Below are 57671 nucleotides of genomic sequence, written 5' to 3'. Positions count from 1 at the left end.
CACCGCGCGCACCCGCCATGTCGGCTACGGAATCTGGCTCATCATCGCCGCGGTCCTCGGCTGGTGGGCGGCCTTCCAGCTGACGATCGAGAAGTTCTACGTGCTCGAGAATCCGGGCGAGACGACGAGCTGCTACGTGAGCGTCATGCTGCAGTGCGACAAGAACCTCGGATCCTGGCAGGGTGCCGTGTTCGGGTTCCCCAACCCCCTGATCGGCGTGACCGCGTGGATGGCCGTGCTCGTGATGGGCGTCGCCGTGCTCTCGGGCGTGCGCTTCCCGCGCTGGTTCTGGGGTCTGTTCGGTGTCGGCGTGCTCGGCGCATTCATCTTCGTGTGCTGGCTGATCGGCCAGAGCATCTACAGCCTGCACACCCTGTGCCCGTGGTGCATGGCCACGTGGGCGGTGACGATACCGACCTTCTTCGCGACGACACTGCACCTCGTGCGCAACGGCACGCTCGGCCGCTCCACGGCCGTTCGGGAGCGTGCCGGACGCCTCATGGTGTGGGTGCCGCTGGCGACGATCCTGGCCTACGCCACCGTGATCGCGATGGCGCAGCTGGCCGGCCTCGATCTGCTCGGCGAGGTCATCGGCATGATCTTCTGACCACCCCACGAGAAGAGGGACGCCTGATCGGGCGTCCCTCTTCTCGTCTTCGGTCCGTGTTCAGTCGAACCAGATGCCGAGCTCACGCGCGGCGGACTCGGGGCTGTCCGAGCCGTGCACGAGGTTCTGCTGCACCTTGAGGCCCCAGTCGCGGCCGAAGTCACCGCGGATGGTGCCGGGCGCCGCCGTCGTCGGATCGGTGGTTCCCGCGAGCGAGCGGAACCCCTCGATGACGCGGTTGCCGGCGAGCCGGATCGCGACCGACGGGCCCGACATCATGAACTCGAGCAGGGGCTCGTAGAACGGCTTGCCCTCGTGCTCGGCATAGTGCGCCGCGAGCCGGTCGCGGTCGGGCTCGACCAGGCGCAGGTCGACGAGCGCGTAGCCCTTCGCCTCGATGCGGGCGAGGATGCTGCCGGTCAGGCCGCGGGCGACGCCGTCGGGCTTGACGAGGACGAGGGTTTCTTCAGTGGCCATGTCATTCGCTCTCTGTGTGAGGTTCTGCCGGCGGGCCCGCCGGCCGCTGTCGGTCGATGCGGGCCCCACCGATCGTCGCATACGCCCACATGCCGCCGAAAATCAGCACGACGAACGCGATCGCGGGCACCAGCAGCGCGCCCAGGGCGATGACGACCTGCAGCGCCCATCCGGCGGGGACCGCCCACGGCTTCGCGATCGCGCCGGCGACAGCGACGAGCGCGATCGCGACCGCCGCGCCGGCGACGATCCCCCACCACGGCGGAATGCCCGCGGGCAGAGCCTTGAGCCCGAAGATCACGAGTCCGGCGAGCAGGGCGCCGATCGCCTCGAAGCCGAGCACGATCGACCCGAGCTTCTGCACCAGCGTGCGCGGAGCACGGGGATGCCTTGCCACACGGGCGCTCATGCGCGCCACCCCGACTTCCAGTCCTCCTCCTCCGAGAGCAGCAGGGCCTCGCCGGCCAGCACGATCGACCCGGCGATGACGACGGCGCGACGGTCGGCCGAGGCCGCCCACTCCCGGGCTGCGTCGACGGCGTCGGCGAGGGTGGGATGCACACTCGCGCGGCGGCCGCGCTCCTCCACGAGGTCGGCGATGGCATCCGCATCCGCAGCCCGATCCGAATCGGGGGCCGTCGCGAACACCTCGGCGACCTGCGGGAGCAGCTGATCGATGATGCCGGCCGCGTCCTTGTCGGCGAAGACGCCGAGCACGAGACCCCACTCGTCGAAGTCGAAGCTGTCGTCGAGTGAACGCGCGAGGGCCGCGGCGCCGTGCGGGTTGTGCGCAGCGTCCACGACCACGGTCGGTGCGATGCCCACCAGCTGCAGACGTCCCGGAGACGTCGCGTTCTGCAGTCCGTCGGCGAGGATGTCGCCGACGATCCGCTGCGACGCACCGCCGATCAGCGATTCGACCGCGGCGACGGCGAGAGCGGCGTTGTGACCCTGATGCGCGCCGTACAGGGGCAGGTACTCGTCGACGTACTCGCCGGCGAGCCCGCGGATGCCGATCAGCTGGCCGCCCACCGCGAGCTTCTGGTCGCTGAGCCCGAAGTCCTCGCCCTCGAACGCGATCGTCGCGTCCTTCTCGGAGGCCACGCGGCGCAGCACCGCGGCGACCTCGGGTCGCTGCTCTGCCGACACGACGGCGGCGCCGTCCTTGATGATGCCGGCCTTCACCTCGGCGATGGCCTCGATGGTGTCGCCGAGACGGTCGGCGTGATCCATGTCGATCGGCGCGAAGACCGCGACATCGCCGTCGGCGGTGTTGGTGGAGTCCCACGACCCGCCCATGCCCACTTCGAGCACGAGCACGTCGACGGGCGCGTCCGACGCGGCGACGAACGCGAGCACGGTCAGCAGCTCGAAGAACGTCAGCGGCGCATCGCCCGCTGTCTCGAGCTCTGCGTCGACGATGCCAACGAAGGGCTCGATCTCATCCCAGGCATCCGCGATCGCCCCGTCGGCGATCGGCTCGCCGTCGATGATGATCCGCTCGGTGAAGCGCTTCAGGTGCGGGCTGGTGAACAGGCCCGTGCGCAGTCCGTGCGAACGCAGCAGGCTCTCGATCATGCGTGCGGTCGATGTCTTGCCGTTCGTGCCGGTGATGTGCACGACGCGGTAGGTGCGCTGCGGGTCGTCGAGCAGGGTCAGGATGCGGGCGACCCGCTCCTTGCGCGGCTGCACCCACCGCTCCCCTGCTCGCTCGAGCAGCTTCTCGTAGACGATGTCGGCTCTCTGCACGTCGCTCACCGCGCTGCCTCCTGGGGGACGTTCGAATCGATCGTGACGATGATCGTCGCCTTCTGCGATCCCAGCGCCTTGGCGCTGGTGCGGAACACGCCGTCACCGGGACTGCCCAAGCTCTCGACCACCTGCTCGATCTCGTCTGTGGGCTGCACCGCGAATCCCACCGCGAGCGTCTCGCCCGCGATCAGGTCGGCGTGCCGGCGGAGAGCCTCCGCGTCCGCCGCGGAGACGTTCAGAGCCAGCACGATGCGATCGCTCACGTCGAGACCGGCGTTCTTGCGAGCCTCCTGCACGACGCGGATCGCATCCCGCGCCATCCCCTCGGCCTCGAGTTCCGGCGTGGTCACGGTGTCGAGCAGCATGAACCCGCCGCCGGGCACCAGGGCGAGGGCCTCGCCTTCCGGGCGCCCTGAAGTTTCGAGCACCAGGTCGTACTCGTGCGGCTCGAGGGCGATGCCGTCAGCGGTCACCACGCCGCCCTTCTCGCTCCAGAGGCCCTCCTTCGCGGCGCGGATGACCTTCTGCACCTCCTTGCCCAGGCGCGGTCCCGCGGCGCGGGCGTTGACGCTGAGACGGTGGCTGATGCCGTAGTCGGATGCCGTGTTCTGGGCCAGCTGCACGAGCTCGACCGTCTTGACGTTGAGCTCTTCGCGGAGGATGCCCTCGAACTGCGCGAGGTCGGCGGCCAGCGGTGACACGACGGTGAGGCGGGCGAGCGGCAGACGCACGCGCAGCTTCTCCTTCTTTCGCAGGGCGTTGCCGACGCTGGAGAGCTCGCGGACGGCATCCATCGCGTCGCGCACGTCGTCGGCTGCGGGGAACGCGTCGGCGTCGGGCCAGTCGGTCAGGTGCACGCTGCGCCCGCCGGTGAGTCCCTGCCAGACCCGCTCGCTGATCAGCGGCACGAGCGGTGCCGCGACACGGGACAGCGTCTCGAGCACCGTGTACAGCGTGTCGAAGGCCTCGCGGCTCTTCGGGTCGTCAGTGACGCCCTCCCAGAACCGGTCGCGCGAGCGACGGATGTACCAGTTGGTGAGCACCTCGGCGAAGTCGCGCAGCCGGGCGGATGCGGTGGTCGAGTCGAGCCCCTCGAGGTCGATGCGCACCTCGCGCACGAGGTCGCCCAGGCGCGCCAGGATGTAGCGGTCGAGCACGTCGGTGCTGTCGGTGCGCCAGGTGGCCTCGTAGCCGCCGCCGGCGGCCCCCGCTGAGCCTGTCGAAGCGGCCCCCGCTGAGCCTGTCGAAGCGTTCGCATAGGTCGCGAAGAAGTACCACGAGTTCCACAGCGGCAGCAGGAACTCGCGGACGCCCGAGCGGATGCCCTCCTCGGTGACGGCGAGGTTGCCGCCGCGCAGCACCGAGCTCGACATGAGGAACCAGCGCATGGCATCCGACCCGTCGCGGTCGAGCACCTCGCTGACATCGGGATAGTTGCGCAGCGACTTCGACATCTTGTAGCCGTCGCTGCCGAGGACGATGCCGTGGCAGCTGACGCCCGTGAACGCCGGCCGGTCGAACAGGGCGGTCGAGAGCACGTGCATCACGTAGAACCAGCCGCGGGTCTGTCCGATGTACTCCACGATGAAGTCCGCCGGCGCGTGCGAGTCGAACCACTCCTGGTTCTCGAACGGGTAGTGCACCTGCGCGTAGGGCATGGATCCGGAGTCGAACCACACGTCGAACACGTCCTCGATGCGACGCATCGTGCTCTTGCCGGTCGGGTCGTCCGGGTTCGGGCGCGTGAGGTCGTCGATGTACGGCCGGTGCAGGTCGACCTCCCCCTCGGGGTTGCGCGGCAGCGTGCCGAAGTCGCGCTCGAGCTCCTCGAGCGATCCGTACGCGTCGACCCGGGGGTACTCGGGGTCGTCGCTCTTCCAGATCGGGATCGGCGAGCCCCAGTAGCGGTTGCGGCTGATCGACCAGTCGCGCGCGCCCTCGAGCCACTTGCCGAACTGGCCGTGCTTGACGTTCTCGGGCACCCAGGTGATCTGCTCGTTGTTCGCGAGCAGGTCGTCCTTGATGTCGGTGACCCGGATGAACCAGCTCGAGACGGCCTTGTAGATGAGGGGGTTCCGGCAGCGCCAGCAGTGCGGGTAGGAGTGCACGTAGCTCTGCTCGCGCAGCATCCGCCCGCCGGCGCGCAGCAGACGGATCAGCGGCGTGTTGGCGTCCATCCACAGCTGACCGGCCACGTCGGTGACCGACGGGAGGAAGCGTCCGCCGTCGTCGAGCGAGATGATCGTCGGGATGCCCGCGGCGTTGGTCACGCGCTGGTCGTCCTCACCGTAGGCGGGTGCCTGATGCACGATGCCCGTGCCATCGGTGGTGGTGACGTAGTCGTCGACGAGGATGCGCCAGGCGTTCTCGGTGCCCCAGGTCTCGGCATCCGCGTAGTAGTCGAACAGCCGGTCGTACGCGACGTCCTCGAGCTCGGCGCCGAGCACGGTCTGCTGCACCGCGGCGAACGCGTCGTCGGCGGACTCGTAGCCGAGGTCCTTGGCGTAGCCGCCCAGCAGATCGCGGGCGAGCAGGTAGCGGTGCGCGTCGCTCTCGGCCGGGTCGTCCCCCGGCACGATGTCGGCGGCGCCGTTCGGCCCGCCTGGCAGCACCACGTACTCGATCTCGGGGCCGACGACGAGGGCGAGGTTGGTGGGCAGCGTCCACGGCGTGGTCGTCCAGGCCAGCGCGCGCACGGCGGTCAGGCCGAGCGTCTCGGCCTTGGCGCCGACCAGGGGGAAGGTCACGGTGACCGACGGGTCCTGACGGTCCTTGTACACGTCGTCGTCCATGCGCAGCTCGTGCGCCGACAGCGGAGTCTCATCGCGCCAGCAGTAGGGCAGCACCCGGTAGCCCTCATACGCGAGGCCCTTGTCGTACAGCGTCTTGAACGCCCAGAGCACGCTCTCCATGTAGCCGAGGTCGAGCGTCTTGTACCCGCGCTCGAAGTCGACCCAGCGGGCCTGGCGGGTCACGTAGTCCTGCCACTCGCGCGTGTAGGTGAGCACCGAGTCGCGCGCCTTCGCGTTGAAGACGTCGATGCCCATCTGCTCGATCTCGCTCTTCTCCGTGATGCCGAGCTGCTTCATCGCCTCGAGCTCGGCGGGCAGGCCGTGCGTGTCCCAGCCGAAGACGCGGTCGACCTTCTTGCCGAGCATCGTCTGGAAGCGCGGGAAGACGTCCTTCGCGTAGCCGGTGAGCAGGTGCCCGTAGTGCGGCAGGCCGTTCGCGAACGGGGGCCCGTCGTAGAAGACCCACTCGTCGGCACCCTCGCGCTGCGCGATCGATGCCCGGAAGGTGTCGTCCGACTTCCAGAAGTCGAGCACCTCGGTCTCGATCTCGGGGAACCGCGGGCTGGGGACGACGGAGTCGGCGGCGGGTCCGACCCTTCGACTGTCGGCTTCGCCGCTGCTCAGGAACCGGAATGGCTGAGGATAGGTCATGTGCGCTCGCAGTGGTCGTGGGCGGATGCTGCTGCAGGGACGACCCGTGCGTTCACGGACCGCGGTACCACCCTGCGTGCTTCTCGCGAAGCCGCTCTCACTGCGGCGATGACGGGCCTGCCCCGCTCGGGTCTAGTTCCTGCGCCGAGGCGAAGGGTTCTTCCGAGAGCTCCCCGGTGATGGCCGGATCATTGCTTGTGCGTCCATTCTACGCGTCTTCCCGGCGAGCGCAGCACGACTCACGGCCAGAGCATCGCGATCACGAAGGCCGCGTAGCTGCCGGCCGCCAGCACCGCGACCACGTCGCGGATGCGCTTCGGTGCGGCGACGGCGATGAGGACGCCGACGATCGCGAGCAGAGCCCAGCACACCGGGTGCCCCCACCGGATCACGACCTCCTGCACGCCCGTCACCGTGTCGACACGGTCCGGCACGACGACGACCCACAGGGCGCTCATCCCGGCGGCGATGACCGCTCCCACCGCGCCGAGCGGCTGACGGCGACGCCGCATCCACTCGACGAGCCCGGTCCTCGCGTCCTCACTCATCTCGCCCCCGTCCTCGACGTGGCCCCGCGGCGCCATGCGGGGAGGATATGTCCGACAGACGTCCGGCCACAAGGACTCCTGCGTCCGGCCTCGATCATCCGACGGCGGCGCACTCCAGCAGTCCGGCGAGCGTGGTCAGCGCCTCCGGTCCGGTCAGCTCCCCCGGCACGAGGGGGATCTCGAGCACCGGGGCATCCGGCACGGCGTCGCGCACGTGCTGCAGGTGTGCGTCCTCGACGGTGCGACGCGCGGCCAGCACCTCGCCGCCGTCGGCGGGCGAGCGCCGATTGGCCACCAGGCCGGCGACCGTGACGCCCATGCTCCGCAGGCTCTGCACGACTTCCAGGGTCTCCGCCACCGGCAGCGCCTCCGCCGTGAACACGACCACGAAGCCGGTGCGCGCGGGATCGGCGATGGCCTGCTGCATGCCGCTGAACCGGTCGCGGCGACGCTGCAGCGCGCGGCGGAGATCGGCCTGTGCCTCCGCCTGCGGGTCGGCGGTTCCGGCGAGCCCGCGCATCGCGGCCGAGAAGCGCTCCGAGCGGTCGCGGTTGCGCAGCAGGGTCTCGGTCCAGCCGGCGAGCTGACCCGGCAGCGCCAGCAGCCGCAGAGTGTGCCCGGAGGGCGCGGTGTCGAAGATGACGGCGTCGTAGTCGCGCTGCCCCGCTTCGGCGAGTTCGGCGATGCGCTCCAGCACCGCTGACTCATGGCTGCCGGGCGCGTGCCGCGCCCGCTCCAGATGCTCTCGGGCGGCGCGATGCTGCCGCTCAGGAAGCATGCGGGTCATGGTCTTCTCGACGGCGTCGAGGTGCCGGTCGATCGTCGCGTGCGGATCGACCTCGACGCCGTCCAGCGAGCCGCGGGCGAAGTCGGCCAGTCGCACCGGAGCGTCCCCCACCTCGCGCCGCCAGAGATGGCCGAGGTTGTGCGCGGGGTCGGTGGACACCACCAGCACGCGCTCGCCGTCGCGTGCGCGGGCGACGGCGAGAGCGGATGCCAGCGAGGTCTTTCCCACGCCGCCTTTGCCCCCGACGAAGAGCATCGGTCTGCGCAGTGCGTCTAGCAGCATGTCATGCTGTCCAGCGGCGAGCGCGGCATGCCCATCCGGCGGTGCCAGCGGTGGAAGTCGTCGGCCACGAGCGGCATGAGCTCGGCGCTGTAGTACGCCGCCGGGTCGGGCACGCCCAGCGCCTCGCCGAGCACGACCAGAGCGAACAGGTCGTCTTCATCGCGCTGCTCGCGAGCGAGCATCTGGCGGTACGGACCGGCGTAGTACTCCGCCATCCCGCGCCGCAAGGCGGCCCAGCGCCCGCGCAGGCGCCGGGCCGCCTCGGTGCGAACCATCGATCAGACCTCCTCGCGCACCGCTTCGAGCTGCGCATCCTCATCTTCGTGCTCGGGCTCGTCGCGTGCCGCGCGACGCATCGCGAGCACCGCTTCCACAGCGACCCAGACACTCGAGGCGATGATGATCACATCCAGCGCGAACAGCAGCCAATCGGCCTTCGCGGGGTCGGCGAACGAGGCGAGCTGCTCGAGCGCCGCCCAGAATGACAGCACGAAGACGATCACCAGCGGGATCACCGCCGGCAGCGGGTTGCGGCGCTTGCGGATGAGCATGACCGCGATGATCGACAGCGTCAGCGAGGCCATCAGCTGGTTGGTGGTGCCGAACAGCGGCCAGATGCGCAGCCCGCCGTCGCCGCCGAGCCCCTGCGAGAAGGTCAGACCGAGGCCGACCACGACCACCACGATCGTGGCGGGCACCTTGGTGACGCGCACCTTGACCGCATCGCCGATCTCCTGCACGACGAAGCGCAGCAGGCGCATGCCGGTGTCCATCGTCGTCGCCGCGAACAGCACCGCCATGGTGGCCAGCACCGTGGCGCTCAGCGACGCGGGCAGGCCGATGCCGGCCTGCATGAGCGCCCCGCCCCCGGTGACGAACGCTCCGACTCCACCCGCTCCGAACGCGCTGTAGACCTCGTTCCATTCGGCGACCGTGCGGAAGCCGGCGATCACGGCGAGGATCGTGCCCAGCGAGAGCAGACCCTCGCCGACGGCGCCGAAGTAGCCGACGAAGCGGGCATCCGTCTCCTTGTCGAGCTGCTTGGAGCTCGTGCCGGAGGACACCATGCCGTGGAAGCCGGAGATCGCCCCGCAGGCGATCGTGACGAACAGCAGGGGCACCATGCTGGGGGTGCCGTCCGGGACGGCGGTGTTGATCGCCGGGGCGACGATCTCGGGAGCGGTGCCCGAGAACAGCGTCGCGGTGAGCACCGACCCGAACAGCAGGATCAGTCCGACGAAGAGCTGCACGCCGTTGATGTAGTCACGCGGCTGCAGCAGCACCCAGACGGGCAGCAGCGAGGCGATCGCGCCGTAGACGAACAGCGCGAGGATCCAGAAGGTCGCGGGGCCCATCCCGAGGAAGTCGTCGGGCAGCACGACCGGAACCTGGTCGCCCAGCACGATCAGGGCGTACAGCGTGACGACGCCGACGACGGTCACCGGCAGCAGCGGCCAGCGCAGACGGTACACGGCCACACCGACGAGCAGCGCCACCAGGATCGCTCCCCAGGTGGGGATCACCGCGCTGGGCGTCGAGATCAGCAGGTTCTTGATCACGACGGCGAATGCGGCGATCACCATCAGCAGCAGCAGGAAGATGACGACGAGGAAGAGGCTCGCGCCGCGCTTGCCGATGTACCGCGCCGACAGGGCGCCGATCGATCGGCCCTTGTTGCGAGTCGAGGCCCACAGCGCGCCGAGGTCGTGCATGCCGGCGAAGAACACCGTGCCGATGGTGACCCACAGGAAGGCCGGAACCCAGCCCCAGATGACGGCGATCGCAGGACCGACGATGGGCGCGGCGCCCGCGACGGAGGTGAAGTGGTGGCCCCACAGGATGAACTTGTTCGTCGGCACGTAGTCGACGCCGTCGTTCAGCTCGTGCGCGGGGGTCTCGTACGACGCATCGAGTCGGTACACGCGCTGAGCGAGGTAGCGCGAATAGACGAGGTACCCGACGGCGAAGATCGCCAGTCCGAGGACCATGAGGAGAACGGGAGACATGGATGAGCTTCCTTTCGGCAGCGGCTTCGTCGTCGCTGTTGCGCCCCACCATAGCGAACCTGGTGTTTTGCTGTGAGAGGACGCGCCCCCGGGTCAGAGACCGGCCGCGATCAGCTCGCGCGTGAACGGATGCCGCGGTTCGGCGAACACCTCAGCAACCGCTCCCTGTTCGACGATGACCCCGTCGCGCATCACCAGCACGTCATCGCACACCGCCGCGACGACCGCGAGATCGTGTGAGACGAACACCATCGTGAGCAGGCGCTCGGTCTGCAGCCGGGCGAGAAGCTCGAGCATCCGGGCCCGCACGGTGGGATCGAGTGCCGACACGGGCTCGTCGAGCACGAGCACCTGCGGGTCGGCGGCGAGCGCGCGAGCGATCGCCGCGCGCTGACGCTGCCCACCCGACAGCTCCCGGGGACGACGCAGGCTCAGCCGCTCATCCAGGCCCGCCTCCGCGAGCAGGGACGCCATGGCGCGGGGGCGCTCGCCGCGCGGAACCCCCGCCGCCTGCAGCGCTTCGGTGATCGACCGTCCGATCGTCCACCGCGGGTCGAGAGCGCCGAGCGGATTCTGGTGCACGAGCTGGATCCGCTGCGGGCTCGTCCACTGCAACCGGCCCGCATCGGGTGCCTCGACGCCGATCAGCATGCGGGCCAGGGTCGTCTTTCCCGAACCGGACTCGCCGACGATCCCGAGGGTGCGCCCGCGCTGCAGGGTGAACGACGCCCCCACCACCGCCGGCCGCTCGAACCGCTTGGAGACGTCGCGCACCTGCAGCAGCACGTCGCTGGGCTCACGTGGCGCCCGGTGCGCGCGGGGGGCGCTCGCGTCGACGAGAGCCTGCGTGTACGCGTCGCGGGGCGAGGACATCACCTCCGCGACCGGTCCGCGTTCGACGATGCGCCCCTCGCGCATGACCAGCACCCGGTCGGCGACCCTCCGCACCGCCGCGAAGTCGTGGCTGATGAAGAGCACCGCGCGTCCCTCGTCGGCGATCGAGCGCAGCAGCGTGAGGATGCGCGCCTGCACGGTGGCATCCAGCGCTGTGGTCGCCTCGTCGGCGACCAGCACAGCCGGGTCCGCGGCGAGCGCGGACGCGATCAGGGCACGCTGGCGCATCCCGCCGGACAGCTCGTGCGGGCGGTCACGTGCCCGACGCTCCGGGTCGGTCAGGGCGACGGATGCCAGCAGCTGGACGACGTGCTCCTCCCGGCGTCCGCGGTGCAGGCCATGGATCTGCATCGGCTCGGCGACCTCGCGTCCGATCCGGCGCAGCGGGTCGAGCGCGGCCAGGGCGTCCTGCGAGATCAGCGCGATCCGCCGGCCGCGCACCGACCGCCAGCCGGACTCGCTCAGGCCTGCGGTGTCGGCGCCATCGATCCGCAGCTCGTCGGCAGTCATGCGAGCGCCGTCCGGCAGCATCCCCAGCAGCGCGCGGGCGGTGAGCGACTTGCCGGCGCCGGACTCGCCGACGATGGCCACGCACTCCCCGGCGGCCACATCGAGGTCGATCCCGTCGACGAGGGTACGTCCGTCGATCGCGATGCGCAGCCCTCGTACGTGCACCGCGCTCATGCGCGCCTCCCTTCGGCCCTGGCGCGGAGGGTGCGGCCGACCACGGTCGCGCTGATCACGGTGAGCGTGATGGCGAGGCCGGGGAACACCGAGATCCACCAGGCGCGTCCCAGCACGTTGCGCCCGCCCGAGAGCATGAGCCCCCACTCCGGATCCGGCTCCGCAGGCCCGAGTCCGAGGAAGCTGAGCCCGGCGGCGGCCAGAATGCTCGAGCCGATGCCGATGGTGGCGAGCACGCTCAGCGAACCGAGCACCGCGGGCGCGACGTGGCGGGTGAAGGTGCGCACCGGGCCGACCCCGAGGATGCGCGCCGCCTCGACGTGCTCGGCGATGCGCAGCGTGCGGGTCTGCGTTCGGGCTAGACGGATGTACACCGGCACGGCCGCGATCGTCACCGCGACGGCGACGTTCGTCGCGCCGGGTCCGAGCACCGCGACCACGATCAGCGCGACGAGGAACTCGGGGAAGGCGAGCAGGATGTCGGTGACGCGCATCGCCACGGCATCCACCACCCGCGGCGAGACACCCGAGAGCGATCCGAGCAGGAGCCCGGCGACCACGGCGAGCACGGTGGCCAGCAGTCCGATGCCGACCGAGCGACCTGCGCCGTGCACGACGCGGGAGAACACGTCGCGCCCCGACTGGTCGGTGCCGAACAGGTGCGCCGGTCCCGGCGCCTCGAGCGCCGAGCGCACGTCGGTGCGCAGCGGGTCGTGGGTCGCGAGCAGATCGGGGAAGACGGCGGCGAGCGCGACCACGGCGAGGAACGCCACGGCGCAGGTCAGTCCCACCCGTCGCGCGATCATCGGCGCTCCTCGATGGGCGGCGCCTCGAACACGGCCGGCCGCGCGCGCAGCCGCGGGTCGATGACCGGGTGCAGCAGCTCCACGATCACGTTGACGACGACGAACACCAGCGCGCTGAGCATGATCACCCCGGCCACGACCGGCAGGTCGCGGTCGACGATGGCGGTCAGCGTCACCCGGCCGAGCCCCGGCCGCGCGAAGACGGTCTCGACGAGCACCGCCCCGCCGAGCAGCGATCCGATCAGATATGCGGCGAGGGTGAGCGCGCCCGCGGCGCCGTGGCGCAGCGAGTGCCGCAGCACGAGGCGGGCCGGACCGGCGCCGCGGGAGCGGACGGTCTCGGCGAACGGCTGCCGCTCCGCCTCATCGATGCCGTCGCGCAGCACCTGACTGATCAGCGCCGACACCGGAAGGGCGAGGGTGAGGGCGGGCAGCACGACAGTGGCGGGGCTGCGGGTGCCCGCCACCGGGAACCAGCCCAGGCCGAAGGCGAACACGGCCAGCAGCAGGATCCCGATCCAGAACACCGGCGACGACAGCACGATCAGCTCCCCCGCGACCACCACCGCCCGCGCCGGTCCGCGACGTGCGAGCAGCGCCACGGCGAGCGCGACGACCACTGCGATCAGCAGCGCCACCGCGGTCAGCTGCAGGGTGGCGCCGAGCTGCCGCCCGATGACCTCGGTCACGGGCATCCGGAGCTGATACGACGTGCCCAGGTCTCCTCGCAGCAGTCCGCCGATGTACGAGAGGTACTGCTCGAGCGCGGGACGATCGAGGCCGAGCTCGGCTCGCACGGCTGCCTTCACCGCCTCGCTCACCTTCGCCTGCGGGCCGAGCATCACCGAGACCGCATCGCCGGGGATGACCCGGAACGCCAGGAACGCGAGCGTCGCCGCACCCCACAGGACGAGGACGGCGGACGCCGCGATCCCCGCGAGCCGGATGAGGACGCGCCGCACGTCAGCGGCTGACGCTCGCGTCGTAGAACAGCGGGCGTCCGTACAGGTCGTACTCCAGCCCCTGCACGGTCGATGCGGACCCGGTGATCAGAGACGAGACGTACAGCGGCACGATCGCGACGTGCTCGGCGTTCCACTGCTGCAGTTCGGTGTAGATCTCGGCGCGCTCGCCGGTGTCGGAGGTGGACAGGCCCCGCTCCAGCAGGTCGTCGACGGCGGGGTCGCTCACCTGCGATGCGTTCTGGAAGCCGTCGGTGCCGAGGTGGCTGCGCAGCAGGTCGGCATCGACACCCGAGAAGTCCCAGTCGGTGATGTCGTAGGTCTTCGGGCCGTACTGCTCGTTGTAGGCGGCCGGCTCCAGCTTCTCCCGCACGATCTCGAAGCCGACATCCTTCAGGTCGGACTGGATGGCGTTGGCGAGCGCGGTGCGGTCGTCGGAGATCGGCGTCCAGGCGATCCAGCGGGCCGAGAGGCGCTCGCCGTCCTTCATCCGGATGCCGTCGGCGCCGCGCTCGGTCCAGCCGGCCTCATCGAGCAGGGCGTTCGCCCTGTCGGCGTCGAAGGCCCAGGTGCCTTCGAGCGACGCGTCGTAGCCGGGGGTGGTCGGACCGAGGATGCTCCAGGCGCGGGGGAACTCGCCGAAGAAGATCTCCTCGACGGCCGCGTCGATGTCGATCGCCAGCGAGAACGCCTGGCGCACCTTCTGGTCGGCGAAGACGCCGTGCTTCTCGTTGAGGAACAGCGAGTACGGCAGACCCGGGTACTCCTTCGCGGTGACGGCGATGTCGTCGCCGAGGTCGGCGACGACATTCGGCGGCAGCTGGGTCGCGACGTCCGCCTCGCCGGAGGAGAGCACGCCGGCGCGGACGGATGCCTCGGGCAGCAGCTCCACGCGCAGGGTCTGGATCTTCGGCGCCTGGGCGCCGTCGGGCCCCCAGGCGTAGTCGTCGTTGCGGGTGTAGACGATCTCCTGATCGGCGGTGTACTCGCTGAGCACGAACGGGCCGGTGCCGACGGTGACGTCGGGTCCGCCCGCCGCGAGCTGGTCGGCGGACGTCTCGAGCACCTTCGGCGACCAGAAGCCGAGCTGCGCGGTGCTCGCCGCCTGCAGGAAGGGCGCGTACGGCTGGGTGAAGCTGACCTCGACGGTGTGCTCGCCGGTGACCTCGGTGCCCGCGTACAGCTCGCCGCCGAGCATGCTCGCCGCCTGTGCGGACTTCGTCGCCGGGTCGACGATGCGATCGAAGTTGGCCTTCACCGCGGCGGCGTCGAACGGCGTGCCGTCCGAGAAGGTGACGTCGTCACGCAGGTCGAAGGTGTATGTCCTCCCGTCGTCGGAGACCTCCCAGCTCTTCGCGAGCCACGGGGAGAACGACCCGTCGGCCTCCTGGAAGACGAGCGAGTCGAGCACCTGACGCTGCACCATGCCCGACACGTCGAGCTGACTGGTCTGCGGGTCCATGTGGCCGGCCGACAGGTTGGCGCCCTCGATGGCCCAGACGAGCTCGGCGTCGGCGTCGCCCCCGCTGCCGCCATCGGCGGGGCCCGCGCAGGCGCTCAGCACAAGAGCGGATGCGGTGGCAAGGACGGCCAGGGGCAGGAGTCGGCGCGCGGGACGAGACGGCATTCGGAACCTCGATGAGTGCAGGGAGGGGGAACGCTCCATCCTATCGGTGATTGTTGGACGCGGTCGATCTAGGAGTGGCCGTGGGGTGACCGGTAGACTCGCGGCACAACCCACACTCAGGCACGCTCACACAGTGCCGCACACATCGCTCGAGGAGACTCCATGTCCAGCATCCCTGACAAGCCCGCGCTCGAAGGCCTCGAAGCGAAGTGGGGTGAGCGGTGGTCCGAGGAGGGCACGTTCCTCTTCGACCGCGCCCTGGCCACGGCATCCGGACGCGACAGCGTCTACTCGATCGACACTCCCCCGCCGACGGCCTCCGGAAGCCTGCACATCGGTCACGTGTTCTCCTACACGCACACCGATATCAAGGCCCGCTTCGAGCGCATGCGCGGCAAGAACGTGTTCTACCCGATGGGCTGGGACGACAACGGCCTGCCCACCGAACGCCGCGTGCAGAACTACTACGGCGTGCGCTGCGATCCCACGCTGCCCTACGACCCCGACTTCACGCCTCCGTTCGAGGGCGGCGACAACAAGTCGTCCCGCGCAGCCGACCAGCAGCCGATCAGCCGCCGCAACTTCATCGAGCTGTGCGAGAAGCTGACCGTCGAGGACGAGAAGCAGTTCGAGGCGCTGTTCCGCCAGCTCGGCCTCAGCGTCGACTGGACGCAGACCTACCGCACGATCTCCGACGACACGATCCGCCAGAGCCAGCTCGCCTTCCTGCGCGGACTCGAGCGCGGCGAGGCCTACCAGTCGATGGCGCCCACCCTGTGGGACATCGACTTCCGTTCGGCGATCGCCCAGGCAGAGCTCGAGGACCGCGAGCAGCAGGCCGCGTACCACCGCGTCGCGTTCCACAAGACCGACGGGTCCGGTGACATCGAGATTCAGACGACCCGTCCCGAGCTGCTGCCGGCGTGCGTGGCCCTGGTCGCGCACCCCGACGACGAGCGCTACCAGCCCTACTTCGGCAAGACCGTGCGCACCCCGATCTTCGACGTCGAGGTGCCCGTTCTCGCCCACCACCTCGCCCAGCCCGACAAGGGCTCGGGTATCGCCATGATCTGCACCTTCGGCGACGTGACCGACATCATCTGGTGGCGCGAGCTCGACCTGCCCAACCGCACCATCCTGGGCAAGGACGGCCGGGTGCTCGCCGACGCTCCCGACGCGATCACGTCGGATGCCGGCCGCGCTGCGTACGCCGAACTCGCGGGCAAGACGGTGTTCAGCGCGCGCAAGAGCGTCGTCGAGCAGCTGCAGGCCTCGGGAGACCTGCTCGAGGTCGGCAAGCCCTTCAGCCACGCGGTGAAGTTCTTCGAGAAGGGCGATCGTCCGCTCGAGATCGTCTCGACGCGCCAGTGGTACATCCGCAACGGCGCCCGCGACGAGCAGCTGCGCGAGCAGCTGCTCGAGAACGGACGCGAGCTTCGGTGGCATCCCGACTTCATGCGCGTGCGGTACGAGAACTGGGTCGGCGGGCTGACCGGCGACTGGCTCATCTCGCGCCAGCGCTTCTTCGGCGTGCCGATCCCCGTCTGGTACGCCCTCGACGAGAACGGCGAGCGCGACTACGAGCGCGTGCTGACCCCGTCGCCGGCGACCCTGCCCATCGACCCCACCACGGACGTGCCCGAGGGGTACACCGAGGATCAGCGCGGCGTGCCCGGCGGGTTCGACGCCGAAGCCGACATCTTCGACACCTGGGCCACCTCGTCGCTCACCCCGCAGCTGGCCGGCGGCTGGCAGCGCGACGAGGAGCTGTGGAACGCGGTCGCCCCGTTCGACCTGCGCCCGCAGGGCCAGGACATCATCCGCACCTGGCTGTTCTCGACCATGCTGCGCTCGACGCTCGAAGACCAGCGCTCGCCGTGGCGCAACGCGGCCATCAGCGGCTTCATCGTCGACCCCGACCGCAAGAAGATGTCGAAGTCGAAGGGCAACGTCGTCACGCCGGCAGACATCCTCTCCACGCACGGCTCCGACGCCGTGCGCTACTGGTCGGCGTCCAGCCGCCTCGGCATGGATGCGGCCTTCGACCCGCAGAACCCCACGCAGGTGAAGATCGGGCGGCGGCTCGCGATCAAGATCCTCAACGCGGCGAAGTTCGTGCTGTCGTTCCCCGTGCCCGAGGGCGCAGAGGTCACGCACGCCCTGGACGCATCGATGCTCACCGCCCTCGATCAGGTCGTGCGTGAGGCGACCAGGGCGTACGAGAACTACGACCAGGCCAAGGCGCTCGAGATCACCGAGGCGTTCTTCTGGACGTTCTGCGACGACTATCTGGAGCTCGTCAAGGAGCGCGCGTACGACCAGACCGACGTCAACCAGGCCTCGGCGGCGCTCGCGCTGCGCCTGGCACTGTCGACGCTGCTGCGCCTGCTCGCCCCGATCGTGTCGTTCGCGACCGAGGAGGCGTGGTCGTGGTTCGAGGAGGGCTCGATCCACACGGCGACCTGGCCGGAGCCGCTCGGCATCGACGGCAACCCTGCGGTGCTCGCGACGGCGAGTGAGGCCCTGATCGGCATCCGCCGGGCGAAGACCGAGGCGAAGGCCTCGCAGAAGACCCCGGTCGCGACCGCGACCATCTCGGCTCCGGCGGCGAAGATCGACGCGCTGCGCGCCGCGGCCGACGACCTGCGCGCGGTGGGCCGGATCGCCGAGCTGGAGTTCGCCGAGGCCGACGAGCTCGCGGTCACCGCGATCGAGCTGGCACCGGTGGAGGGCTGATGCAGCTGGGCACGCGCTGGGCGACGGGGGCTGAGCCGCCGGCCTCCGTCCCCGCCTCCCTGCGTCCGGCCATCGCCGAGATCGAGGCTCGCGGGCTGAGCGGCCACTGGACACTCACCTGGCTCGAGGGTCGGCCGATCGCTGAGCTGGATGCCGGGTGGGAGGTCGTGCTCACCGCATCCGGCGAGGTTCTCGCCCGCCCGTTCCAGGACTGAACCCCGGCGCATCGGCGGGCGGTCAGGGCCGGGGCCGGGATCCGATCGCGAGCAGGGCGATGTCGAGCGCTCGCGGATCCTGCCGCCTGGCGTGCTGCTCGCGCAGCAGGTCGAGCGCGAGCTCGCGGCGCTCGGCGCGCCGTGCGATGCGGCGTTCGACGTAGCGGGCCAGGGCGATCGAGAGACGCTGCAGGGCGCGCTCCACCGCGGTGGGCGTGGCGAGACGAAGAGTCGCGCTGGTCATGGTCACTCCTGTTCGGGAGTCCTGCGGCGCGGCGCCGCAGGAAGGTCGAAGACCTCGGCGCGCAGAGTCACGCGCCGGGTGCCTGGCTGGGCCTCCTGCCCGCGGTAGCGCTCGATGGCGGCATCCACCACGGCGCTGAGCTCGTTCTTGAGCTCCGTCATCTGCTCGGCGGTGATGTCGAGCATCGTCGTCATGACCAGGCCGGCGTCCTGCCACCCCTCGGGCTGATCGGACTCCGGCCGGTTGATGTACTCCATCAGAGTCTGGTGACGCAGACGCAGGAACTCGGTGGTGACGATCTGGGCTGCCGCGCGGTTCGACGGCGACATCGCCTCTGCCGGGCCGGGCATGTTGATGCGTCCCTTGGGCCGCTCCCACCAGCGCTCACGCGCCGTGCCGCGGTCCGGCACCTCCCGGATGAGATCGTGGGCTGCCAGGGCGCGCAGGTGATAGCTGGTCGCCCCGGAGGTCTCGCCGATCAGCGCCGCGAGACTGCTGGCGGTCTGCGGACCCCGCTCGCTGAGGAGATCGTAGATCCGCACGCGCATCGGATGCGCGAGCGCCTTCAGCGCGCTCGGCTCGAGAGTGCGGCCGTAGGTATCGTTCGCGGTCATGAATGCAAAGATATCCTTGCAAACATCCCTTTGCAAGTATTTCTTTGCACCTGCTCCCGGCCGGTCGTGCTCTCCGCGGGTCAGGTCAGCTCACAGCCTCCCGAGCCGCGACGAAGGCCGCCACGCAGCGCTCCACCTGCTCCTGTGTGTGCGCTGCGGAGAGCTGCACGCGGATGCGCGCGTGGCCGCGCGGCACCACCGGGAAGCTGAATGCCGTCACGTACACACCCTGGCGCTGCATCTCGTCGGCGATGCGCGCGGTGAGCGCGGCGTCTCCGAACATCACGGGCACGATCGGATGCTCGCCGGCCAGCAGCTCGAACCCCTCCTCGGCCATGCGCCGACGGAACAGCTCCGCGTTCTCGCGGAGGCGAGACCTCAGATCGGCCGAGCTCTCGACCAGGTCGAGCGCGGTCAGCGTGCCGGCGACGATCGACGGCGCCAGGGTGTTCGAGAAGAGATAGGGCCGGGAGCGCTGGCGCAGCAGGGCGACGATGTCGCGGTGTGCGGCGACGTAACCGCCCGAGGCGCCACCGAGGGCCTTGCCGAACGTGCCGGTGTAGATGTCGACGCGATCGGACACGCCGCACAGCTCGGGCGTGCCGCGTCCGCTCTCCCCCACGAAGCCGACGGCGTGCGAGTCGTCGACGAACACGAGCGCGTCGTAGCGTTCCGCCAGGTCGCAGATCTCGCGCAGCGGCGCGATGTAGCCGTCCATCGAGAAGACCCCGTCCGTGACGATGACGCGGAATCGGGCATCCGCCGCGGCCTTCAGCTGCTCCTCGAGATCAGCCATGTCGCGGTTGCGGTAGCGCAGACGACGCGCCTTCGACAGACGGATGCCGTCGATGATCGACGCGTGGTTCAGCTCGTCGGAGATGATCGCATCCTCGGCCGAGAACAGGGTCTCGAACACGCCGCCGTTCGCATCGAAGCAGGAGGAGTACAGGATCGCGTCGTCCGTGCCGAGGAAGGCGGCGAGGCGCTTCTCGAGTTCGAGGTGCTGCTCCTGCGTGCCGCAGATGAAGCGCACACTGGCGAGACCGTAGCCCCACTCGTCGAGCGCCCGGTGAGCGGCGTCCAGGATGCGCTGGTCGTCGGCGAGGCCGAGGTAGTTGTTGGCGCAGAAGTTGAGCACCTCCGTGCCGCCCGTGACGATCTGCGCCTTCTGAGGTCCGCGGATGCCGCGCTCCCGCTTGGTGAGGCCCGCCTCTTCGATGCCCGCGAGCTCGGCCTGCAGGTGATCCTTGAATGTCGCGTACATGACAGCTCCTTACAGTTCGGTTCTCACAGCCCGGTTCTCACAGCTCGGTCCAGTCGAGGATGATCTTCCCCGTGCCTGCCGACTCGGCGGCGGCGAATCCACGCTCCCAGTCGCGCGCGGGGATGACATCCGCGATCACGCGGGTGATCGATTCGCGCAGGGTGGCACTGGTCTGCAGCATGGCCCCCATCGCGTTCCAGGTCTCGAACATCTCTCGCCCGTAGACGCCCTTGATCGTGAGCATGTGGGTGACGAGTTTGCTCCAGTCGATGTCGAAGCCGGCGCTGGGCAGCCCCAGCATGGCGATCTGTCCGCCGTGGTTCATGTTGTCGATCATCGCCGGGAGCGCCGCGGGCGCACCGCTCATCTCGAAGCCGATGTCGAAGCCCTCGCGCATCCCGAGCGCGCGCTGCGCCTCGCGGATGTCCTGCGTCGAGACGTCGACGACGGCGTCAGCCCCCATCTGCCTCGCCATCTCGAGTCGCGGGATGCTGACGTCGGTGGCGACGATGAATCGCGCGCCGGCATGTCGGGCGACGGCGATCGACATCAGGCCGATGGGCCCGCACCCGGTGACCAGCACGTCCTCGCCGATCACGCGGTACATCAGCGCGGTGTGCACGGCATTGCCGAGCGGGTCGAAGATCGCGCCGAGCTCGGGGGTCACGTCGTCGTGATGCACCCACACGTTCGTGGCGGGGAGGGAGAGGTACTCGGCGAAGGCGCCGTCGCGCTGCAGGCCGAGCCCGACGGTGCGGATACACATCTGCCGGCGCCCTGCGCGGCAGTTGCGGCAGGTGCCGCAGACGATGTGTCCTTCACCCGAGACACGGTCGCCGACGGCGATGTCGTGCACCATGTCGCCGACGTCGACGACTTCGCCGTAGAACTCGTGCCCGGGGATCAGCGGCGTCTGGATCGCCGACGCAGCCCACTCGTCCCAGCGGTGGATGTGCAGGTCGGTGCCGCAGATCCCAGTGCGCAGCACGCGGATGACGACCTCGCCGGCGCCGGCCGCAGGGTCCGGCCTGTCGACGAGCTCGAAGCCGGCGCGTGGTGCGCTCTTGAACAGTGCCTTCATGGTCTCGATCTCACCGCATCCGCCGTTGTAGAGCAACGCTCTCTTTCTGCATAGTGAATTAAGCTGCACTGAAAGATACGATCGAGGGGTGGAGCTTCACCAGCTGCAGATCCTGCGAGAACTAGGCGCCCTCGGCAGCGTGACGGCCGTCGCCGATGCGCTGCACGTGACGCCGTCGGCCGTCTCCCAGCAGCTCGCCGCCCTGCAGCGCGGCGTGCGCACCCCGCTCACCCGGCGACACGGTCGCACCCTCGCGCTCACCGCCGCCGGGCGGGTGCTCGCCGAGGCCGGGGCGGAGGCGCTGGACGCGATGGCCGCCGCCCGCGGCGCGCTGGACGCGTTCGAGCAGGATTCCGCCGGAGTGGTCACCGTGAGCGGCTTCCACAGCGCGGGGCAGGCACTGTTCGGTGCCCTGCTGCGCGACCTCGCCGGGAGCGACGATTCACCGACCGTGCAGCTGACCGATGAGGACGTCGCGCAGAGTGAGTTCCCCGCGCTCACCGCCCGCTACGACCTCGTGCTCGCGCACCGGATGGAGCACTCCGAGCCCTGGCCGTCGCAGGGTGTGCGCAGCCTCACCCTTGTCCGCGAGCCGCTCGACGTCGCGGTCGCCGCGTCGCACCCGCTCGCCGCGCGCCGCGCCGTGACTCCCGCCGACGTCGCCGGAGAGCGCTGGGTGACCAGTCGGATCGGCTACTCCCCCGATGACGTGCTGCGCGCGATCGCGGCCGTCGCGAACATCGCACCGCGCGTGCAGCACCGTGTCAACGACTACGCCACCGTCGCGGCGACCATCGCGGCGGGCGACGCCGTGGGCATGCTGCCCCGATACACCTCGCGCAGCGTCGACGATCGTGAGATCGTGCGCATCCCGCTGCTGGGCGTGAGCACGCACCGCCTCATCGACGTGCTGGCGCGCCCCGAGACACTGCGCCGCCGCAGTGTGCGGCTGGTCGTCGACGGACTCGAGCGCGTGATGAGTCGCCTCAGCGGGTGAACGCGCTCATCCGGTCAACTCGGGCGTGCGGCGCCCCGTCCCGCTCTGCCATCCGCGCGTGAGCCACGCGAGCGGATGGCAGGGGTGAACCGCTCGCGCTGCGCGGTCGCCCGGCGAATCAGGCGCTCTTGCGCTTGCGCGAGAGAACGACCGTGGGCGGCGCGCCCTCGTCGACCGCGGCCTTGGTGACCACGACCTTCGACACGTCCTCTGCCGACGGGATCTCGAACATGATCGGCCCGAGCACGTCCTCGAGGATCGCACGAAGGCCGCGGGCGCCGGTCTTGCGCAGCACCGCGAGGTCGGCGATGGAACGCAGCGCGTCCTCCTCGAACTCGAGCTGCACACCGTCGATCTCGAACATCCGCTGATACTGCTTCACGAGCGCATTGCGGGGACCGGTGAGGATGTCGATCAGGGCGTCCTGGTCGAGCGGCGACACCGAGGTCACGACGGGCAGGCGCCCGATGAACTCGGGGATGAGCCCGAACTTGTGCAGATCCTCCGGCAGCACCTCGCTGAACAGATCGAGGTCCTTGCCCTTGTCGTGCAGCGGAGCGCCGAACCCGACGCCGTGCTTGCCCACGCGGGCCGAGATGATCTCCTCCAGCCCGGCGAACGCTCCCGCGACGATGAACAGCACGTTCGTCGTGTCGATCTGCAGGAACTCCTGGTGCGGGTGCTTGCGCCCACCCTGCGGCGGCACCGACGCGACGGTGCCCTCGAGGATCTTCAGCAGCGCCTGCTGCACGCCCTCACCCGACACGTCCCTGGTGATGGAGGGGTTCTCGGCCTTGCGGGCGATCTTGTCGATCTCGTCGATGTAGATGATGCCGGTCTCGGCGCGCTTGGTGTCGTAGTCGGCCGCCTGCAGCAGCTTGAGCAGGATGTTCTCGACATCCTCGCCCACGTAGCCGGCCTCGGTCAGCGCCGTCGCATCGGCCACGGCGAAGGGCACGTTCAGCCGCTTGGCGAGCGTCTGGGCGAGATAGGTCTTGCCGCAGCCGGTCGGACCGAGCATGAGGATGTTGCTCTTGGCGACCTCGACCTCTTCCGCCTTCTGCTCGGCGGACTGGATGGTGCCGCGGGCGCGGACGCGCTTGTAGTGGTTGTAGACCGCTACAGCGAGCGAGCGCTTCGCGGCATCCTGACCGACCACGTACTCCTCGAGGAACGAGAAGATCTCACGAGGCTTCGGCAGCTCGAAGTCGGCGACCGGGCCGCTGCCGGCCTCGGCCATGCGCTCTTCGATGATCTCGTTGCACAGCTCGACGCACTCGTCGCAGATGTACACACCGGGGCCGGCGATGAGCTGCTGGACCTGCTTCTGACTCTTCCCACAGAAAGAGCATTTGAACAGATCAGCGCTTTCACCGATGCGTGCCATGCGCGTCCTCCTCGAGCATTCGGCCAGGCAGGGTCCTGATGCCGTCAATCGAGCCTAACCGCAGGCACCGACACAGTGCGGCATTGGAGTCGGTCACGTGAGAGTCAGTACCCCGCCGCAGCCTCGGCTCCCTCGAGGATCGCGCGCGACGACGACAGGCCGAGGCGCGTCGCGCCCGCCTCGATCATCTGCTGGGCATCGGCGGCCGTGCGGATGCCTCCGGATGCCTTGACCTCGAGCCGGTCTCCGACGGTCTGCTTCATCAGCGACACGGCGTGCACGCTGGCACCGCCGGACGGGTGGAAGCCCGTGGACGTCTTCACGAAGTCGGCGCCCGCCTCCTCGGCGGCCCGGCACACGGCCACGATGGCCTCGTCGCTCAGCGCGGCGGACTCGATGATGACCTTCAGCACGACGGGGCGGGGAGCCGCGTCGCGCACGGCGCGGATGTCGGCCTCGACGTCGGCGTAGCGTCCTTCGATCGCCGCGCCGATGTCGATGACCATGTCGAGCTCGTCCGCACCCTCGGCCACGGCCAGAGCCGCCTCGGCGGCCTTGATCGACGAGTGGTGCTTGCCACTGGGGAACCCGATGACGACCGCGAGCTTCAGCTCGCCCGGCAGGTCGACGGGCAGCGCGGACGGCGAAAGGCACACACTGTAGGTACCGAGGTCGGCGGCCTCGGCGATCGCCGCGGCGATGTCGGCGCTCGTAGCCTCGGGCTTGAGCAGCGTGTGGTCGATGTGCCGGGCGAGGGGTGCGGACACGAGGGCCTCCAGGTCGGAATGGTGGGAACTCCAGCGTACTCGCGGCGACGAGCGCCCGAGCACGCAAGAACGGCCCGGACGAATGCCCGGGCCGTTCGTCGTGACGACGGGTCAGCTGCGCTTGCGCGAGGTGAGCACCTGGTCGACGATGCCGTACTCGAGGGCCTCGTTCGCCGACAGGATCTTGTCGCGATCGATGTCGCGGTTGACCTGCTCGACCGCCTTGCCGGTGTGCCGCGACATGGTCTCCTCAAGCCAGGTGCGCATGCGCAGGATCTCGGCGGCCTGGATCTCGATGTCGGATGCCTGGCCGTGGCCCGCCTCGCCCATCGCGGGCTGGTGCATGAGCACGCGGGCGTTCGGCAGCGCGAGCCGCTTGCCGGGGGCGCCGGCCGCGAGCAGGACGGATGCCGCCGAGGCGGCCTGTCCGAGCACCACGGTCTGGATGTGCGGCGCGACGTACTGCATGGTGTCGTAGATCGCCGTCATCGCGGTGAACGAGCCACCGGGCGAGTTGATGTACATGGTGATGTCGCGCTCGGCATCCTGGCTCTCGAGAACCAGCAGCTGGGCCATCACGTCATCAGCCGACGCGTCGTCGACCTGCACGCCGAGGAAGATCACGCGGTCCTCGAAGAGCTTGTTGTACGGGTCCTGGCGCTTGAAGCCGTAGGCGGTGCGCTCCTCGAACTGCGGGAGCACGTAACGGCTGGAGGGCAGGTTTCCGGCAGCGCGGAAGGTGGGGGTGTGCATGTGTGTGTTCCTTCCTTACTGGTCTGCGCCGGTGCCGCCGCCGCCGGTGACGTCGCTGGCGTGCTCGCGGATGTGGTCGACGAAGCCGTACTCGAGGGCCTCGTCTGCGGTGAACCAGCGGTCGCGGTCGCCGTCGGCGTTGATCTGCTCCACCGTCTTTCCGGTCTGACCGGCGGTGATCTCCGCAAGTCGACGCTTCATCGACAGGATCAGCTGAGCCTGCGTCTGGATGTCGCTCGCCGTGCCGCCGAAGCCGCCGTGCGGCTGGTGCAGCAGCACACGCGCGTTCGGGGTGATGTAGCGCTTGCCCTTCGTGCCGCTGGTGAGCAGCAGCTGGCCCATCGACGCGGCCATGCCGATGCCGACGGTGACGATGTCGTTCGGCACGAACTGCATGGTGTCGTAGATCGCCATGCCCGCGGTGATCGACCCGCCGGGAGAGTTGATGTAGAGGTAGATGTCCTTCTCCGAGTCCTCGGCGGCGAGAAGGAGGATCTTCGCGCAGATCTCGTTCGCGTTCTCGTCGCGCACCTCAGAGCCCAGCCAGATGATGCGGTCCTTGAGCAGTCTGTCGAAGACGCTCGTCGCCATCAGGGGTTCAGCCATGTCAGCTCCTGCTTCCGTGTGTCGGTGATTCGAATCTACCGGCGGCGGCGCGCGTGCCCGGCCGTGTTCGCCGTCGGCATATCAGCGTGGCGGGGCGGCATCCACCCACCGCCGCCCGTCCGCGGCCACACCGCCCCGTCGCCTCTCCTGATACGACGAGGGGCGGATGCCGCAGCATCCGCCCCTCGTTCGATCATGCGAGGATCACTCGGCCTTCTCGGCCTCGTCCTTCGCGGCGGCCTTCTTGGCCGGAGCCTTCTTCGCAGCCGGCTTCTTGGCGGCGGGCTTGTCAGCGTCCGCCTCGTCGGCGGCGTCCTTCTTCGCGGGAGCCTTCTTCTTCGCGGGAGACTTCTTGGCCGGCTTCTCGTCGGCGGCAGGCTTCTCGTCGGCGGCGCCAGCCTCCTCGGTCTCAGCGTCGTCCTCGTCCTCGGCGTCGCCGATGAACTCGGACAGGTCGACCTTCTTGCCGTTGCTGTCGACGATGTTCACCTTGCCGAGGGTCGCGGCCAGTGCCTTGTTGCGGGCGACCTCGCCGACGAGCGCGGGCAGCTGACCGGCGCCCTGCAGCGCCTCGACGAACTCCTGCGGAGCCATGCCGTACTGCGCGGCCGACTGGATGAGGTACTGGCTGAGCTCCTCCTGCGAGACCTGCACGTTCGCGTTCTCGGCGATCGTGTCGAGCAGCACCTGCGTGCGGAACTGCTTCTCGCTGGCCTCGGCCACCTCGGCACGGTGCTCGTCGTCCTCGAGGCGGTTCTCGTTCTCGAGGTGCGCGTGCACCTCGTCCTCGATGAGCTGGGCCGGAACGGGGATCTCGACCTGCTCGAGCAGCCTCTCGATGAGCTGGTCGCGAGCGGCGGCCCCCTGGGTGAAGACGCCCTGCTGTGCGACGCGCTCGGCGAGGCTGTCGCGCAGCTCGGCGACCGTGTCGAACTCCGACGCCATCTGAGCGAAGTCGTCGTCGGCCTCGGGCAGCTCGCGCTCCTTGACAGCCTTGAGCGTGACCGACACCTCGGCCTGCTCGCCGGCGTGGTCGCCGCCCACGAGAGTCGAGCGGAAGGTCGTCTCCTCGCCCGCGGTGAGCGAGTCGAGCGCCTCGTCGATGCCCTCGAGCAGCTCGCCGGAGCCGATCTCGTACGACACGCCTTCGGCGCGGTCGATCTCGGCGCCGTCGATGGTGGCGACGAGGTCGAGCTCGACGAAGTCGCCCGTGGCCGCCGGGCGGTCGACGGGGATCAGGGTGCCGAAGCGCGCGCGCAGGCTGTCGAGCTCGGCGTCGATCGCCGCCTCGTCGGCCTCGACGGCGTCGACGGTCAGCGTGATGTCCGAGAGCTCGGGAAGCTCGATCTCGGGGCGCACGTCGACCTCGATGTCGACGAGCAGGTCACCCGAGAAGTCCTTCTCGTTCGGCCACTGCGTGATGTCGGCGGCGGGACGTCCGACCATGCGGACGTTGTGCTCGGCGGCCGCCTCGCGGAAGAAGCCGTCGAGGGCCTCGTTCACGGCGTGCTCGATGACGGCGCCGCGGCCGACACGCTGGTCGATGATCGGAGCGGGGACCTTGCCCTTGCGGAAACCGGGGATCTGCACGTCCTGAGCGATGTGCTCGTAGGCGTGCGCGATGCTCGGCTTGAGGTCCTCAGGGGTGACCGTGATGGTGAGCTTGACCCGGGTCGGGGACAGCTTCTCGACGGTGCTGTTGGCCATGCTGGTGTGTCTCCTTGTGGTTTCCGCGTTGACGACGCGGTCGTGAAGTCTTCGGGCTGTGGTCGGGGCGACAGGATTTGAACCTGCGACCTCCCGCTCCCAAAGCGGGCGCTCTACCAAGCTGAGCTACGCCCCGGCTTGAACCCGCGCACACGGGAACGGCCCTGACGAGTCTAACGGACAGAACACGTCGCTCCGTCCGCTATGCTTTACGAGGTGCTCCGCTCGGCGGGGCGCCATGAGGGCGAGACACCGCCGGAATTCCGGGGATGTAGCTTAATGGTAAAGCCTTAGTCTTCCAAACTAATGACGCGGGTTCGATTCCCGTCATCCCCTCTCCTGACGAAGGCCCCCACCGCGAGGTGGGGGCCTTCTCGCATGCCGGGGCGTTCCCGGCATCCGACTCGATCGCCGGCCCGCATAGAGCCCGAGACGCGAAGAACCCCCGGAGTCGCAGACTCCGGGGGTTCCTCGTGTGGTTCTCAGTTGCCGCCGCGGCGCTCGCGCAGCTGCGTGAGCGCGTCCTCGAGAAGCTGCTCGGCCTCTTCGTCGGTGCGGCGCTCCTTCACGTACGCGAGGTGCGTCTTGTACGGCTCGGGCTTGGCGAGCATCGGCGGGTTCTGCCGGTCGCGACCCGCGGGCAGCCCGCTCTGCGGGTGGTCGATGGTCTCGGGGATCTCGTCGTCGGGGAGCCCTGCCGCGAAATAGCGGACGGTCTCGTTGCCGAGTCCGTCCCAGTAGGACACGGCGATGCGGTCGGCGTGGTAGCCGTGGTCCTGCTCGCCCATGGGACCCGAGCCGACACGTGTGCCGCGGATCGCGTTTCCTCCGGTAGCCATCAGATCACCTGGAACTTCGTGATGAGACCGAGCGCGACGATCGAGATGAACCAGATCAGGGCGAGCACGATCGTGAATCGGTTGAGGTTGCGCTCGGCGAGACCGGATGAGCCGACAGCGGCCGACATCCCCCCGCCGAACATGTCGGACAGGCCGCCACCGCGGCCCTTGTGAAGAAGAATGAGGAGCGTCAGCAGCACACTGGTCACGCCAGTGAGCACCTGCAGAACGAACTCGAGAACCTGCACGAGGAAAGCCTTTCGCCGGGGCCGGAATGCCCGTCTAGCGGTCAATTATAGGACGAGGCGCTCGCGCGCCCCGTCCCGACTCACACGCCGACGTGCTTCTGGAAGCGAACGATCGCCGCGAACTCGTCGACGACGAGGCTCGCGCCACCCACCAGCGCACCGTCCACATCCGGCTCGCGCATGAAGCTGGCGATGTTGCCCGATTTGACCGATCCGCCGTACAGCACGCGGGTGCGCGCGGCGGCATCCTCGTCGAGCACCTTCGCGAGCACGCCGCGCAGGGCGGCGCAGACGTCCTGCGCCTGAGCCGGAGTCGCCGCCTGGCCCGAGCCGATGGCCCAGACCGGCTCGTACGCCACGACGATGTCGGCCGACGCCGGCACACCCTCGAGCGCCTTCTCCAGCTGGCCGGCCGGCACCGCGCTGGCACCGAACTTCTCGAGATCCTCGGCGGTCTCGCCGACGCAGATCACCGGGACGAGACCGTGCTTCAGCGCGGCCTTCACCTTCGCGTTGACGACCGCGTCGTCCTCCCGGTGGTACTCGCGACGCTCGGAGTGACCGATGATCACGTAGCCGACGTTGAGCTTGGACAGGAATGCGCCCGACACCTCTCCGGTGTAGGCCCCGGAGTCGTGCGCCGAGAGGTCCTGCGCACCGAGCGCGAACGGGATCTTGTCGGCGTCGATGAGGGTCTGCACGCTGCGGATGTCGGTGAACGGCGGGAAGACAGCCACCTCGACGGAGTCGCCCTCGTGCCCGGCGTCCTTCAGCGTCCAGTGCAGCTTCTGCACGGTCGCGACGGCCTGGAGGTGATCGAGGTTCATCTTCCAGTTGCCCGCGATGAGCGGTGTGCGGCGGTTCTGCGCGCTTGTCACAGGGTTCACTCCCATCCGAGGACCGTGAGGCCCGGTAGCTTCTTGCCCTCGAGGAACTCGAGGCTGGCGCCTCCGCCCGTCGAGATGTGACCGAACTGGTCGTCCGAGAATCCGAGCTGGCGCACGGCCGCGGCGGAGTCGCCGCCGCCCACGACGCCCAGGCCGTCGACCTCGGTGAGGGCCTGCGCGACGGCCTTGGTGCCCGCGGCGAAGGCCGGGAATTCGAACACGCCCATCGGCCCGTTCCAGAAGACGGTCGCGGACGATCGCACGGCATCGGCGAACGCCGCGGCCGTGTCGGGTCCGATGTCGAGGCCGATTCCGGATGCCCCGAACGAGCTCTGCTCGATGGCATCCGCCGGAACCGTCTCGTGGTCGGCGTCGGCGGCGAATCCGGACGCCACCACGACGTCGGTCGGCAGCACGAGTTCGACGCCGCGCTCCTTCGCCTCGGAGATGTAGCCGCGCACGGTCTCGAGCTGGTCCTTCTCGAGCAGGCTCGAGGCCACGGCGTGGCCCTCCGCGGCGAGGAAGGTGAAGAGCATCCCGCCTCCGACGAGCAGACGGTCGACACGCGGCAGCAGGTGCGAGATCACGCCGAGCTTGTCGCTCACCTTCGATCCGCCGAGCACCACGGTGTACGGGCGCTCGGGGTTCTCGGTGAGCCGGTCGAGCACGTCCAGCTCGGCGGCGATCAACAGGCCCGCCGCGGACGGCAGCAGCTCGGCCAGGTCGTAGACGCTGGCCTGCTTGCGGTGCACGACGCCGAACCCGTCCGAGACGAGGGCGTCGCCCAGCTCGGCGAGCTGCCCGGCGAACGCCGCGCGGGTGGCGTCGTCCTTTGAAGTCTCGCCGGGGTTGAACCGCAGGTTCTCGAGGACGGCGATCGCGCCGTCCTCGAGGCCTGCGACGGTGTCCCGCGCGGAGTCGCCCACCGTGTCCGTCGCGAAGGCGACCGGCGCGTCGAGCAGCTCGGACAGTCGCTGCGCGACCGGCTCGAGGCTGTACTGGGGATCGGGAGCGCCGTCGGGGCGCCCCAGGTGGGAGCACACGATCACGCGCGCGCCGGCATCGGTGAGGGCCTCGAGCGTGGGCAGTGACGCCCTGACGCGACCGTCATCGGCGATCACGCCGTCCTTCAGCGGGACGTTCAGATCGCAGCGGACGATGACCCGCCTGCCCGACAGCGACCCCAGTGACTCGAGAGTGCGCAGCGCCATGGTTCAGAGACGCTCGGCGACGTACTCGGTGAGGTCGACGAGGCGGTTGGAGTAGCCCCACTCGTTGTCGTACCAGCTGGACACCTTGACGAGGTTGCCGCTGACGTTGGTCAGCTCCGCGTCGAAGATCGACGAGTGCGGGTTCAGCTGGATGTCGCTCGAGACGATCGGGTCCTCGGTGTACTCCAGGATGCCCTGCAGACGACCGTCGGCTGCGGCCTCACGGTATGCGGCGTTGATCTCGTCGACGGTCAGGCCGTCGCGCTCGGCGATGATGGTGAGGTCGACGATCGAGCCGGTGGGAACCGGAACGCGGTACGACGAGCCGCTGAGCTTGCCGTTGAGCTCGGGGAGCACGAGGCCGATGGCCTTGGCGGCACCCGTCGACGCCGGCACGATGTTGATCGCTGCACCGCGGGCACGGCGCAGGTCGCTGTGCGGGCCGTCCTGCAGGTTCTGGTCTGCGGTGTACGCGTGCGCGGTCATCATGAACCCGCGCTCGATGCCGAACTTGTCGTTGAACACCTTGGCGAGCGGCGCGAGGCAGTTGGTGGTGCACGAGGCGTTGGAGATGACGTTCATCGTGGCGGAGTCGTAGGTGTCCTCGTTCACGCCCATCACGAAGGTGCCGTCGACGTCGGTGCCGGGCGCCGAGATGATGACCTTCTTGGCGCCGCCGGCGATGTGCTTCGAGGCGTCGGCGGCCTTGGTGAACCGGCCGGTGGACTCGATCACGATGTCGACCCCGAGCTCGCCCCACGGCAGCGCTGCCGGGTCCCGCTCCTCGAACACCTTGATGTCCTTGCCGCCGACGGTGATCACGTCGCCCTGGTGCGAGACCTCGACGCCGAGCGGACCGCCGACCGAGTCGTACTTGAGGAGGTGCGCCAGTGCGGCGTTGTCGGTGAGGTCGTTGACCGCGACGATCTCGATGTCAGCGTTCTGTGCGAGCGCCGCACGAAGGAAGTTACGTCCGATACGACCGAAGCCGTTGATACCGATCTTGACAGACACGAAAGTCTCCTGGTTCTTACTCGGGGAAATGCGTATTTCTTGCGGAATGCGCGGACAACGGCGTCCTAATGGGCCAGACGCCCATTAGGACGCCGGTCTTTTACGACAGTACCAGCAGACCGGAGGTCTTCTCGCGCGCGATCTCGAAGCGTGACGAGACGTTCTCCCAGTTGGCGATGTTCCACGCCGCCTTGATGTAGTCGGCCTTCACGTTGAGGTAGTCGAGGTAGAAGGCGTGCTCCCACATGTCGAGCTGGAACAGCGGGATGGTGCCCTGCGCGGTGTTGCCCTGCTGGTCGAAGAGCTGCTGGATGATCAGGCGAGCGCCGATCGGGTCCCAGCTGAGCACCGCCCAGCCCGAGCCCTGGATGCCCGCCGCGGCGGCGGCGAAGTGCGCCTGGAACTTCTCGAACGAGCCGAAGAACTCGTCGATCGCCGCCTTGAGCTCACCTTCCGGCTGTCCGCCGCCCTCGGGCGAGAGGTTGGTCCAGAAGATGGAGTGGTTGACGTGACCGCCGAGGTTGAACGCGAGGTCCTTCTCGAGCTTGTTCACGTTGGCGAGGTTGCCGCTCTCGCGGGCCTCGGCCAGGCCGTCCAGCGCGGCGTTCGCACCGGTGACATAGGCGGCGTGGTGCTTGTCATGGTGCAGTTCCATGATCTTGCCGCTGATGTGCGGTTCCAGTGCCGCGAAGTCGTAGGGAAGGTCGGGGAGCGTGTAGGTCGCCATGTCGATTTCATCCAATCCGCGCCGCGCCACGGCGCTTGCCGATCCTCTGCGACGCCGAAGTGCCTCGCAGAGCAGACGTTTTTCATCCTACTGACGACAACGCGACCGGCGGCCGGATGTTCCGAATGCCGGATCCGGCGCGCCCTCCGGTCGGCCTCAGCCGTCGAGACCGGCGGGCACTGCGGCCTCGGTGCCCGGGATGCCCTCCTGCTGGGCGCGCTTGTCCGCCATGGCGAGCAGCCGGCGGATGCGCCCCGCGACGGCGTCCTTGGTGAGCGGCGGGTCGGCGTGGTGTCCGAGCTCGTCGAGGCTCGCGTCGCGGTGCGCGAGCCGGAGGCTTCCGGCGGTGCGCAGGTGCTCGGGCACGTCGTCGCCCAGGATCTCCAGCGCGCGCTCCACACGAGCGCACGCGGCCACAGCGGCCTGCGCCGACCGACGCAGGTTCGCGTCATCGAAGTTGACCAGGCGGTTCACGCCGGCGCGCACCTCGCGACGCTGACGCATCTCCTCCCAGGCGATCGCCGTGCGGCGGGCGCCCATGGCGGTGAGGATGGCACGGATCGCCTCGCCCTCGCGCACGACCACGCGGGGCAGGCCGCGCACCTCACGGGCCTTCGCCGCGACGCCCAGACGGTGGGCGGCCCCGACGAGCGCCATCGCGGCTTCACCGGACGGGCACGAGATCTCCAGCATGGCTGACCGACCGGGTTCGCTGAGGGATCCGGATGCCAGGAACGCACCGCGCCAGATCCCCGCGAGCTCCTCCGGTGAGCCGGTGGTGAGGCGGTTGGGCAGGCCGCGCACCGGGCGACGTCGCGCGTCGAGCAGACCGGTCTGGCGCGCCAGGGTCTCCCCCGCGGCGATGACCCGGACCGCCCAGCGGGCACCGCTCGGGGCGCCACCGGCGGTCGCGACGCTGGCCTTGACCTGTGCGATCTCCGGACGCACGCCGTAGATCTCGGCGAGATCGCGGCTGACACGACGGGCCAGCAGCTCGGCATCCACCTCGGCCTCGACCGCGACACGACCGGCGATCGAGTGCAGACCGCCGGCGAAACGCAGGATGGTCGTCACCTCGGCGACGCGCACCGCCGGGGGTGGGTTCCGCACGCTGACGAGCTCGGCCTTGACGTCGGTGGTTAGTGCCACGGGACTCCTCACGATCCAGGCGTCGGATCGCGACGCAAGGGACTAGCCTACAAGGCCCGGGGCCCGCGCACCGACCCGATCGCGTGCCGGCGGCGGTCGACGCCCGTGGTCGGATGCCCGGTGGATGGGCTGCCTCGGGCCGGGGGTCACTCCCGACCGAGGTCGCGATGGCGCACGTTGATGGCGACACCCGGCACATCCGCGAGGCGCCGAGCCAGCTCCTCGCTCATGGCCACCGAGCGGTGCTTCCCGCCGGTGCAGCCGATGGCGACCGTCGAGTGGCTCTTGTTCTCGCGCTGGTACCCCTCCAGCACCGGACGCAGCGCCGCGGCGTAGGCGTCGAGGAACTGCTCCGAGCCCGGCAGACCCAGCACGTAGTCGCGCACCGGCGCATCGCGTCCGGTGAAATCGCGCAGCTCCTCATTCCAGAACGGGTTCGGCAGGAAGCGCATGTCGGCGACGAGGTCGACGTCGGTCGGGAGCCCGTACTTGAACCCGAAGCTGAGGATGGTGAGGCGATGACGCGCCGCACCCTCCTCCGAGAACATCTCCGAGACCTGCATCGCGAGCTGATGGATGTTCAGCGACGACGTGTCGATGAGCAGGTCAGCCGATTCGCGGATGGTGGCCAGACGCGATCGCTCGGTGCGGATGCCGTCGAGAAGGGTGCCGTCACCCTGCAGCGGATGGGGGCGGCGCACGGACTCGAAACGGCGCACGAGCACGTCGTCGGACGCATCGAGGTAGAGCACCTTCACCCCGCCGCGGGAGCGCAGGACGCGGTACACGTCCGGCAGCTCGTCGAACAGGCCGCGTCCGCGGACATCCACGACCGCGGCGATCTTCGGAAGGTTCCCGGCTCCCATGTCGGTGAGCTCGAGAAGGGGCCGCAGGATCTGCGGAGGCAGATTGTCGACCACGTACCAGCCGAGGTCCTCGAGTGCGTTCGCCGCGGTGGTGCGGCCTGCTCCCGACATCCCGGTGACGATGAGGAACTCGCCCTCTTCTGCGGCCGCCATGCGTTGCTCCCTTCGCTGCTACCAGCCTACCGAGTCGCGGGTGCCTGTCCGCCAGCGAGATGCGCGTGGATGGTCGAGGCGAGGACCGGTCCGATGCCCGCCACCTCGCCGATCTGCTCGGGACTCGATGCGCGCAGTGCCGTGACCGATCCGAAGTGGGTGAGCAGCGCCTTGATGCGGGCGTCGCCGAGGCCGGGGATCTCGCGGAGCACCGTCTGGATGTCACGACGGCGGCGCTTGCGCTGGTGAGTGATCGCGAAGCGATGCGCCTCGTCGCGCAGGCGCTGCACCAGGTACAGCGCCTCGCTGGTGCGCGGGAGGATGACCGGGAAGTCGTCGTCGGGAATCCAGATCTCCTCGAGCCGCTTGGCGATGCCGCACAGCGCGATCTCGGTGCGCCCGCTGTCGCGCAGCGCCCTCGCGGCCGCCTGCACCTGGGGCTGACCTCCGTCCACGACCAGCAGCTGCGGGCGGTAGGCGAAGCGCGGTCGCCGCTTCCCCTCGCCCTCGCCCTCATCCTCGTCGGCCCGCTCCGGCCCGGAATCCACCCGCGCGAGCCGGCGCATGAGCACCTGGTACATCGAGTCGGTGTCGTCCGTCGTCTCGGCGATGTTGAACGAGCGGTACTGATCTTTGCGCGGCAGTCCGTCTTCGAAGACCACCATCGAGGCGACGACGTTCGTGCCGCCGAGGTGCGAGATGTCGAAGCACTCGATGCGCAGCGGGGCCTCGTCCATGCCGAGCGCCTCCTGCAGGTCGGTGAGCGCCTGCGTGCGGGCGACGTAGTCGCTGGTCCGCCGCGTCTTGTGGCGCAGCAGTGTCTGCTGGGCGTTGAGCGTGGCGGTGCGCATGAGATCGGCGCGCTGCCCGCGCTGGGCGACGGCGATCTCGACGCGACGCCCACGGCGCTGGCGCAGCCACTCCTCCAGCTCGGCGGCGTCGTCGGGCAGGGTGGGCACCAGCACACGGCGGGGGATGTCGGACGAGTCGCCGTAGACGCGCTGCAGGATCTGGTCGACCAGCTCCCCGCGGCTGATGTCGAGCTCCTTGTCGACGGCGAGCGAGCGCACACCGCGTACTCGACCGCCGCGGATGACGAAGTGGTGCACGGCCGCCGACAGCTCGTCCTCGGCGACGCCGAACAGGTCGGCGTCCTCGTCGGACGGCAGCACGAGGGCGCTCTTGCCCAGCACGGCGTCGATCGCGGTGAGCTTGTCGCGGAACCGCGCCGCCGCCTCGTAGTCCATCGCGGCGGACGCCGCCTGCATGCGCTTCGTGAGATCGCGCGTGAAGCGCTCGTCACCGCCCGCCATGAAGGCCACGAAGTCGTCGACCATTGCGCGATGCTCGTCGATGGTGACCTTCATCGAGCAGGGTCCGCCGCACTTCCCGATCTGGCCGGGGAAGCACGGTCGTCCGGTCTGCATGGCGCGCCGGTAGCTGGAGTCGCTGCACGTGCGGATCGGGAAGGCCCGCACCATCAGGTCGATGGTCTCGTGCACCGCCCAGACCTTGGGGTACGGTCCGAAGTACCGCGCACCGGGGATGCGCCGGTTGCGCGTCACCATGACACGCGGAGCCTCGTCTGCGAGGGTGATCGCCATGAACGGGTAGGACTTGTCGTCCCGGTAGCGCACGTTGAACGGCGGATCGAACTCCTTGATCCACATGTACTCGAGCTGCAGCGAGTCGACGTCGGTCGCGACGACGGTCCACTCGACGGATGCCGCGGTCGTGACCATTCGCCGGGTGCGCTCGTGCAGGGTGCGCAGCGGCGCGAAGTAGTTCGACAGGCGCTGGCGCAGGTTCTTCGCCTTGCCGACGTACAGCACCCTGCCGTCGGCGTCGCGGAAGCGATAGACGCCGGGGTCGGTGGGGATCTCCCCCGCGCGCGGCTTGTACGGGAGGACGTCCGCCATCAGCCGGCCTTGCGCGAACCGCGCTCCTGCCCGAGGACCTCGGCGAGGAACGCGCCCGTGTGACTCTCCGCCACCCCGGCGATCTGCTCGGGCGTGCCGGCGGCGAGGATCTGCCCACCACCCGATCCGCCCTCGGGGCCGAGATCGATCACCCAGTCGGCCGACTTGATGACGTCGAGGTTGTGCTCGATGACGATGACGGTGTTGCCCTTGTCGACGAGTCCGTTCAGCACCTCGAGGAGTTTGCGCACGTCCTCGAAGTGCAGACCGGTGGTCGGCTCGTCGAGCACGTAGATGCTCCGCCCGTTGCTGCGGCGCTGCAGCTCGGTGGCGAGCTTGACGCGCTGCGCCTCGCCACCCGAGAGCGTCGTCGCCGCCTGGCCCAGCCGCACGTAGCCGAGGCCGACGTCGACGAGCGTCTTCATGTACCGGTGGATCGCCTGGATCGGCTCGAAGAACTCCGCCGCCTCGGCGATCGGCATCTCGAGCACCTCGGCGATGTTCTTGCCCTTGTAGTGCACCGTGAGGGTGTCGCGGTTGTACCGCTTGCCGTGGCAGACCTCGCAGTCGACGTACACGTCCGGCAGGAAGTTCATCTCGATCTTGATCGTGCCGTCGCCCGAGCAGGCGTCGCAGCGCCCGCCCTTGACGTTGAAGCTGAACCGCCCGGGCTGGTAGCCGCGGACCTTCGCCTCGGGGGTCTCGCTGAAGAGCGTGCGGATGCGGTCGAAGACGCCCGTGTAGGTCGCCGGGTTCGATCGGGGCGTGCGCCCGATCGGCGCCTGATCGACGTGCACGACCTTGTCGAGGTTGTCCAGGCCGGTGACCCTGGTGTGCTTGCCCGGCACCGTGCGCGCGCCGTTGAGCCGGCCGGCGAGCACCTGGTACAGGATGTCGTTGACCAGCGAGGACTTGCCCGAGCCGCTCACACCGGTGACCGCGGTGAGCACCCCCAGCGGGAAGTCGGCGGTCACGTTCTTGAGGTTGTTCGCCTTGGCCCCGACGACGCTCAGCATCCGCTTCCGGTCGATCTTGCGACGCGTGTCGGGCACGGCGATTTCGCGGCGACCGGCGAGGTAGTCGCCGGTCATCGACCCGGTCTCGGCCAGCAGCGCGGAGTAGGGGCCGGAGTGCACGACCTCACCCCCGCCGACGCCGGCGCCGGGCCCGATGTCGACGACCCAGTCGGCAGCCTCGATGGTCTCTTCGTCGTGCTCGACGACGATCAGGGTGTTGCCGAGGTCACGCAGCCGGACCAGTGTCTCGATGAGCCGGCGGTTGTCGCGCTGGTGCAGGCCGATCGACGGCTCGTCCAGCACGTAGAGCACACCGGTGAGACCGGAGCCGATCTGGGTCGCGAGCCGGATGCGCTGCGCTTCTCCTCCGGAGAGGGAGCCCGCCGAGCGACCGAGGTTGAGGTACGACAGGCCGACCTGCAGCAGGAACTCCAGGCGCAGGCGGATCTCACGCAGCACCTGGGCGGCGATCTTCGCCTCGCGATCGGTGAGCTCGAGCTCGTGCATGAAGGTGCTGGCGTCGGCCAGGCTGAGATTCGACACCTCGGCGATCGAATGACCGTGCACCTTGACTGCCAGGACCTCCGGCTTGAGACGGGCGCCGTCGCACACCGGGCACGGCACCTCACGCAGGTACTCGCCCCAGCGGCCACGCTGCGTGTCGGACTCGGCCTGCAGGTACTGCCGTTCGATGTACGGCACGACACCCTCGAAGCCCGACGTGTAGCGCATCTCGCGCCCGTAGCGGTTCTTCCATTTGACGCTGACCTTGTAGTTGTCGCCGCGCAGCACAGCCTCGCGCACGTCGGAATGCAGCTTGTTCCATGGTGTGTCGAGGGAGAAGTCGAGATCGCGCGCCAAGCCTTCGAGCAGGCGCTCATAGTACTGGAACAGGCCCTTGCCCTGGGTCGTCCAGGGCAGGATGACGCCTTCGCGGATCGACAGGTCCTCGTCGCCGAGCATGAGGTCGACGTCGACCGACATCCGCGTCCCCAGACCCGCGCACGCGGGGCACGCACCGAACGGTGCGTTGAACGAGAACGTGCGGGGCTCGATCTCGGTGAGCGCGATCGGGTGACCGTTCGGGCAGGCGAGCTTCTCGGAGAAGGACTGCCACGCGGCGTCACCCTCTTCGTCGACGAAGTTGACCTGCATGATCCCGCCGGCCAGTCCCAGCGCGGTCTCGACCGAGTCGGTGACCCGCCCGAGGATGTCGTCCGACGCCACGAGCCGGTCGACCACGACGGCGATGTCGTGCTTGTAGCTCTTCTTCAGCGTCGGCGGCTCGGCCAGCTGGATCAGCTCGCCGTCGACGATCGCACGTGAATAGCCCTTCGCGCCGAGCTCCTTGAAGAGGTCGACGAACTCGCCCTTCTTCTGCGTCACCACCGGTGCGACGATCTGGTAGCGCGTGCGCTCGGGCAGCTCGACGAGCTGGTCGGCGATCTGCTGCACCGTCTGGCGCTGGATCCGCTCGCCGCATTCCGGACAGTGCGGGATGCCGATGCGCGCCCACAGCAGGCGCATGTAGTCGTGGATCTCGGTGATGGTGCCCACCGTGGATCGCGGGTTGCGGTTGGTCGACTTCTGATCGATCGAGACCGCGGGGCTCAGCCCCTCGATGAAGTCGACATCGGGGCGGTCCACCTGGCCTAGGAACTGGCGCGCATAGGCGCTGAGCGATTCGACGTAGCGTCGCTGCCCCTCGGCGAAGATCGTGTCGAACGCGAGGCTGGACTTGCCCGACCCGGAGAGCCCTGTGAAGACGACCAGCGAGTCACGGGGGATGTCGATGTCGACGTTCTTCAGATTGTGGACGCGGGCACCGCGGACACTGAGTTTTGCGGAGGAGGCGACAGGAACGATGGGCACCGTTCAAGTGTAGGAGCGGCCACCGACACCGGGCTCCGCGTCAGCCGAGGGCGAACGCGGGGCCCGTCCGGCGAACGGCTTCAGCGCGTCCCGGAGCGAGGCGACCTCGTCGATGCCGGTGCCGACGGCCGCCATGACGGCACGCGGCACATCGACCGCCCTGTCTCGAAGCGCGCGACCGGCGTCGGTGAGGGTGATGTCGAGACGGCGCTCGTCGGCCGTGCTCCGCGCGCGCTGCACCAGACCGTCCTTCTCGAGCCGCTTCACCAGCGGCGAGGCGCTGGCGGGCTCGAGAGCGAGTTCGGCGGACAGGTCGGTGAGCGAGCGCGGCGAATGCTCCCACAGCGCGAGCATCACGAGGTACTGGGGGTGCGTCAGACCCAGCGGCTCGAGGATCGGCCGATAGACGGCGACGACGTTCCGAGCTGCGGTGACCATGGCGAAGCAGAGCTGGTTCTCGAGTCGCAGCAGCTCGTCGTCAGTCATCATGCGTCTGATTCTATGTGCACAGATATTACGTACACTAAAGGTATGTCCGAGAACCCCGCCCGTGTTCCGCTGCGCACCCGCATCCGAGAGGCGGGCGGTCTGTACGCCTGGTTCAACTCGAATCTGATCCGCATCGCCGGGCCCGCGTCGGTCGGGCCGTACGAGCCGACGCTGCCGCCGAGCGCGGCGGAGCGCGCCGAGCGCGCGTGCCCGCTGTGCGGTGCGCCCATGAACCAGCACAGCATCGACCGCACCGGCCCGAAGCCGCTGATGCACTGTCCGTGACGCGCTGCCCCTGACGCGGCCAGGCTCTCGCCCCGGCCCGGACCCTCGCCGTCGAGCCATGCGCCCCGCGCGAAGGATCAGGCGTGTCCGGCCCGCTCCATCGCCCGCAGCTCCTTCTTCAGGTCCTGCACCTCGTCGCGCAGGCGCGCGGCCAGCTCGAACTTGAGCTCGCCTGCGGCGGCAAGCATCTGATCCGACAGATCCGCGATCGTCTCCTCGAGCTGCGCCGCGCCCTCCGCCGCGATGCCCGTGCGCCGCAGGTTCGGCGTCGGCGACTTCCCCTTGCCGCTCTTGCTGCGCGCCGATCGCATGTCGGCCGTGTCGGCAGCCTCTCGGGCGAGCACCTCGGTGATGTCGGCGATGCGCTTGCGCAGCGGCTGCGGGTCGACGCCGTTCGCCTTGTTGTACGCGATCTGCTTCTCACGACGGCGCTCGGTCTCGTCGATGGCTTTCGCCATCGAGTCGGTCATGTTGTCGGCGTACATGTGCACCTCACCCGAGACGTTTCGCGCCGCACGTCCGATCGTCTGGATGAGCGACGTTCCCGATCGCAGGAAGCCCTCCTTGTCGGCGTCGAGGATCGCGACCAGCGACACCTCCGGCAGGTCGAGTCCCTCTCGCAGCAGGTTGATTCCCACCAGCACGTCGTACACACCGGCGCGCAGCTCGCTGAGCAGTTCGACGCGGCGGAGCGTGTCGACGTCGGAGTGCAGGTAGCGCACGCGCACACCGTGCTCGCCGAGGAAGTCGGTGAGCTCTTCGGCCATCTTCTTGGTGAGCGTCGTCACCAGCACGCGCTCGTCGCGCTCGACGCGGAGGCGGATCTCCTCGAGCAGGTCGTCGATCTGGCCCTTGGACGGCTTCACGATGATCTGCGGGTCGATGAGACCGGTGGGGCGGATGATCTGCTCGACGACGCCGTCGGCGATGCCCATCTCGTACTTGCCAGGCGTCGCCGACAGGTACACGGTCTGCCCGATGCGGTTCTTGAACTCGTCCCAGCGCAGCGGACGGTTGTCCATCGCGCTGGGCAGGCGGAATCCGTGCTCGACGAGCGTGCGCTTGCGCGACGCGTCGCCCTCGTACATCGCGCCGATCTGCGGCACCGTCACGTGCGACTCGTCGATGACGAGCAGGAAGTCGTCGGGGAAGAAGTCCAGCAGCGTGTGCGGCGGCTCGCCCGGCATGCGGCCGTCCATGTGCCGTGAGTAGTTCTCGATGCCCGAGCAGAAGCCGAGCTGCTGCAGCATCTCGATGTCGAACGTCGTGCGCATGCGCAGCCGCTGCGCCTCGAGCAGCTTGCCCTGGCGCTCGAGCTCGGCCAGCCGCTCCTCGAGCTCGTGCTCGATCGTGCCGATCGCGCGCTGCACGACGTCCGTGCCCGCGACGTAGTGCGACGCCGGGAAGATCGGGACGGAGTCGAGCTTGGCGATGACCTCGCCGGTGAGCGGATGCAGCGAGTACAGCGCTTCGATCTCGTCACCGAACAGCTCGATCCGGATGGCGTGCTCCTCGTACACCGGGATGATCTCGATCGTGTCGCCCCGCACCCGGAAGTTGCCTCGCGAGAAGTCGACGTCGTTGCGGTTGTACTGCATCGCGATGAACTGGCGGATGAGCGCGTCGCGGTCGTACCGCTCCCCCACCTGCAGCGCGACCATGGCGCGCAGATACTCCTCCGGGGCGCCGAGGCCGTAGATGCACGACACGGTCGAGACCACGACGACGTCACGTCGGCTGAGCAGCGAGTTCGTCGTCGAGTGACGCAGCCGCTCGACCTCGGCGTTGACCGAGGAGTCCTTCTCGATGAAGGTGTCGGTCTGCGGGACGTAGGCCTCGGGCTGGTAGTAGTCGTAGTACGAGACGAAGTACTCGATCGCGTTGTTCGGCATGAGCTCGCGGAACTCGTTCGCCAGCTGCGCGGCGAGCGTCTTGTTGTGCGCCATCACCAGGGTCGGCCGCTGTACCTGCTCGATGAGCCAGGCGGTCGTCGCCGACTTTCCCGTACCGGTGGCACCGAGCAGCACCACGTCGGTCTCGCCGGCGTTGATGCGCGCCGCGAGCTCGGCGATGGCCTGCGGCTGATCGCCGGCGGGCATGTACTCGCTGACGACCTCGAAGGGGCGGACGCTGCGCGTGGGTTGCATCCCACCAGCCTACGAGCACCCTCCGACACCGGGCGCGAGCGGGGGGCTCAGCAGTCGATCACGGTGACGCGGTCAGCGAACGCCACAGCGCGTCGACCTGCTCGAGCGTGTGCTCGACGCTTCCCGACGTGTCGATGACGACGTCGGCGATCGCCCGACGCTCCTCATCCGAGACCTGCGCGCCGATCCGGCGGCGCGCATCGTCCTCTGACATGCCGCGCAGTCGCGTCATCCGCTGCACGCGCACCTCGGCCGGGGCATCCGCCACCACGATGAGATCCCACGGGTCGTCGACGCGCGCCTCGACGAGCAGCGGCACGTCGTACACGACGACGACGGCGGGGTCGGCGGCGAAGGCGGCGTCGAAGCGACGCTGCGACTCCGCGCGCACGGCCGGATGCACGATCGCATTCAATCGCTGCAGCGCGGCCTCGTCGCCGAAGACCCGCGCGCCGAGCGCTGCGCGATCGAGGGATCCGTCCGCGGCGATCATCTCCGCACCGAAGGCGTCGGCGATCGCCTCGAGCACGGCACCGCCAGGCTGCTGCACCTCACGTACGATCGCGTCGGCATCGATCACCGTCGCACCGTGCTCCGCGAGGCGCGCGGCGATGGTCGACTTGCCCGAGGCGATGCCCCCGGTGAGCGCGATGAGTGGCATCCGTCCATCCTGGCACGCGACGTCCGCTGGTCCGGATACGCGGAACGGGCCGCCACCCGAAGGTGACGACCCGTTCCTGACGTGATCCGTGATCAGCTGTTTCCGCCCGAGAGCTTCTCGCGCAGAGCCGCGAGAGCCTCGTCGTCGGCCAGCGTGCCGGCACCGGTGGAGTCGGTCGAGAACGTCTGAGCGCCGAAGTCGTCGCCCGCGGCAGCCTCGGCCTCGGCGGCCTTGACGACCTGAGCCTTGTGCGCCTCCCAGCGAGCCTGCGCAGCGGCGTACTCCTGCTCCCATGCCTCGCGCTGAGCGTCGAAGCCTTCCTTCCAGGCGCCGGTCTCGGCGTCGAAGCCCTCCGGGTACTTGTACTCGCCATTCTCGTCGTACTCGGCGAGCATGCCGTACAGGGCCGGGTCGAACTCGGTGCCGTTGGGGTCGACCGACTCGTTGGCCTGCTTCAGCGACAGCGAGATGCGGCGACGCTCGAGGTCGATGTCGATGACCTTGACGAAGACCTCTTCGCCGACCGACACGACCTGCTCAGCCAGCTCGACGTGCTTGCTGGAGAGCTCGGAGATGTGCACGAGGCCCTCGATGCCGTCCGCGACGCGCACGAACGCACCGAACGGAACGAGCTTGGTGACCTTGCCCGGTGCGATCTGGCCGATCGCGTGGGTGCGGGCGAAGACCTGCCACGGGTCCTCCTGGGTCGCCTTCAGCGACAGCGAGACGCGCTCGCGGTCGAGGTCGACCTCGAGGATCTCGACGGTGACCTCCTGGCCGACCTCGACGACCTCGGAGGCGTGCTCGATGTGCTTCCACGACAGCTCGGAGACGTGCACGAGACCGTCCACGCCACCCAGGTCGACGAACGCACCGAAGTTGACGATCGATGAGACGACGCCCTTGCGGACCTGACCCTTGTGCAGGTTGTTCAGGAACGTGGTGCGCGACTCGGACTGCGTCTGCTCGAGCAGGGCGCGGCGGCTGAGAACCACGTTGTTGCGGTTCTTGTCGAGCTCGAGGATCTTCGCCTCGAGCTCCTGGCCGAGGTACGGGGTGAGGTCGCGGACACGGCGCAGCTCGATGAGCGACGCGGGCAGGAAGCCACGCAGGCCGATGTCGACGATGAGGCCACCCTTGACGACCTCGATGACGGTGCCGGTGACGACCCCGTCGTTCTCCTTGATCTTCTCGACGTCGCCCCAGGCGCGCTCGTACTGTGCGCGCTTCTTGGAGAGGATCAGACGGCCTTCCTTGTCCTCCTTCTGGAGAACGAGGGCCTCGACCTGGTCGCCGACGGCGACGACCTCGTTGGGGTCGACGTCGTGCTTGATGGAGAGCTCGCGGGAGGGGATGACGCCCTCGGTCTTGTAGCCCACGTCGAGCAGAACCTCATCGCGGTCGATCTTGACGATCGTGCCCTCGATGATGTCGCCGTCGTTGAAGAACTTCAGGGTCTTCTCGACCGCGGCCAGGAAGTCCTCAGCAGAGCCGATGTCGTTGATCGCGACCTGCTTGGTGGCCGGGGCGGTCGTTGCGCTAGTCATGTAGTGGGTTGTCCTTGTGAATGGAAGATCGGGCTTCGAGGCCCGGCGCGCACGCCGGGATGGATGTTCGAAGCAGGTGGATGTCGATTGCGATGCCACGAGGGCAGGCACAGGCCTGCCACGAGTGACGCTTCAGATTATCAGATCCGCCGCCGGGATGCTCCCCCTCTGCTCCTATGCTGGGGCGGTGACCGAACGACTGATGCTGCTCGACACCGCCAGCCTCTATTTCCGGGCCTTCTTCGGCGTGCCGGACAGGGCGAAGGCGCCCGACGGGTCGTCGGTGAACGCCGCCCGCGGACTGCTCGACATCATCGCCAAGCTGGTGACGCTCTACCGCCCGTCGCAGCTCGTCGCCTGCTGGGACGACGACTGGCGTCCGCAGTGGCGCGTCGATCTCATCCCCGGCTACAAGGCGCATCGCGTGGTCGAGCAGATCGCCGACGCGCCCGACGTCGAGGAGGTTCCGGATGCCCTGCAGCAGCAGATCCCGCTGATCCGGGAGGCGCTCGGCGTCCTCGGCATCCCGATCATCGGCGCAGCCGAGCACGAGGCGGACGACGTCATCGGCACGCTGGCCACACGGGCATCCCTTCCGGTCGACATCGTCACGGGCGACCGCGACCTGTTCCAGCTCGTCGACGACGGCCGGGACGTGCGCGTCATCTACACCGCACGCGGCATGAGCAACCTCGAGATCGTCACCGACGAGACCGTCGTCGCGAAGTACGGCGTGCTCCCCTCGCAGTACGCGGACTTCGCCACCCTGCGCGGCGACGCGTCGGATGGTCTGCCCGGAGTGAAGGGCGTCGGCGAGAAGACCGCGGCGACCCTGCTGCTCTCGCACGGCGACCTCGCGGGCATCCGCGCCGCCGCCGAGGAGGGGCAGCTCACGGCGACCGCGGCACGGCGGTTCGCCGAGGCGTCGGATTACCTCGATGTGGCCCCCACCGTGGTGAAGGTCGCGACCGACCTCGACATCTCCGCTCCCGGCGTCGTCCTGGCTGAGCTCGACGATGCGGCGCGGGATGCCGCCGAGGCCTTCGCGGAGCGATGGAACCTGGGCTCATCGATGACGCGCGCGCTGGGCGCTCTGGCATCCGCGGGGAATGCCGGCTGACTCAGCCGCGCGCCCAGGCGCGCAGGCGCTCGAGCCCCCACGACGTGACGATCCGCTCCACCGGCACCCCGGCCGCCTCCGCGCGCTCGGCTCCATGGTCGAGCAGCGAGAGCTGACCAGGGGCGTGCGCGTCCGAGTCGATGGAGAACAGGCATCCCTCCTCGAGGGCGACGGCGATCAGGTCGTCGGGAGGGTCCTGACGCTCCGGTCGTGAGTTGATCTCGACCGCGACGCCGTTCTCGGCGCACGCCGCGAACACCGCTCTGGCATCGAACTGCGACGACGGGCGCGTGCCCCTGGATCCCTCGACGAGGCGGCCCGTGCAGTGGCCGAGCACGTTGACCCGGGGATCCGCGACGGCCGCGAGCATCCGCCTGGTCATCGGCTCCGCATCCATCCGCAGCTTCGAGTGCACCGAGGCGACGACGATGTCGAGCTCGTCGAGCATCTCCGGGGTCTGATCGAGCGCGCCGTCCTCGAGGATGTCCACCTCGATGCCGGCGAGCATCGTGAGTCCGTCACCCGACTGCGCACGCACCAGCGGGATCTGCTCGCGCAGCCGCTCCTGCGACAGTCCGCGCGCCACTTTCAGCCGGGGCGAGTGGTCGGTGACAGCCAGGTACTCGTGACCGAGCGCTCGTGCCGCAGCCGCCATGGTCTCGATCGGGGTCGTCCCGTCTGACCAGTCGGTGTGACTGTGCAGGTCGCCCTTCAGGCGCGCGCGAAGCGCGGAGCGCCGCTCGGGCTCGACCTCGCCGCGGAGCTCGACGAGATAGTCCGGCACCCGCCCCTGCTGCGCCTGCCGGATCACGGCGAACGTCGAATCGCCGATGCCCTTCTGCGCCTTGAGACGCGCGGGGTCGCTCAGCACGTCAGCCGGAAGGGCCGCCACCACGGCTGCCGCCTGCCGGAACGCCTTCGCACGGTAGCGCGACGCGCGCTCGCGTTCGAGCAGCGCGGCGATCTCGAGGAGGGCGTCGGCGGCTTCCACGATTGCTCCGCTCCGCTCAGGCGGGCAGCGGCTCCCTGGTGACCTGGACCCACTGATCGAGCTTGGCTGAGGCGCGTCCGTCGTCGATCACTTCGGCCGCACGCGTGTACGCGTCGCGGAGCCGCTCGACGATCGGGACCTGCGTCAGCGTCGAATCGTGCGAGAGCTCGTAGGCGACGATGCCGGCGGCGGCGTTCAGCAGCACGATGTCGCGCACGGCTCCCCTCTCGCCCGCCAGGGTGCGCCGCAGGACGGACGCGTTGTGCTCGGGAGACCCGCCGACCAGGTCGTCGAGCTCGGCGAGCGGGATGCCCAGGTCGCGCGGATCGAGGTCGTGCTCGTGGATGTCTCCGCGCGTGACCTCCCAGATGCGGCTGTGTCCGGTCGTGGTGAGCTCATCGAGTCCGTCGTCGCCGCGGAACACGAGCGCCGTGGCGCCACGGGTGCGGAACACCCCCGTGATCAGCGGCACGCGGTCGAGCTGCGCGACACCGACGGCGTTCGCCTCGGCGCGCGCCGGATTGCACAGCGGACCCAGCATGTTGAACACGGTCGGCACGGCGAGCTCGGACCGCGCGACGCCGGCGTGCTTGAAACCGGGGTGGAAGGCGGCGGCCCACGCGAACGTGATCCCCGTGCGCTCGAGCGCGTCGGCGACCCGCGTGGGGTCGAGCGAGATGTCGAGGCCGAGGGCGGCCAGGACGTCGGACGACCCGGACGAGGAGCTCGCGGCGCGGTTTCCGTGCTTGACCACCGGGATCCCGGATGCCCCGATGATGACCGCCGCGGTGGTGGAGATGTTGACGGTGCCGATGCGGTCGCCACCGGTTCCGACGATGTCGAGCACATCCGACGACACCGGCAGCGGCACGGCGGCCTCGAGGATGGCATCGCGGAAGCCGACGATCTCGTCGATGGTCTCGCCCTTGGCGCGCAGCGCCACGAGAAAGCCGGCGAGCTGGGCATCCGTCACCCTTCCCCGCATGACCTGGCGCATCGCCCAGGTCGACTCCCACACGCTGAGATCACGGCGATCCAGAAGCGTCGAGAGCAGATCGGGCCAGGTGAGGGTGTCAGCCATGACTGCGATCCTAATCGCGCGGAGGATGATGCCGTTTCGAGATGACGTGCGCCCCGTCGTCATCGCACACCCCGCTGGACGTGGGAACGCGGCACATTCGCAGGTGCTTCTTAGGTCTTCCTTAGTCGCAGGACGGCGAGACAGGCCACGTCGGTGCGAGAATCCCCGCGCGGAATCGGCCATAATGGTCTGGTGACCACCTCAGCGACGTATGCCCCGGCGGCAAGAACCATCAAGCGCCCCAATCCGGTCGCTGTCGGCACCATCGTGTGGCTCGGCAGCGAAGTCATGTTCTTCGCGGGACTCTTCGCGATCTACTTCACCCTGCGCAGCACCTCACCCGAGCTCTGGGCGGACCGCACCGAGATGCTCAACGTGGTGTACGCCTTCGTCAACACGGTCATCCTGGTGGCGTCGTCGTTCACCTGCCAGATGGGCGTGTTCGCCGCTGAAGACCTGCAGCCGTACCGCATCGACAAGGGCAAGGTGAACGCGTTCGGGCGTCGCCGCCTGTTCGGCTGGGGCATGGTCGAGTGGTTCTGGCTCACCTTCATCCTCGGCGCGATCTTCGTCAGCGGCCAGGTGTGGGAGTACGCCCAGCTCGTGGCGGAGGGCCTGCCCATCACCGCCGACTCGTACGCCTCGGCGTTCTACATCACCACCGGCTTCCACGCCCTGCACGTCACCGGCGGCCTCATCGCCTTCGTGCTGGTCATCGGCCGTGCGTACGCCGTCAAGAACTTCGGCCACAAGGAGGCGACCTCCTCGATCGTCGTGTCGTACTACTGGCACTTCGTCGACGTCGTCTGGGTGGCCCTGTTCTTCGTCATCTACTTCCTGAAATAAGAGCGGAGCGATTTTTCGAAATGGCACGAGAGAAGAAGCACCGCTCGCGCGGTCGTCGCAGTCCCCTCGCCGCTGCCGCCCTCATCGGGGCCGGCCTGCTGCTCACCGGCGGCGTGTACGCCGGTGCGTCGGCGGCGATGGCATCGACCACGGGCACGCAGAGCAGCGCAACGGCAGAGCTGACCGTCGAGGACGGCCAGAAGCTGTTCACCGCGAACTGCGCCACCTGCCACGGCCTCGACATGCAGGGCACGAGCGAAGGACCGAGCCTCATCGGCGTCGGTGAGCTCTCCGTCGAGTTCCAGGTGGCGACCGGCCGCATGCCGCTGCAGATGCAGGGACCGCAGGCGCCTCAGAAGCCCGCGCAGTTCACCGACGCACAGATCCGCGCCATGGCCGCGTACGTGCAGAGCGTCGCCCCCGGACCGGGCTACCCCGACAAGTGGGTGACCGCAGGCGAGGAGAACCCCGACAACGCGAGCGACGAGGTCGACATCGCACAGGGCGCGGAGCTGTTCCGCATCAACTGCGCGATGTGCCACAACGTCGCCGCCGCCGGTGGTGCGCTGACCGAGGGCAAGTACGCCCCGGCCCTGAGCTCGACCAGCCCGCTGCACATCTACGCGGCCATGGTCACCGGCCCGCAGAACATGCCGGTCTTCGGCGACATGAACCTGAGCACCGAGGACAAGCGCGACATCATCGCCGCCCTCGTCTACCAGCAGGAGGCCGTGCAGATCGGCGGCTTCACGCTCGGGTCGCTCGGTCCGGTCTCGGAGGGCCTGTTCATCTGGATCTTCGGAATCGGCGCACTGGTCGCCCTCACCGTGTGGATCACGGCGAAGTCCAACTGACGCACTGTCATCGAAGAGTTACGTACGAGGAGCACCATGGCACACGACGACGACACGCAGGCTCTTGACAGGGCCTACCAGCCCTCGCGGGGGCTGGGCGTCGCAGTCAGCGATCCTGCGGAGAACCCGGGACTGCCGCCACACCGTGAGCGGATGACCGACAAGGACCCGCGCGCCGAGAAGGCGGCGGTCCGCACGGTCTACACCCTGTTCTACCTGTCGCTCGCCGGCAGCATCTGGGCGGTCGCCGCATACATGCTGTTCCCGATCGAGAGCGGCCTGGCGATCGACATCCGCCACAACAACATGTACATCGGCATCGGCATCGCTCTCGCGCTGCTGGCGCTCGGCATCGGCGCGATCCACTGGTCGAAGGCGCTGATGTCCGACAAGGAGTACATCGAGCACCGCCACCCGACCCGAGGTAAGGACGCGACCCGCGCCGGCGCCGTCGAGGCGTTCGCGGCGGCCAACGAGGACTCGGGCTTCGGGCGCCGCGCGATCATCCGCAACTCGCTCATCGCCGCGGTCGTGGCCTCGATCCTGCCCGGCCTCACGCTGTTCCGCGGTCTCGCACCGCACAACAACTCGCACGGCAACCCCATCGCCGGTGACCCGGTCGCACTTCTCAAGCACACCATGTGGGAAGAGGGCATGCGCCTGGCGCGTGACCCCGAGGGCACCCCGATCCGCGCCGCGGACGTCACTCTCGGTTCGGCTTTCCACGTCATCCCCGAGCCGCTCGCCGAGCTCGGCCACAGCGAGGGATACATGGAGGAGAAGGCCAAGGCCATCGTGCTCCTCATGCGTCTGCGACCCGAGCAGCTGATCGAGGCCGAGGACCGCAAGGACTGGTCCTACGACGGCATCGTCGCCTACTCCAAGGTCTGCACGCACGTGGGCTGCCCCGTCGCGCTGTACGAGCAGCAGACCCACCACCTGCTGTGCCCGTGCCATCAGTCGCAGTTCGACGTCACGGACCACGCCAAGGTCATCTTCGGCCCGGCAGCGCGACCGCTGCCGCAGCTGCCCATCGCCGTCGACGATGAGGGCTACCTCATCGCGCAGAGCGACTTCACCGAACCCGTCGGCCCGAGCTTCTGGGAGCGTCATTGAGCACCGCAACTCTTAAAGAGGACACCAAGCAGAAGCCCCTGGGCGGACGCTTCATCGGCGCGACGGCGAACTACCTCGACGAGCGCACCAGCCTGTCGGGGCTCGTCAAGGAGCTCGGTCGCAAGATCTTCCCCGACCACTGGTCGTTCATGCTCGGCGAGATCGCGCTCTGGGCGTTCGTGGCCGTGTTCCTGTCGGGAACGTTCCTGACGTTCTTCTTCCAGGCCTCGATGGCCCCCACGCACTACACCGGCGCGTACGCGCCCTTGCGCGGCGTGGAGATGACGGCGGCCTTCGAGTCGGCGCTGCGCATCTCGTGGGACATCCGCGGTGGCCTTCTGGTTCGCCAGATCCACCACTGGGCGGCACTCGTGTTCATCGCCGGCATCGGCATCCACATGCTGCGCGTGTTCTTCACCGGCGCGTTCCGCAAGCCGCGCGAGCTCAACTGGGTGATCGGCTTCGTGCTCTTCATCCTCGCCCTGGCCGAGGGATTCACCGGCTACTCGCTGCCCGACGACCTGCTCTCGGGCAACGGTCTGCGCATCATCGACGGCATGATCAAGGGTCTGCCGCTGATCGGCACCTGGACCTCGTTCCTCATCTTCGGCGGCGAGTTCCCCGGCGACGACATCGTCGGCCGCCTGTACACGATGCACATCCTGCTGCTGCCGCTGCTGGTGATCGCGTTCATCGTGCTGCACCTGATGCTGATGGTGATCAACAAGCACACCCAGTTCGCCGGCCCCGGCCGCACGAACGACAACGTCGTCGGCTACCCGATGATGCCGGTGTACATGTCGAAGATGGGCGGCTTCTTCTTCATCGTCTTCGGTGTGATCGTCCTGATCGCCTCGTTCTTCCAGATCCTGCCGTTCTGGGATTACGGTCCCTACGACCCGTCCCCGATCTCGGCCGGCACTCAGCCTGACTGGTACATCGGCTTCGCCGACGGCGCCCTGCGTCTCGCTCCCCCGCACCTCGACGTCATGCTCGGCAACTTCACGCTGTCGCTCGGCATCGTCATCCCGGTGCTGGTGCTCGGACTGTTCATCGTCGCCGTTGCGATCTACCCGTTCCTCGAGGCGTGGATCACGGGCGACAAGCGCGAGCACCACATCGCCGACCGTCCCCGCAACGCCCCGACCCGCACCGCCATCGGTGTCGCCGGGATGATCTTCTACGCGGTGCTCTGGGCTGCGGCCTCGTCCGACCTCATGGCCACGCACTTCATGCTGACCATGGAGGGTGTCATTCACGCCCTGCAGGCCCTGCTCTTCGTCGGCCCGATCCTCGGGTACTTCGTGACGAAGCGCATCTGCATCGCGCTGCAGAAGAAGGATCGTGAGATCGTTCTGCACGGCTACGAGTCGGGCCGCATCGTGCGCCTGCCCGGTGGCGAGTTCATCGAGGTGCACCAGCCCGTCGACGTGTACGACCGCTGGAAGCTCATCGACTACGCCACCTACGAGCCTCTCGTCGTGCGCCCGAACGCGAAGGGCCGCATCCCGTGGCACGAGAACCTTCGCAGCTCGATCTCGCGGTGGTTCTACGAAGACCGCCTGCAGCCGCTCACCCAGGCCGAGATCGCGGCAGCCGACGCGCATCAGCAGCACACGCTGGCGCACGACGCGGAGATCGAGGCGGCCGAGATCGCCGGGGCACACGCTCGCGCGGGTGTCACCTCCGAAGACCAGATCGCCGCAACCGATCTGCACGTCGACGAGACGCCGAACACCCCCAGCTCGGTGATCGCGAAGGACCCGGCCAAGCCGCGCAGGAAGAAGAAGTCGGAGGACGGCGAGTAAGCCGCACTCCCCCACGACAGAGGGCCCGTCCGAATCCGGACGGGCCCTCTGTCGTCTCCACGGCTCTCCGTCGCCCTCGGCGTCCGTCCGTCGCCCTCGGCGTCCGTCCGTGCGGTCCGAGCAGGTGCGACAAGCGACGAGACGAGTGCGCACGCTTCTCGGCAGGATGTCATGAGCGCGCAGGCGCGATACCGGCGCGCTACCCTGTTGACCATGATCGACCGACACGAGTTCTTCGCCGCCAAGCTGCAGTACGAGACCGATGCGAGCGACGTGCACGCGGCGCGGAAGGCGGGGACAGACCTCGTGGTCGTCGATGTGCGCTCCGACGAGGCGTGGGCACAGGGTCGCGTTCCCGGGGCCGTGCACATGCATTACAGCGAGATCGCCGAGCGAGCGCCGGTGGAGATCCCGTCCGACGCCTCCGTCGTCGTCTACTGCTGGAGCCCCGGGTGCAACGCCGGCGCCAAGGGCGCTCTGGAGTTCGCGGCTCTGGGCTACTCCGTGCGCGAGATGATCGGCGGTTTCGAGTACTGGGTTCGCGAGGGATATCCCGTCGAGGATCACGACGGCATCCACCGCCGTCCGATCGACGCCCTGACCGGCGTCCCCCGCATCCGCACCCGGCCGTGATGCCGCGCAGCGCAGACGCACACCACGCCGCAGTGATTCGCGCGCACCCCGGTGCAGTGGTGCGCGCACACCTCCCCTGACGCCGCCTCCCGCTGACCGCTGAAGCCCCTCCCCGCCGACGACGAAGGCCCCCTGGACGGATCCAGGGGGCCTTGACGGGGGTGTCAGCGTGCGAAGTGCCCGCGGTAGTACTCGTACACCCAGCCGACGATCGCGACGAGGAAGATCGCCACACCGATCGGCAGCAGGAACTGACCGACCGCGAGGCCGAGCAGGAAGACACCTGCGGAGGCGGCGAGGACCAGCGGCCACCACGACCACGGCGAGAACTCGCCGAGCTCGGGGTCACCGTCGTCGATGTCCGCCGTCAGGACGTCTTCGGGGAGCTCTCCACCCTGCGCCTTGTACGTGCGCTGCAGGTAGACGGCGATCATGGCACCCATGAAGGCGACGAACAGGAGCGCCACCGTGCCCACCCATTCCACGTAGCCGTGGAACGGGTCGACCAGGTTCCAGATCGTGTAGACGATGGACGCGATCGTGAAGAAGACCGCGATGATCCACCAGAGGATGACATTGCTGCGCATGACTTACTTGACCTCTCCCGCTGCGACGCCCACCGGGTGCTCTGCGGCCTCGGGGTGGTTCAGATCGAACGCCGGACGCTCACTGCGGATGCGCGGGATCGACGTGAAGTTGTGACGCGGCGGCGGGCACGAGGTGGCCCACTCCAGCGATGCACCGTAGCCCCACGGGTCGTCGACGGTGACCTTCGGCGCCTTGCGGGCGGTGATCCACACGTTGAGGAAGAAGGGCAGCATCGAGGCACCGAGAATGATCGCACCGATCGTGGAGACCTGGTTGCCCCACTCCCAGTTGTCATAGGTGGAGTAGTCCGCGTAACGACGGGGCATGCCGTCCACGCCCAGCCAGTGCTGCACGAGGAAGGTCATGTGGAAGCCGATGAACAGCATCCAGAAGTGGATGTAGCCCAGGCGCTCGTTGAGCATGCGGCCGGTCCACTTCGGCCACCAGAAGTAGAAGCCGGCGAACATCGCGAACACGACGGTGCCGAACACCACGTAGTGGAAGTGGGCGACGACGAAGTACGAGTCGCTGAGCGCGAAATCCAGCGGCGGAGCCGCGAGGATCACGCCGGTCAGACCACCGAAGACGAACGAGACGAGGAAGCCGAGGGCGAACACCATCGGCGTCTCGAAGGTGATCGAGCCTCGCCACATGGTGCCGATCCAGTTGAAGATCTTCACACCCGTCGGCACCGCGATGAGCATCGTCATCAGGGCGAAGAACGGAAGCAGCACGCCGCCGGTCACGTACATGTGGTGAGCCCACACGGCCACCGAGAGGGCCGCGATCGCGATGGTCGCGTACACCAGCGTCTTGTAGCCGAAGATCGGCTTACGGCTGAACACGGGGAAGATCTCGGACACGATGCCGAAGAACGGCAGCGCGATGATGTACACCTCGGGGTGACCGAAGAACCAGAACAGGTGCTGCCACAGCAGCACGCCACCGTTCGCGACGTCGTAGATGTGCGAACCGAGCACGCGGTCGGCCGCTGCGGCGAGGATCGCCGCGGCGAGCACCGGGAACGCCATCAGGATCAGGAGGCTGGTGATCAGCGTGTTCCACGAGAAGATCGGCATGCGCCACATGGTCATGCCGGGTGCGCGCATGGTGATGACCGTGGTGATGAAGTTCACCGCGCCGAGGATGGTGCCGAAACCGGACATGCCGAGGCCGAGCATCCAGAGGTTGCCGCCCACGCCCGGCGAGAACGACGAGTTGGCGAGCGGCTGGTACGCGAACCATCCGAACGAGGCCGCGCCCTGCGGGGTGAGGAAGCCGGCGATGGCGATGATCGAGCCGAAGGTGAACAGCCAGAAGGCGAACGCGTTCAGACGCGGGAACGCCACGTCGGGCGCGCCGATCTGCAGCGGCAGGATCGCGTTGGCGAAGCCGGCGAACAGCGGCGTCGCGAACATCAGCAGCATGATCGTGCCGTGCATCGTGAACAGCTGGTTGTACTGCTCCTTGGTGGGCACGATCTGCATGCCGGGAGCGAAGAGCTCGGCGCGGATGATCAGCGCCATCACACCGCCGAGGAGGAAGAAGAGCACCGAGGCGATCAGGTACATGTACCCGATCGTCTTGTGGTCGGTGGACGTCATCCACTTGACGATGATGTTGCCCTTCTGCTCCACGCGGGAGGAGGTGAGCAGGGCTGCCTGACGCGGCGGCAGCGTGGTCGGGCGGGCGCCCGGCGCTGTCGTGGGTTCAGCTGTGGTGGTCATGGCTTACTCCTCTTCCTCGGACTGCGTGCTCGCGCCGGTGCCGGGGAGATTGCTGAGTCGGTCGTAGGCGTCGGTGATGTCGCCCGTGTTGCCCTGCTCGCGCAGGGTCTGGAGGTATGCGTCGTACTCGTCCTGCTCGACGACCTTCACGTTGAAGAGCATCATCGAGTGGTACTCACCGCAGAGCTCGGCGCACTTGCCGTCGTACTCGCCGACGCGCGTGGGGATGAAGGACCAGGAGTTGTCCTTGCCGATGTACATGTCCTTCTTGTACAGGAAGTCGATGATCCAGAAGGAGTGGATCACGTCGCGCGACTGCAGGTCGATCGTGACCTTCTTGTCGACGGGCAGCACGAGCGTCGGAAGCTTCTCGCGCTCGATGTCGCCGTTCTCGTCGGGGTCGGCCTGCACGCCCATGGTCCACACGGCATCATCTTCGCCGCCGTACTGGAAGTCCCAGGCCCACTGCTTGGCGATCGCCGTGACCTCGACGTCGGGCTCATCCCACTGCGTCTCGATGTCGGCCTGGTCGCGCGCGGTGAAGAAGAACATGCCGAGCACGAGGATCAGCGGGATCACCGTGTACAGGATCTCGATCGGCATGTTGTAGCGCAGCTGGACCGGGAGTCCGGTCTGACCGGTGCGACGACGGTACATCACGAGCGCCCATCCCATCAGGGCCCAGGTGATGACGCCGACGGTCAGCAGAACGACCCACGAGGTGACCCAGAGACCGGAGACCGTCTCGGTCTGGTTGGTCGCGGGGGTGCCGTCTTCGACGAAGCCCGGAAGGAATCCATTGAGTTCGGTGGGAGTACATCCCGCCAGGGCCACAGCTGCCGCTGCTCCCAGCGGGAGCGCGGCCCAACGAAGGCGGCGTTTCGAGGGCACGATGCACCTTTCAGATCTCGGACAGGAGCAGACTCAAGTCTAGGGCAACCTCACACGCGATTCATGCCAACCACGCAGGTAGGCGCGCCTCAGTGGAAGCTGTCACCGCACGCGCAGCTGCCTGCGGCGTTGGGGTTGTCGATCGTGAAGCCCTGCTCCGAGATGGTGTCCTTGAAGTCGATCGACGCGCCGTCCAGGTAGGGGACGCTCATGTTGTCGATGATGACCTCGACGCCGTCGAAGTCGACGGTCTCGTCGCCTTCGAGGTAGCGCTCGTCGAAGTACAGCTGGTAGATCAGGCCCGAGCATCCGCCGGGCTGCACGGCCACGCGAAGACGCAGGTCGTCACGGCCCTCCTGCTCGAGCAGGCTCTTGACCTTGAGCGCCGCAGCGTCGGTCAGCGAGACGCCGTGGGCGGGGGCGGCGGTGGGCTCTGAGGTCAGGGTGGTGTCGCTCATCTCAACTCCTTGCAACGGCAGCGCGGTCTCGCTGCTCGTGCACGATTCTACCGCCGTCGCCGCACGCCGGGCCGATCGCGTGCGCGCATCGATCCCCCTGCTCAGGACTCCCCGGCGCGCTCGTTCATCCTGGCCAGCAGCAGTGCCTCGGTGCGCACGGCGTTGCGGAACGTGTCGAGGTGCAGCGACTCGTTCGGGCTGTGGGCCCGGGAGTGCGGGTCCTCGACGCCCGTGACGAGGATCTGCGCGCCGGGGAACTCGCGGACCAGGTCGGCGACGAAGGGAATGGATCCGCCCACGCCGAGGTCGACGGCCGCGACCCCGTAGCCGTCTCCCATCGCGGCGCGGGTGAGCTCGACAGCCCACCCCGAGGTGTCGACGAGGAAGCCGTCGCCGAGGTCGATGTCGGAGAACGTGAGCTCCGCGCCGAACGGCGCGTGCCGGCGCAGGTGTCGTTCCAGCGCCGCGTACGCGTCGGCGGCACTCTGACCGGGGGCGACCCGGGCGCTGATGACGAGGCTCACCTCGGGCAGCAGGGTGTTGGACGCCTCGGCCACGCTCGTCACGTCCATCCCGGTGATCGTGATGGAGGGCCTGTTCCAGATCCGCCCGTAGATGTCGTCGCGACCGATCGGGCTGACACCGTCGAGCAGGCCCGCCTCGTCTCGCAGAGTCTCCTCGGAGTACTCGGGCGTCTGCGCGTCTCTGCTGGTCATCCCGTCGACCGCGACCGCGCCGTCGGAATCCCACAGTGTGGCGAGGAGGGTGACGGCGGCCATCATGGCATCCGGAACCGCTCCCCCGAACATGCCGGAGTGGGAGGCGTGCTCGAGGGTGCGCACGGTGAGAGTGAAGCGGGCGTTGCCGCGCAGCGACACCGTCAGTCCCGGGGTGCGGGAGTCGAGGTTGCCTGAGTCCGCCACGACGATCGCATCGGCGCGGAGCGCGTCGGCGTTGTCGCGCAGGAACCGCGCGAAGGAGCGCGACCCGTATTCCTCCTCGCCCTCGATGAACAGCGAGACGCCGAGATCGAAGTCGTCGCCGAGCACCTCCGCGACCGCGCGCAGCGCCGCGATGTGCGCCATGATGCCCGCCTTGTCATCCGCTGCGCCCCGGCCGTACAGGCGCCCGTCGCGCACGGTCGGCTCGAACGGCGGCGTCTCCCACAGCTCGTCTGCCCCCGGAGGCTGCACGTCGTGGTGGGCGTAGAGCAGGATGCTCGGGCGTCCGTTGCGCGCGGCGCGAGTGGCGAGCACGGCGGGCCTGTCTCTTATACACATCT

52 protein-coding genes, 2 tRNA genes and 1 pseudogene (1 of these 55 running past the window's edge) are annotated in these 57671 nt (G+C 68.7%); 12 read left to right on the top strand and 43 right to left on the bottom strand.

All coding sequences use genetic code 11. From position 1 onward, the window contains the following. Positions 1–607 carry the 3' portion of a vitamin K epoxide reductase family protein gene (locus BFN01_RS07385; protein ID WP_071643144.1) on the top strand. 5 nt of this gene lie to the left of the window's left edge, so 607 of the gene's 612 nt are visible here — the last part of the coding sequence; the start codon falls outside the window, past its left edge; its stop codon occupies positions 605–607. Between the two features lie 60 nt (positions 608–667). Here BFN01_RS07385 and ndk read toward each other — a convergent pair whose 3' ends face one another. From ndk to BFN01_RS07325, 12 genes are all read right to left on the bottom strand, one after another. Then, positions 668–1084, bottom strand: a complete 417-nt coding sequence (ndk, locus tag BFN01_RS07380; protein WP_071643142.1) for a nucleoside-diphosphate kinase — start codon at positions 1082–1084, stop codon at positions 668–670. 1 nt (position 1085) lies between these two features. After that, positions 1086–1493 carry a DUF4233 domain-containing protein gene (locus BFN01_RS07375; protein WP_256221070.1) on the bottom strand — a complete coding sequence of 136 codons (408 nt, stop codon included), beginning with the start codon at positions 1491–1493 and terminating at the stop codon, positions 1086–1088. Then, the gene (locus tag BFN01_RS07370; RefSeq protein WP_071643138.1) at positions 1490–2842 is read right to left on the bottom strand and encodes a folylpolyglutamate synthase/dihydrofolate synthase family protein; all 1353 of its coding nucleotides are present in this window, start codon (positions 2840–2842) and stop codon (positions 1490–1492) included. The genes BFN01_RS07375 and BFN01_RS07370 overlap by 4 nt, the downstream gene beginning before the upstream one ends. After that, a complete protein-coding gene (ileS, locus tag BFN01_RS07365; RefSeq protein ID WP_071643136.1) occupies positions 2839–6279 on the bottom strand; it encodes an isoleucine--tRNA ligase in 3441 nt (1146 codons plus the stop codon). Before ileS ends, BFN01_RS07370 begins: the two co-directional genes overlap by 4 nt. Before the next feature lie 239 nt (positions 6280–6518). Continuing rightward, complete coding sequence (locus BFN01_RS07360; protein ID WP_083428699.1) at positions 6519–6863, bottom strand: hypothetical protein; 345 nt, start codon at positions 6861–6863, stop codon at positions 6519–6521. A gap of 58 nt (positions 6864–6921) precedes the next feature. Then, positions 6922–7896, bottom strand: a complete 975-nt coding sequence (locus BFN01_RS07355) for an ArsA family ATPase (protein ID WP_071643134.1) — start codon at positions 7894–7896, stop codon at positions 6922–6924. Then, positions 7887–8171: a cory-CC-star protein gene (locus tag BFN01_RS07350; protein WP_071643132.1), complete on the bottom strand. Its 285-nt coding sequence runs from the start codon at positions 8169–8171 to the stop codon at positions 7887–7889. The genes BFN01_RS07355 and BFN01_RS07350 overlap by 10 nt, the downstream gene beginning before the upstream one ends. A 3-nt stretch (positions 8172–8174) precedes the next feature. Beyond that, a complete protein-coding gene (locus tag BFN01_RS07345) occupies positions 8175–9902 on the bottom strand; it encodes a carbon starvation protein A (protein ID WP_071643129.1) in 1728 nt (575 codons plus the stop codon). A gap of 93 nt (positions 9903–9995) precedes the next feature. Continuing rightward, positions 9996–11480, bottom strand: coding sequence for an ABC transporter ATP-binding protein (locus BFN01_RS07340; RefSeq protein ID WP_071643127.1), 1485 nt, complete (start codon positions 11478–11480; stop codon positions 9996–9998). Continuing rightward, positions 11477–12286 (bottom strand): ABC transporter permease, encoded by an 810-nt coding sequence (locus BFN01_RS07335; RefSeq protein WP_071643125.1) that lies wholly within the window; start codon positions 12284–12286, stop codon positions 11477–11479. Before BFN01_RS07335 ends, BFN01_RS07340 begins: the two co-directional genes overlap by 4 nt. After that, positions 12283–13248, bottom strand: a complete 966-nt coding sequence (locus BFN01_RS07330) for an ABC transporter permease (protein ID WP_071643123.1) — start codon at positions 13246–13248, stop codon at positions 12283–12285. The genes BFN01_RS07335 and BFN01_RS07330 overlap by 4 nt, the downstream gene beginning before the upstream one ends. Before the next feature lies 1 nt (position 13249). After that, complete coding sequence (locus BFN01_RS07325; RefSeq protein WP_071643121.1) at positions 13250–14875, bottom strand: ABC transporter substrate-binding protein; 1626 nt, start codon at positions 14873–14875, stop codon at positions 13250–13252. A 162-nt stretch (positions 14876–15037) separates the two neighbouring features. On the opposite strand from BFN01_RS07325, the gene valS reads away from it, so the two are divergent. Continuing rightward, a complete protein-coding gene (gene valS, locus BFN01_RS07320; RefSeq protein WP_071643119.1) occupies positions 15038–17611 on the top strand; it encodes a valine--tRNA ligase in 2574 nt (857 codons plus the stop codon). Then, positions 17611–17826, top strand: a complete 216-nt coding sequence (locus BFN01_RS07315) for a hypothetical protein (protein WP_071643117.1) — start codon at positions 17611–17613, stop codon at positions 17824–17826. The genes valS and BFN01_RS07315 overlap by 1 nt, the downstream gene beginning before the upstream one ends. A 22-nt stretch (positions 17827–17848) precedes the next feature. Here the strand turns inward: BFN01_RS07315 and BFN01_RS07310 are convergent, their stop codons facing one another. The 4 genes from BFN01_RS07310 to tdh all read right to left on the bottom strand — a co-directional run bounded on the left by BFN01_RS07310 (position 17849) and on the right by tdh (position 21029). Beyond that, complete coding sequence (locus BFN01_RS07310; RefSeq protein WP_071643114.1) at positions 17849–18070, bottom strand: hypothetical protein; 222 nt, start codon at positions 18068–18070, stop codon at positions 17849–17851. Between the two features lie 2 nt (positions 18071–18072). After that, entirely contained in the window at positions 18073–18684 is a 612-nt protein-coding gene (locus BFN01_RS07305) for a helix-turn-helix domain-containing protein (RefSeq protein WP_071643112.1), read from the bottom strand. A gap of 85 nt (positions 18685–18769) precedes the next feature. Next, positions 18770–19948, bottom strand: a complete 1179-nt coding sequence (locus BFN01_RS07300; protein WP_071643110.1) for a glycine C-acetyltransferase — start codon at positions 19946–19948, stop codon at positions 18770–18772. 37 nt (positions 19949–19985) lie between these two features. Beyond that, positions 19986–21029: an L-threonine 3-dehydrogenase gene (gene tdh, locus BFN01_RS07295; RefSeq protein WP_071643185.1), complete on the bottom strand. Its 1044-nt coding sequence runs from the start codon at positions 21027–21029 to the stop codon at positions 19986–19988. Positions 21030–21117: 88 nt separating this feature from the next. Here tdh and BFN01_RS07290 point away from each other — a divergent pair, with 88 nt between their 5' ends. Then, the gene (locus BFN01_RS07290; RefSeq protein ID WP_071643108.1) at positions 21118–22026 is read left to right on the top strand and encodes a LysR family transcriptional regulator; all 909 of its coding nucleotides are present in this window, start codon (positions 21118–21120) and stop codon (positions 22024–22026) included. 118 nt (positions 22027–22144) lie between these two features. On the opposite strand, the gene clpX is transcribed toward BFN01_RS07290, so the two are convergent. The 6 genes and pseudogenes from clpX to BFN01_RS07260 all read right to left on the bottom strand — a co-directional run bounded on the left by clpX (position 22145) and on the right by BFN01_RS07260 (position 27382). Continuing rightward, entirely contained in the window at positions 22145–23413 is a 1269-nt protein-coding gene (clpX, locus tag BFN01_RS07285; RefSeq protein ID WP_071643106.1) for an ATP-dependent Clp protease ATP-binding subunit ClpX, read from the bottom strand. 104 nt (positions 23414–23517) lie between these two features. After that, positions 23518–24180 (bottom strand): deoxyribose-phosphate aldolase, encoded by a 663-nt coding sequence (gene deoC, locus BFN01_RS07280; protein WP_256221069.1) that lies wholly within the window; start codon positions 24178–24180, stop codon positions 23518–23520. A gap of 111 nt (positions 24181–24291) precedes the next feature. Beyond that, complete coding sequence (locus BFN01_RS07275) at positions 24292–24933, bottom strand: ATP-dependent Clp protease proteolytic subunit (protein ID WP_071643104.1); 642 nt, start codon at positions 24931–24933, stop codon at positions 24292–24294. Positions 24934–24948: 15 nt separating this feature from the next. Continuing rightward, positions 24949–25551: pseudogene (locus BFN01_RS07270) on the bottom strand (ATP-dependent Clp protease proteolytic subunit); the annotation flags it as partial. A 192-nt stretch (positions 25552–25743) separates the two neighbouring features. Further along, positions 25744–27246, bottom strand: a complete 1503-nt coding sequence (gene tig / locus BFN01_RS07265; protein ID WP_071643100.1) for a trigger factor — start codon at positions 27244–27246, stop codon at positions 25744–25746. A 59-nt stretch (positions 27247–27305) separates the two neighbouring features. Further along, positions 27306–27382, bottom strand: a tRNA-Pro gene (locus BFN01_RS07260). 129 nt (positions 27383–27511) lie between these two features. On the opposite strand from BFN01_RS07260, the gene BFN01_RS07255 reads away from it, so the two are divergent. After that, positions 27512–27582 (top strand) — tRNA-Gly (locus tag BFN01_RS07255). Between the two features lie 146 nt (positions 27583–27728). Here the strand turns inward: BFN01_RS07255 and BFN01_RS07250 are convergent. The 11 genes from BFN01_RS07250 to BFN01_RS07200 all read right to left on the bottom strand — a co-directional run bounded on the left by BFN01_RS07250 (position 27729) and on the right by BFN01_RS07200 (position 39636). Then, a complete protein-coding gene (locus tag BFN01_RS07250; protein ID WP_071643098.1) occupies positions 27729–28085 on the bottom strand; it encodes an RNA polymerase-binding protein RbpA in 357 nt (118 codons plus the stop codon). After that, positions 28085–28333, bottom strand: a complete 249-nt coding sequence (gene secG, locus BFN01_RS07245; protein WP_071643096.1) for a preprotein translocase subunit SecG — start codon at positions 28331–28333, stop codon at positions 28085–28087. The genes BFN01_RS07250 and secG overlap by 1 nt, the downstream gene beginning before the upstream one ends. A gap of 80 nt (positions 28334–28413) precedes the next feature. Then, positions 28414–29226 (bottom strand): triose-phosphate isomerase, encoded by an 813-nt coding sequence (gene tpiA / locus BFN01_RS07240; RefSeq protein ID WP_071643094.1) that lies wholly within the window; start codon positions 29224–29226, stop codon positions 28414–28416. Continuing rightward, entirely contained in the window at positions 29217–30431 is a 1215-nt protein-coding gene (gene pgk / locus BFN01_RS07235; RefSeq protein WP_071643092.1) for a phosphoglycerate kinase, read from the bottom strand. Before pgk ends, tpiA begins: the two co-directional genes overlap by 10 nt. A gap of 3 nt (positions 30432–30434) precedes the next feature. Further along, complete coding sequence (gene gap / locus BFN01_RS07230; RefSeq protein ID WP_071643090.1) at positions 30435–31445, bottom strand: type I glyceraldehyde-3-phosphate dehydrogenase; 1011 nt, start codon at positions 31443–31445, stop codon at positions 30435–30437. 100 nt (positions 31446–31545) lie between these two features. Then, a complete protein-coding gene (locus tag BFN01_RS07225; RefSeq protein WP_071643088.1) occupies positions 31546–32172 on the bottom strand; it encodes a superoxide dismutase in 627 nt (208 codons plus the stop codon). A gap of 156 nt (positions 32173–32328) precedes the next feature. Next, positions 32329–33321, bottom strand: a complete 993-nt coding sequence (gene whiA, locus BFN01_RS07220; protein ID WP_071643086.1) for a DNA-binding protein WhiA — start codon at positions 33319–33321, stop codon at positions 32329–32331. Positions 33322–33467: 146 nt separating this feature from the next. Then, positions 33468–34340 carry an RNase adapter RapZ gene (gene rapZ, locus BFN01_RS07215; protein WP_071643084.1) on the bottom strand — a complete coding sequence of 291 codons (873 nt, stop codon included), beginning with the start codon at positions 34338–34340 and terminating at the stop codon, positions 33468–33470. A 26-nt stretch (positions 34341–34366) separates the two neighbouring features. Further along, a complete protein-coding gene (uvrC, locus tag BFN01_RS07210; RefSeq protein ID WP_071643082.1) occupies positions 34367–36259 on the bottom strand; it encodes an excinuclease ABC subunit UvrC in 1893 nt (630 codons plus the stop codon). Next, positions 36259–39147, bottom strand: coding sequence for an excinuclease ABC subunit UvrA (gene uvrA, locus BFN01_RS07205; RefSeq protein ID WP_071643080.1), 2889 nt, complete (start codon positions 39145–39147; stop codon positions 36259–36261). The genes uvrC and uvrA overlap by 1 nt, the downstream gene beginning before the upstream one ends. 3 nt (positions 39148–39150) lie before the next feature. Further along, positions 39151–39636, bottom strand: coding sequence for a MarR family winged helix-turn-helix transcriptional regulator (locus BFN01_RS07200; RefSeq protein ID WP_071643078.1), 486 nt, complete (start codon positions 39634–39636; stop codon positions 39151–39153). A gap of 42 nt (positions 39637–39678) precedes the next feature. On the opposite strand from BFN01_RS07200, the gene BFN01_RS07195 reads away from it, so the two are divergent. Further along, positions 39679–39921, top strand: coding sequence for a hypothetical protein (locus BFN01_RS07195; RefSeq protein ID WP_071643076.1), 243 nt, complete (start codon positions 39679–39681; stop codon positions 39919–39921). 77 nt (positions 39922–39998) lie between these two features. On the opposite strand, the gene uvrB is transcribed toward BFN01_RS07195, so the two are convergent. From uvrB to rpsA, 3 genes are all read right to left on the bottom strand, one after another. Further along, positions 39999–42068 carry an excinuclease ABC subunit UvrB gene (uvrB, locus tag BFN01_RS07190; RefSeq protein ID WP_071643074.1) on the bottom strand — a complete coding sequence of 690 codons (2070 nt, stop codon included), beginning with the start codon at positions 42066–42068 and terminating at the stop codon, positions 39999–40001. Between the two features lie 58 nt (positions 42069–42126). After that, the gene (coaE, locus tag BFN01_RS07185) at positions 42127–42729 is read right to left on the bottom strand and encodes a dephospho-CoA kinase (RefSeq protein ID WP_071643072.1); all 603 of its coding nucleotides are present in this window, start codon (positions 42727–42729) and stop codon (positions 42127–42129) included. A gap of 92 nt (positions 42730–42821) precedes the next feature. Then, positions 42822–44276 (bottom strand): 30S ribosomal protein S1, encoded by a 1455-nt coding sequence (rpsA, locus tag BFN01_RS07180; protein WP_071643070.1) that lies wholly within the window; start codon positions 44274–44276, stop codon positions 42822–42824. A 187-nt stretch (positions 44277–44463) separates the two neighbouring features. Here rpsA and BFN01_RS07175 point away from each other — a divergent pair, with 187 nt between their 5' ends. Then, a complete protein-coding gene (locus tag BFN01_RS07175) occupies positions 44464–45396 on the top strand; it encodes a 5'-3' exonuclease (protein WP_071643068.1) in 933 nt (310 codons plus the stop codon). A 1-nt stretch (position 45397) separates the two neighbouring features. Here the strand turns inward: BFN01_RS07175 and BFN01_RS07170 are convergent, their stop codons facing one another. Continuing rightward, entirely contained in the window at positions 45398–46387 is a 990-nt protein-coding gene (locus tag BFN01_RS07170) for a PHP domain-containing protein (protein ID WP_071643066.1), read from the bottom strand. A 16-nt stretch (positions 46388–46403) separates the two neighbouring features. Further along, entirely contained in the window at positions 46404–47468 is a 1065-nt protein-coding gene (trpD, locus tag BFN01_RS07165) for an anthranilate phosphoribosyltransferase (protein WP_071643064.1), read from the bottom strand. 189 nt (positions 47469–47657) lie between these two features. Here trpD and BFN01_RS07160 point away from each other — a divergent pair, with 189 nt between their 5' ends. From BFN01_RS07160 to BFN01_RS07140, 5 genes are all read left to right on the top strand, one after another. Then, the gene (locus BFN01_RS07160; RefSeq protein WP_071643181.1) at positions 47658–48314 is read left to right on the top strand and encodes a heme-copper oxidase subunit III; all 657 of its coding nucleotides are present in this window, start codon (positions 47658–47660) and stop codon (positions 48312–48314) included. Positions 48315–48334: 20 nt separating this feature from the next. Continuing rightward, positions 48335–49168 (top strand): cytochrome c, encoded by an 834-nt coding sequence (locus tag BFN01_RS07155; protein WP_071643062.1) that lies wholly within the window; start codon positions 48335–48337, stop codon positions 49166–49168. A 36-nt stretch (positions 49169–49204) separates the two neighbouring features. After that, positions 49205–50284 carry a ubiquinol-cytochrome c reductase iron-sulfur subunit gene (locus BFN01_RS07150; RefSeq protein WP_071643060.1) on the top strand — a complete coding sequence of 360 codons (1080 nt, stop codon included), beginning with the start codon at positions 49205–49207 and terminating at the stop codon, positions 50282–50284. Beyond that, positions 50281–52092 (top strand): ubiquinol-cytochrome c reductase cytochrome b subunit, encoded by a 1812-nt coding sequence (locus tag BFN01_RS07145; RefSeq protein WP_071643058.1) that lies wholly within the window; start codon positions 50281–50283, stop codon positions 52090–52092. The genes BFN01_RS07150 and BFN01_RS07145 overlap by 4 nt, the downstream gene beginning before the upstream one ends. Positions 52093–52305: 213 nt before the next feature. Next, positions 52306–52725 carry a rhodanese-like domain-containing protein gene (locus BFN01_RS07140; RefSeq protein WP_071643179.1) on the top strand — a complete coding sequence of 140 codons (420 nt, stop codon included), beginning with the start codon at positions 52306–52308 and terminating at the stop codon, positions 52723–52725. A 164-nt stretch (positions 52726–52889) separates the two neighbouring features. On the opposite strand, the gene BFN01_RS07135 is transcribed toward BFN01_RS07140, so the two are convergent. The 5 genes from BFN01_RS07135 to BFN01_RS07115 form a co-directional block, all read right to left on the bottom strand. Then, positions 52890–53312 (bottom strand): cytochrome c oxidase subunit 4, encoded by a 423-nt coding sequence (locus tag BFN01_RS07135; protein WP_071643056.1) that lies wholly within the window; start codon positions 53310–53312, stop codon positions 52890–52892. 3 nt (positions 53313–53315) lie between these two features. Beyond that, positions 53316–55040 (bottom strand): cytochrome c oxidase subunit I, encoded by a 1725-nt coding sequence (gene ctaD, locus BFN01_RS07130; protein WP_071643054.1) that lies wholly within the window; start codon positions 55038–55040, stop codon positions 53316–53318. Positions 55041–55043: 3 nt separating this feature from the next. Further along, positions 55044–55931, bottom strand: coding sequence for a cytochrome c oxidase subunit II (gene coxB / locus BFN01_RS07125; RefSeq protein ID WP_071643052.1), 888 nt, complete (start codon positions 55929–55931; stop codon positions 55044–55046). Between the two features lie 89 nt (positions 55932–56020). Continuing rightward, positions 56021–56389, bottom strand: coding sequence for an iron-sulfur cluster insertion protein ErpA (gene erpA, locus BFN01_RS07120; RefSeq protein WP_071643050.1), 369 nt, complete (start codon positions 56387–56389; stop codon positions 56021–56023). A 101-nt stretch (positions 56390–56490) separates the two neighbouring features. Next, positions 56491–57671: M20/M25/M40 family metallo-hydrolase (locus BFN01_RS07115; RefSeq protein WP_071643049.1), on the bottom strand; the 1181-nt coding region annotated here is incomplete at its 5' end.

It is taken from the genome of Microbacterium sp. AR7-10 (genome assembly GCF_001878835.1).
Taxonomy (GTDB): Bacteria; Actinomycetota; Actinomycetes; order Actinomycetales; family Microbacteriaceae; genus Microbacterium; species Microbacterium commune.
This window is presented reverse-complemented; position numbering and strand designations above follow the sequence as displayed.

Coding starts and splice junctions, on each gene's coding strand:
- tig (WP_071643100.1), bottom strand. CDS start 27,246: ATGGCCAACAGCACCGTCGAGAAGCTGTCCCCGACCCGGGTCAAGCTC.
- erpA (WP_071643050.1), bottom strand. CDS start 56,389: ATGAGCGACACCACCCTGACCTCAGAGCCCACCGCCGCCCCCGCCCAC.
- BFN01_RS07335 (WP_071643125.1), bottom strand. CDS start 12,286: ATGATCGCGCGACGGGTGGGACTGACCTGCGCCGTGGCGTTCCTCGCC.
- BFN01_RS07350 (WP_071643132.1), bottom strand. CDS start 8,171: ATGGTTCGCACCGAGGCGGCCCGGCGCCTGCGCGGGCGCTGGGCCGCC.
- BFN01_RS07225 (WP_071643088.1), bottom strand. CDS start 32,172: ATGGCGACCTACACGCTCCCCGACCTTCCCTACGACTTCGCGGCACTG.
- BFN01_RS07310 (WP_071643114.1), bottom strand. CDS start 18,070: ATGACCAGCGCGACTCTTCGTCTCGCCACGCCCACCGCGGTGGAGCGC.
- uvrC (WP_071643082.1), bottom strand. CDS start 36,259: ATGGCGGACGTCCTCCCGTACAAGCCGCGCGCGGGGGAGATCCCCACC.
- ctaD (WP_071643054.1), bottom strand. CDS start 55,040: ATGACCACCACAGCTGAACCCACGACAGCGCCGGGCGCCCGCCCGACC.
- BFN01_RS07340 (WP_071643127.1), bottom strand. CDS start 11,480: ATGAGCGCGGTGCACGTACGAGGGCTGCGCATCGCGATCGACGGACGT.
- BFN01_RS07140 (WP_071643179.1), top strand. CDS start 52,306: ATGATCGACCGACACGAGTTCTTCGCCGCCAAGCTGCAGTACGAGACC.
- tdh (WP_071643185.1), bottom strand. CDS start 21,029: ATGAAGGCACTGTTCAAGAGCGCACCACGCGCCGGCTTCGAGCTCGTC.
- BFN01_RS07315 (WP_071643117.1), top strand. CDS start 17,611: ATGCAGCTGGGCACGCGCTGGGCGACGGGGGCTGAGCCGCCGGCCTCC.
- trpD (WP_071643064.1), bottom strand. CDS start 47,468: ATGGCTGACACCCTCACCTGGCCCGATCTGCTCTCGACGCTTCTGGAT.
- tpiA (WP_071643094.1), bottom strand. CDS start 29,226: ATGGGAGTGAACCCTGTGACAAGCGCGCAGAACCGCCGCACACCGCTC.
- BFN01_RS07375 (WP_256221070.1), bottom strand. CDS start 1,493: ATGAGCGCCCGTGTGGCAAGGCATCCCCGTGCTCCGCGCACGCTGGTG.
- BFN01_RS07200 (WP_071643078.1), bottom strand. CDS start 39,636: ATGATGACTGACGACGAGCTGCTGCGACTCGAGAACCAGCTCTGCTTC.
- BFN01_RS07275 (WP_071643104.1), bottom strand. CDS start 24,933: ATGCACACCCCCACCTTCCGCGCTGCCGGAAACCTGCCCTCCAGCCGT.
- BFN01_RS07155 (WP_071643062.1), top strand. CDS start 48,335: ATGGCACGAGAGAAGAAGCACCGCTCGCGCGGTCGTCGCAGTCCCCTC.
- BFN01_RS07360 (WP_083428699.1), bottom strand. CDS start 6,863: ATGGCGCCGCGGGGCCACGTCGAGGACGGGGGCGAGATGAGTGAGGAC.
- rpsA (WP_071643070.1), bottom strand. CDS start 44,276: ATGACTAGCGCAACGACCGCCCCGGCCACCAAGCAGGTCGCGATCAAC.
- valS (WP_071643119.1), top strand. CDS start 15,038: ATGTCCAGCATCCCTGACAAGCCCGCGCTCGAAGGCCTCGAAGCGAAG.
- BFN01_RS07250 (WP_071643098.1), bottom strand. CDS start 28,085: ATGGCTACCGGAGGAAACGCGATCCGCGGCACACGTGTCGGCTCGGGT.
- clpX (WP_071643106.1), bottom strand. CDS start 23,413: ATGGCACGCATCGGTGAAAGCGCTGATCTGTTCAAATGCTCTTTCTGT.
- BFN01_RS07135 (WP_071643056.1), bottom strand. CDS start 53,312: ATGCGCAGCAATGTCATCCTCTGGTGGATCATCGCGGTCTTCTTCACG.
- BFN01_RS07150 (WP_071643060.1), top strand. CDS start 49,205: ATGGCACACGACGACGACACGCAGGCTCTTGACAGGGCCTACCAGCCC.
- BFN01_RS07195 (WP_071643076.1), top strand. CDS start 39,679: ATGTCCGAGAACCCCGCCCGTGTTCCGCTGCGCACCCGCATCCGAGAG.
- BFN01_RS07325 (WP_071643121.1), bottom strand. CDS start 14,875: ATGCCGTCTCGTCCCGCGCGCCGACTCCTGCCCCTGGCCGTCCTTGCC.
- ndk (WP_071643142.1), bottom strand. CDS start 1,084: ATGGCCACTGAAGAAACCCTCGTCCTCGTCAAGCCCGACGGCGTCGCC.
- pgk (WP_071643092.1), bottom strand. CDS start 30,431: ATGGCGCTGCGCACTCTCGAGTCACTGGGGTCGCTGTCGGGCAGGCGG.
- BFN01_RS07300 (WP_071643110.1), bottom strand. CDS start 19,948: ATGTACGCGACATTCAAGGATCACCTGCAGGCCGAGCTCGCGGGCATC.
- uvrB (WP_071643074.1), bottom strand. CDS start 42,068: ATGCAACCCACGCGCAGCGTCCGCCCCTTCGAGGTCGTCAGCGAGTAC.
- coaE (WP_071643072.1), bottom strand. CDS start 42,729: ATGCCACTCATCGCGCTCACCGGGGGCATCGCCTCGGGCAAGTCGACC.
- BFN01_RS07305 (WP_071643112.1), bottom strand. CDS start 18,684: ATGACCGCGAACGATACCTACGGCCGCACTCTCGAGCCGAGCGCGCTG.
- ileS (WP_071643136.1), bottom strand. CDS start 6,279: ATGACCTATCCTCAGCCATTCCGGTTCCTGAGCAGCGGCGAAGCCGAC.
- BFN01_RS07355 (WP_071643134.1), bottom strand. CDS start 7,896: ATGCTGCTAGACGCACTGCGCAGACCGATGCTCTTCGTCGGGGGCAAA.
- rapZ (WP_071643084.1), bottom strand. CDS start 34,340: ATGGCGGCCGCAGAAGAGGGCGAGTTCCTCATCGTCACCGGGATGTCG.
- BFN01_RS07345 (WP_071643129.1), bottom strand. CDS start 9,902: ATGTCTCCCGTTCTCCTCATGGTCCTCGGACTGGCGATCTTCGCCGTC.